This is a genomic window from Agromyces cerinus subsp. cerinus (assembly GCF_900142065.1).
GTDB lineage: Bacteria > Actinomycetota > Actinomycetes > Actinomycetales > Microbacteriaceae > Agromyces > Agromyces cerinus.
Genome location: NZ_FSRJ01000003.1, coordinates 738,277 through 794,079 on the forward strand (window position 1 = coordinate 738,277; position 55,803 = coordinate 794,079).

Annotated in this window: 53 protein-coding genes (2 of these 53 cut by a window edge); 26 read left to right on the forward strand and 27 right to left on the reverse strand. The window is 70.7% G+C overall.

What is annotated here, in order from left to right; all coding sequences use genetic code 11:
• On the reverse strand, positions 1-370 hold the 5' end (the start) of the coding sequence (locus BUR99_RS13915) for a FadR/GntR family transcriptional regulator (RefSeq protein ID WP_074260915.1). Its footprint begins 401 nt before the window's first position; the window shows 370 of its 771 coding nt (coding positions 1-370); it begins with the start codon at positions 368-370; the stop codon falls past the left edge of the window.
• 173 nt (positions 371-543) lie between these two features.
• On the opposite strand from BUR99_RS13915, the gene BUR99_RS13920 reads away from it, so the two are divergent.
• The 3 genes from BUR99_RS13920 to BUR99_RS13930 are packed head-to-tail and all read left to right on the forward strand — an operon-like array spanning position 544 to position 4,465.
• Entirely contained in the window at positions 544-1,728 is a 1,185-nt protein-coding gene (locus BUR99_RS13920; protein ID WP_200802735.1) for a CaiB/BaiF CoA transferase family protein, read from the forward strand.
• Positions 1,725-2,921, forward strand: a complete 1,197-nt coding sequence (locus tag BUR99_RS13925; RefSeq protein WP_074260916.1) for an acyl-CoA dehydrogenase family protein — start codon at positions 1,725-1,727, stop codon at positions 2,919-2,921. The genes BUR99_RS13920 and BUR99_RS13925 overlap by 4 nt, the downstream gene beginning before the upstream one ends.
• A gap of 38 nt (positions 2,922-2,959) precedes the next feature.
• Entirely contained in the window at positions 2,960-4,465 is a 1,506-nt protein-coding gene (locus BUR99_RS13930; RefSeq protein ID WP_084184034.1) for an aldehyde dehydrogenase (NADP(+)), read from the forward strand.
• A gap of 55 nt (positions 4,466-4,520) precedes the next feature.
• On the opposite strand, the gene BUR99_RS13935 is transcribed toward BUR99_RS13930, so the two are convergent.
• Entirely contained in the window at positions 4,521-4,847 is a 327-nt protein-coding gene (locus tag BUR99_RS13935; RefSeq protein WP_074260917.1) for a hypothetical protein, read from the reverse strand.
• A gap of 288 nt (positions 4,848-5,135) precedes the next feature.
• Here BUR99_RS13935 and BUR99_RS13940 point away from each other — a divergent pair, with 288 nt between their 5' ends.
• From BUR99_RS13940 to BUR99_RS13950, 3 genes are all read left to right on the forward strand, one after another.
• Complete coding sequence (locus tag BUR99_RS13940) at positions 5,136-5,951, forward strand: amino acid ABC transporter substrate-binding protein (protein ID WP_074260918.1); 816 nt, start codon at positions 5,136-5,138, stop codon at positions 5,949-5,951.
• A 115-nt stretch (positions 5,952-6,066) separates the two neighbouring features.
• Positions 6,067-6,729 carry an amino acid ABC transporter permease gene (locus tag BUR99_RS13945; protein ID WP_074260919.1) on the forward strand — a complete coding sequence of 221 codons (663 nt, stop codon included), beginning with the start codon at positions 6,067-6,069 and terminating at the stop codon, positions 6,727-6,729.
• On the forward strand, positions 6,716-7,543 hold the full coding sequence (locus BUR99_RS13950; RefSeq protein WP_074260920.1) for an amino acid ABC transporter ATP-binding protein: 828 nt from the start codon (positions 6,716-6,718) through the stop codon (positions 7,541-7,543). Before BUR99_RS13945 ends, BUR99_RS13950 begins: the two co-directional genes overlap by 14 nt.
• Here the strand turns inward: BUR99_RS13950 and BUR99_RS13955 are convergent.
• The 4 genes from BUR99_RS13955 to BUR99_RS13970 all read right to left on the reverse strand — a co-directional run bounded on the left by BUR99_RS13955 (position 7,533) and on the right by BUR99_RS13970 (position 11,929).
• Positions 7,533-8,369, reverse strand: a complete 837-nt coding sequence (locus tag BUR99_RS13955) for a carbohydrate ABC transporter permease (RefSeq protein WP_074260921.1) — start codon at positions 8,367-8,369, stop codon at positions 7,533-7,535. The genes BUR99_RS13950 and BUR99_RS13955 overlap by 11 nt on opposite strands.
• Positions 8,366-9,223, reverse strand: coding sequence for a carbohydrate ABC transporter permease (locus BUR99_RS13960; protein ID WP_234980851.1), 858 nt, complete (start codon positions 9,221-9,223; stop codon positions 8,366-8,368). The genes BUR99_RS13955 and BUR99_RS13960 overlap by 4 nt, the downstream gene beginning before the upstream one ends.
• Before the next feature lie 145 nt (positions 9,224-9,368).
• Positions 9,369-10,664 carry an ABC transporter substrate-binding protein gene (locus tag BUR99_RS13965; RefSeq protein ID WP_143231637.1) on the reverse strand — a complete coding sequence of 432 codons (1,296 nt, stop codon included), beginning with the start codon at positions 10,662-10,664 and terminating at the stop codon, positions 9,369-9,371.
• A gap of 50 nt (positions 10,665-10,714) precedes the next feature.
• Positions 10,715-11,929 carry an aminotransferase class V-fold PLP-dependent enzyme gene (locus tag BUR99_RS13970; protein ID WP_074260923.1) on the reverse strand — a complete coding sequence of 405 codons (1,215 nt, stop codon included), beginning with the start codon at positions 11,927-11,929 and terminating at the stop codon, positions 10,715-10,717.
• A 196-nt stretch (positions 11,930-12,125) separates the two neighbouring features.
• Here BUR99_RS13970 and BUR99_RS13975 point away from each other — a divergent pair, with 196 nt between their 5' ends.
• Both BUR99_RS13975 and BUR99_RS13980 read left to right on the forward strand, forming a co-directional pair.
• Positions 12,126-12,830, forward strand: a complete 705-nt coding sequence (locus tag BUR99_RS13975) for a FadR/GntR family transcriptional regulator (protein WP_074260924.1) — start codon at positions 12,126-12,128, stop codon at positions 12,828-12,830.
• Positions 12,831-12,916: 86 nt separating this feature from the next.
• Positions 12,917-13,675: a Pr6Pr family membrane protein gene (locus BUR99_RS13980; RefSeq protein WP_074260925.1), complete on the forward strand. Its 759-nt coding sequence runs from the start codon at positions 12,917-12,919 to the stop codon at positions 13,673-13,675.
• Here BUR99_RS13980 and BUR99_RS13985 read toward each other — a convergent pair.
• From BUR99_RS13985 to BUR99_RS13995, 3 genes are all read right to left on the reverse strand, one after another.
• A complete protein-coding gene (locus tag BUR99_RS13985) occupies positions 13,572-15,089 on the reverse strand; it encodes a flavin monoamine oxidase family protein (RefSeq protein WP_074260926.1) in 1,518 nt (505 codons plus the stop codon). The two genes, BUR99_RS13980 and BUR99_RS13985, sit on opposite strands and share 104 nt — an antisense overlap.
• A gap of 169 nt (positions 15,090-15,258) precedes the next feature.
• Positions 15,259-16,671 (reverse strand): aspartate aminotransferase family protein, encoded by a 1,413-nt coding sequence (locus BUR99_RS13990; protein ID WP_074260927.1) that lies wholly within the window; start codon positions 16,669-16,671, stop codon positions 15,259-15,261.
• Between the two features lie 79 nt (positions 16,672-16,750).
• Entirely contained in the window at positions 16,751-18,316 is a 1,566-nt protein-coding gene (locus BUR99_RS13995; RefSeq protein ID WP_074260928.1) for a CoA-acylating methylmalonate-semialdehyde dehydrogenase, read from the reverse strand.
• 111 nt (positions 18,317-18,427) lie between these two features.
• Between BUR99_RS13995 and BUR99_RS14000 the strand changes: the two genes are divergently transcribed.
• The 4 genes from BUR99_RS14000 to BUR99_RS14015 all read left to right on the forward strand — a co-directional run bounded on the left by BUR99_RS14000 (position 18,428) and on the right by BUR99_RS14015 (position 22,132).
• Positions 18,428-20,095 carry a PucR family transcriptional regulator gene (locus BUR99_RS14000; protein WP_234980852.1) on the forward strand — a complete coding sequence of 556 codons (1,668 nt, stop codon included), beginning with the start codon at positions 18,428-18,430 and terminating at the stop codon, positions 20,093-20,095.
• Between the two features lie 91 nt (positions 20,096-20,186).
• Entirely contained in the window at positions 20,187-20,816 is a 630-nt protein-coding gene (locus tag BUR99_RS14005; protein ID WP_074260929.1) for a hypothetical protein, read from the forward strand.
• A gap of 135 nt (positions 20,817-20,951) precedes the next feature.
• Positions 20,952-21,413, forward strand: coding sequence for a VOC family protein (locus BUR99_RS14010; protein WP_074261064.1), 462 nt, complete (start codon positions 20,952-20,954; stop codon positions 21,411-21,413).
• Positions 21,414-21,421: 8 nt separating this feature from the next.
• Positions 21,422-22,132, forward strand: coding sequence for a winged helix-turn-helix transcriptional regulator (locus tag BUR99_RS14015; protein WP_074260930.1), 711 nt, complete (start codon positions 21,422-21,424; stop codon positions 22,130-22,132).
• 198 nt (positions 22,133-22,330) lie between these two features.
• On the opposite strand, the gene BUR99_RS14020 is transcribed toward BUR99_RS14015, so the two are convergent.
• From BUR99_RS14020 to BUR99_RS14040, 5 genes are all read right to left on the reverse strand, one after another.
• Complete coding sequence (locus tag BUR99_RS14020; RefSeq protein ID WP_074260931.1) at positions 22,331-23,707, reverse strand: NAD-dependent succinate-semialdehyde dehydrogenase; 1,377 nt, start codon at positions 23,705-23,707, stop codon at positions 22,331-22,333.
• A 24-nt stretch (positions 23,708-23,731) separates the two neighbouring features.
• Positions 23,732-24,091 carry a cupin domain-containing protein gene (locus BUR99_RS14025; RefSeq protein WP_074260932.1) on the reverse strand — a complete coding sequence of 120 codons (360 nt, stop codon included), beginning with the start codon at positions 24,089-24,091 and terminating at the stop codon, positions 23,732-23,734.
• A complete protein-coding gene (locus BUR99_RS14030; RefSeq protein ID WP_074260933.1) occupies positions 24,088-25,536 on the reverse strand; it encodes an NAD(P)/FAD-dependent oxidoreductase in 1,449 nt (482 codons plus the stop codon). The genes BUR99_RS14025 and BUR99_RS14030 overlap by 4 nt, the downstream gene beginning before the upstream one ends.
• 130 nt (positions 25,537-25,666) lie before the next feature.
• On the reverse strand, positions 25,667-27,151 hold the full coding sequence (locus BUR99_RS14035) for an XRE family transcriptional regulator (protein ID WP_074261065.1): 1,485 nt from the start codon (positions 27,149-27,151) through the stop codon (positions 25,667-25,669).
• 160 nt (positions 27,152-27,311) lie between these two features.
• The gene (locus BUR99_RS14040; protein WP_074260934.1) at positions 27,312-27,866 is read right to left on the reverse strand and encodes a cysteine hydrolase family protein; all 555 of its coding nucleotides are present in this window, start codon (positions 27,864-27,866) and stop codon (positions 27,312-27,314) included.
• 99 nt (positions 27,867-27,965) lie between these two features.
• Between BUR99_RS14040 and BUR99_RS14045 the strand changes: the two genes are divergently transcribed.
• Together BUR99_RS14045 and BUR99_RS14050 are read left to right on the forward strand one after the other, a co-directional pair.
• Positions 27,966-28,799 (forward strand): dienelactone hydrolase family protein, encoded by an 834-nt coding sequence (locus BUR99_RS14045; protein WP_074260935.1) that lies wholly within the window; start codon positions 27,966-27,968, stop codon positions 28,797-28,799.
• Positions 28,800-28,932: 133 nt separating this feature from the next.
• Positions 28,933-29,412 carry a hypothetical protein gene (locus tag BUR99_RS14050; protein ID WP_074260936.1) on the forward strand — a complete coding sequence of 160 codons (480 nt, stop codon included), beginning with the start codon at positions 28,933-28,935 and terminating at the stop codon, positions 29,410-29,412.
• 111 nt (positions 29,413-29,523) lie between these two features.
• Here BUR99_RS14050 and BUR99_RS14055 read toward each other — a convergent pair whose 3' ends face one another.
• From BUR99_RS14055 to BUR99_RS14090, 8 genes are all read right to left on the reverse strand, one after another.
• Positions 29,524-30,399, reverse strand: a complete 876-nt coding sequence (locus BUR99_RS14055; RefSeq protein WP_074260937.1) for an ABC transporter permease — start codon at positions 30,397-30,399, stop codon at positions 29,524-29,526.
• Positions 30,396-31,322 carry an ABC transporter permease gene (locus tag BUR99_RS14060; protein WP_074260938.1) on the reverse strand — a complete coding sequence of 309 codons (927 nt, stop codon included), beginning with the start codon at positions 31,320-31,322 and terminating at the stop codon, positions 30,396-30,398. Before BUR99_RS14060 ends, BUR99_RS14055 begins: the two co-directional genes overlap by 4 nt.
• The gene (locus BUR99_RS14065) at positions 31,315-32,493 is read right to left on the reverse strand and encodes a polyamine ABC transporter substrate-binding protein (RefSeq protein ID WP_074260939.1); all 1,179 of its coding nucleotides are present in this window, start codon (positions 32,491-32,493) and stop codon (positions 31,315-31,317) included. The genes BUR99_RS14060 and BUR99_RS14065 overlap by 8 nt, the downstream gene beginning before the upstream one ends.
• Positions 32,494-32,510: 17 nt before the next feature.
• Positions 32,511-33,680, reverse strand: a complete 1,170-nt coding sequence (locus BUR99_RS14070; RefSeq protein ID WP_074260940.1) for an ABC transporter ATP-binding protein — start codon at positions 33,678-33,680, stop codon at positions 32,511-32,513.
• 270 nt (positions 33,681-33,950) lie between these two features.
• Positions 33,951-35,138, reverse strand: a complete 1,188-nt coding sequence (locus BUR99_RS14075; protein ID WP_074260941.1) for an ABC transporter permease — start codon at positions 35,136-35,138, stop codon at positions 33,951-33,953.
• Positions 35,135-35,857, reverse strand: coding sequence for an ABC transporter ATP-binding protein (locus BUR99_RS14080; protein ID WP_074260942.1), 723 nt, complete (start codon positions 35,855-35,857; stop codon positions 35,135-35,137). Before BUR99_RS14080 ends, BUR99_RS14075 begins: the two co-directional genes overlap by 4 nt.
• The gene (locus tag BUR99_RS14085) at positions 35,854-36,981 is read right to left on the reverse strand and encodes a peptidoglycan-binding protein (protein ID WP_084184003.1); all 1,128 of its coding nucleotides are present in this window, start codon (positions 36,979-36,981) and stop codon (positions 35,854-35,856) included. The genes BUR99_RS14080 and BUR99_RS14085 overlap by 4 nt, the downstream gene beginning before the upstream one ends.
• A complete protein-coding gene (locus tag BUR99_RS14090) occupies positions 36,978-37,526 on the reverse strand; it encodes a hypothetical protein (RefSeq protein ID WP_074260943.1) in 549 nt (182 codons plus the stop codon). Before BUR99_RS14090 ends, BUR99_RS14085 begins: the two co-directional genes overlap by 4 nt.
• A 151-nt stretch (positions 37,527-37,677) precedes the next feature.
• Between BUR99_RS14090 and BUR99_RS14095 the strand changes: the two genes are divergently transcribed.
• The 6 genes from BUR99_RS14095 (at position 37,678) to BUR99_RS14120 (ending at position 44,763) form a co-directional block, all read left to right on the forward strand.
• Positions 37,678-38,346, forward strand: a complete 669-nt coding sequence (locus BUR99_RS14095; RefSeq protein WP_074260944.1) for a response regulator transcription factor — start codon at positions 37,678-37,680, stop codon at positions 38,344-38,346.
• A complete protein-coding gene (locus BUR99_RS14100; RefSeq protein ID WP_074260945.1) occupies positions 38,339-39,568 on the forward strand; it encodes a sensor histidine kinase in 1,230 nt (409 codons plus the stop codon). The genes BUR99_RS14095 and BUR99_RS14100 overlap by 8 nt, the downstream gene beginning before the upstream one ends.
• 608 nt (positions 39,569-40,176) lie before the next feature.
• On the forward strand, positions 40,177-40,695 hold the full coding sequence (locus BUR99_RS20075) for a DUF559 domain-containing protein (protein WP_143231641.1): 519 nt from the start codon (positions 40,177-40,179) through the stop codon (positions 40,693-40,695).
• Positions 40,696-41,000: 305 nt separating this feature from the next.
• Complete coding sequence (gene aceA / locus BUR99_RS14110) at positions 41,001-42,323, forward strand: isocitrate lyase (protein WP_074260946.1); 1,323 nt, start codon at positions 41,001-41,003, stop codon at positions 42,321-42,323.
• A gap of 36 nt (positions 42,324-42,359) precedes the next feature.
• Positions 42,360-44,054, forward strand: a complete 1,695-nt coding sequence (aceB, locus tag BUR99_RS14115) for a malate synthase A (protein WP_234980853.1) — start codon at positions 42,360-42,362, stop codon at positions 44,052-44,054.
• 118 nt (positions 44,055-44,172) lie between these two features.
• Complete coding sequence (locus BUR99_RS14120; RefSeq protein WP_234980854.1) at positions 44,173-44,763, forward strand: GNAT family N-acetyltransferase; 591 nt, start codon at positions 44,173-44,175, stop codon at positions 44,761-44,763.
• Between the two features lie 77 nt (positions 44,764-44,840).
• On the opposite strand, the gene BUR99_RS14125 is transcribed toward BUR99_RS14120, so the two are convergent.
• Positions 44,841-46,241 carry an MFS transporter gene (locus BUR99_RS14125; RefSeq protein WP_074260948.1) on the reverse strand — a complete coding sequence of 467 codons (1,401 nt, stop codon included), beginning with the start codon at positions 46,239-46,241 and terminating at the stop codon, positions 44,841-44,843.
• A gap of 56 nt (positions 46,242-46,297) precedes the next feature.
• Between BUR99_RS14125 and BUR99_RS14130 the strand changes: the two genes are divergently transcribed.
• On the forward strand, positions 46,298-47,257 hold the full coding sequence (locus BUR99_RS14130) for an ArsR/SmtB family transcription factor (protein WP_074260949.1): 960 nt from the start codon (positions 46,298-46,300) through the stop codon (positions 47,255-47,257).
• Between the two features lie 21 nt (positions 47,258-47,278).
• On the opposite strand, the gene BUR99_RS14135 is transcribed toward BUR99_RS14130, so the two are convergent.
• Positions 47,279-48,241 carry an NADP-dependent oxidoreductase gene (locus tag BUR99_RS14135; RefSeq protein WP_074261069.1) on the reverse strand — a complete coding sequence of 321 codons (963 nt, stop codon included), beginning with the start codon at positions 48,239-48,241 and terminating at the stop codon, positions 47,279-47,281.
• Positions 48,242-48,343: 102 nt separating this feature from the next.
• On the opposite strand from BUR99_RS14135, the gene BUR99_RS14140 reads away from it, so the two are divergent.
• On the forward strand, positions 48,344-49,027 hold the full coding sequence (locus BUR99_RS14140; protein ID WP_074260950.1) for a Pr6Pr family membrane protein: 684 nt from the start codon (positions 48,344-48,346) through the stop codon (positions 49,025-49,027).
• Positions 49,028-49,047: 20 nt separating this feature from the next.
• On the opposite strand, the gene BUR99_RS14145 is transcribed toward BUR99_RS14140, so the two are convergent.
• The 3 genes from BUR99_RS14145 to BUR99_RS14155 form a co-directional block, all read right to left on the reverse strand.
• Positions 49,048-49,848: an alpha/beta hydrolase gene (locus tag BUR99_RS14145; protein WP_074260951.1), complete on the reverse strand. Its 801-nt coding sequence runs from the start codon at positions 49,846-49,848 to the stop codon at positions 49,048-49,050.
• Positions 49,849-49,921: 73 nt separating this feature from the next.
• Entirely contained in the window at positions 49,922-50,572 is a 651-nt protein-coding gene (locus tag BUR99_RS14150) for a YqaJ viral recombinase family protein (protein WP_084184005.1), read from the reverse strand.
• Positions 50,573-50,638: 66 nt separating this feature from the next.
• Positions 50,639-51,826, reverse strand: coding sequence for an ROK family transcriptional regulator (locus BUR99_RS14155; protein ID WP_200802737.1), 1,188 nt, complete (start codon positions 51,824-51,826; stop codon positions 50,639-50,641).
• Positions 51,827-51,942: 116 nt separating this feature from the next.
• On the opposite strand from BUR99_RS14155, the gene BUR99_RS14160 reads away from it, so the two are divergent.
• The 4 genes in view from BUR99_RS14160 to BUR99_RS14175 are tightly spaced (each overlapping or abutting the next) and all read left to right on the forward strand, a layout consistent with a single transcriptional unit that may run on beyond the window.
• On the forward strand, positions 51,943-53,049 hold the full coding sequence (locus tag BUR99_RS14160; RefSeq protein ID WP_074260952.1) for a Gfo/Idh/MocA family protein: 1,107 nt from the start codon (positions 51,943-51,945) through the stop codon (positions 53,047-53,049).
• Positions 53,046-54,659: a sugar ABC transporter ATP-binding protein gene (locus BUR99_RS14165; RefSeq protein WP_084184006.1), complete on the forward strand. Its 1,614-nt coding sequence runs from the start codon at positions 53,046-53,048 to the stop codon at positions 54,657-54,659. The genes BUR99_RS14160 and BUR99_RS14165 overlap by 4 nt, the downstream gene beginning before the upstream one ends.
• Positions 54,656-55,738 carry an ABC transporter permease gene (locus BUR99_RS14170; protein ID WP_074260953.1) on the forward strand — a complete coding sequence of 361 codons (1,083 nt, stop codon included), beginning with the start codon at positions 54,656-54,658 and terminating at the stop codon, positions 55,736-55,738. Before BUR99_RS14165 ends, BUR99_RS14170 begins: the two co-directional genes overlap by 4 nt.
• Positions 55,735-55,803, forward strand: the beginning of a protein-coding gene (locus BUR99_RS14175; protein WP_084184007.1) for an ABC transporter permease. The gene runs 1,104 nt beyond the window's last position; 69 of the gene's 1,173 nt are visible here — the first part of the coding sequence; its start codon is at positions 55,735-55,737; its stop codon lies off the right edge, out of view. Before BUR99_RS14170 ends, BUR99_RS14175 begins: the two co-directional genes overlap by 4 nt.

Here is a 55,803-nt window from a genome sequence, read left to right on the forward strand (position 1 = left end):
CTCCGGCGAGGATGGCGCCGAAGTACACCGCCATGTCGCTGAGCTCGACCTGGGCGAGGCCGCGCAGGCGCGCGGTGATGAGTGAACGGTGGTCGGCGTCGTCGGCGACGACGAAGCTGCCGCCCTCTCGCCCGCGGCGGGTCTCGACGAGGCCGGCCTCGCGCAGGATGCCGAGGCCCTCGCGCACGGTGATGAGTGCGACGCCGAAGCGGCGGGCGAGCTCGGGTTCGCTCGGCAGGCGTTCGCCGGCGCCGAGCACCCCGAGCACGATGCCGTCGGTGAGGCGCTGCGCGACCTGCTCGGCGCGGCCCGTGTCGGCGAGCTGGGCGAACACGGCTTCGCGCGCGCCCGGGCCCACCCTCGATTCCATGCGTTCAGGCTAGTCGAGCGACTCGCCCGGAATCGCACCACCGCTTGTCAGGAGATGCTGCGACGATCCTCGGAACGGCGTCGGCGGCGGTCGGGACAGGTCGGCATCGAGAAAAGAAGCGATATAGGATGATTGCGCGGTCGCAGGGCCGCCGACATGCGAAGGCGGATGGGATGCACGAGCGACGGGCCGATGACGAGGCGACCGACGGCGTGCTCTCGGGCGTGCGCGTCGCGGACTTCTCGCGGGTGCTCGCCGGCCCGTACGCCACGATGATGCTCGCCGACTTCGGCGCCGACGTCGTGAAGATCGAATCCCCGGCCGGTGACGACACCCGGCACTGGCGCCCGCCCGTCGACGCGAGCGGCCGGGCCACCTACTTCGGCAGCGTCAACCGCAACAAGCGGTCGGTCGCGCTCGACCTGACGGATGCCGCGGGGCTCGCCGAGGCGCGCCGGCTCGCTGCCTCGGCCGACGTCGTCATCGAGAACTTCCGGCCGGGCGTGATGGACCGCTTCGGGCTCTCCTACGACGAGGTGCGGGCGTCGAACCCGGGCGTCGTCTACTGCTCGATCACGGGCTTCGGCACGGGGGAGGGCGCCGCGCTCGCCGGGTACGACCTGCTCGTGCAGGCCGTCGGCGGGCTCATGTCGATCACGGGCGCCGCCGACGGCGAGCCCGCGAAGGCCGGCGTCGCCCTCGTCGACGTGCTCACCGGGCAGAACGCGGTCGCCGGCATCCTGCTCGCCCTCCGCGAGTGCGACCGCACGGGTCTCGGCCAGCGGGTCGAGGTGAACCTCCTGCAGGGGCTGCTCTCGGCGCTCACCAACCAGGCGGCGTCCACGCTCGCCACGGGCACGCCGCCGCGGCGCCTCGGCAACGCGCACCCGAGCATCGCGCCCTACGCCGTCTTCCACGCCACCGACCGCGAGCTCGTGATCGCCGTCGGCAACGACAAGCAGTTCCGGGCGCTCGCCGCGGTGCTCGGGGTTCCGGCGCTCGCCGGCGACCCGCGGTTCGCGGGCAACGTCGACCGCGTCGCACACCGCGCCGAGCTCACGGCGGCGATCGAAGCGCGGCTCGCCGCGGCATCCGCTGCGCACTGGGTCGAGGCGCTCAGTGCTGCCGGTGTGCCCGCCGGCCTCGTGAACGACGTCGCCGAGGCGATCGCGTTCGGCGAGGCGCTCGGCCTCGAGCCCGTGGCGGAGATCGACGCCGGGCCCTTCGCGAGCCGCACGATCGCGAACCCGATCGGCCTCTCGGCCAGCCCCGCCGCCTACCGCACCCCGCCCCCCGCGCTCGACGAGCACGCCGGCGCCGACTGGCACCAGACCCCCGCGAAAGGACCGCACCGATGACCACCGCCCCCTCGATCGACGCCGTGTTCGACCTCGACGCCCTGCTCAGCTCCGAGGAGCTCGAGTGGCAGCAGAAGGCCCGCGCCTTCGCGCAGGACCGGTTGCTACCGGTCATCGAGGAGGATTTCGAGGCGAAGCACTTCCGTCGCGAGTTCGTGAAGGAGCTCGGCGACCTGGGCTTCCTCGGCATGCACCTGCAGGGCTACGGATGCGCCGGCGCCGGCGCGGTCTCGTACGGCCTCGTGTGCCTCGAGCTCGAGGCCGCCGACAGCGGCTGGCGCACCTTCGTGTCGGTGCAGGGCTCGCTCGCCATGAGCGCGATCCACAAGTACGGCTCCGAGGAGCAGAAGCAGCAGTGGCTGCCCGGCATGGCGGCCGGCGACCTCATCGGATGCTTCGCGCTCACCGAACCGCAGGGCGGCTCGGACCCCGCCGGCATGACCACGACCGCGCGCCGCGACGGCGACGGCTGGGTGCTCGACGGTGCCAAGCGCTGGATCGGCCTGGCCTCCCTCGCCGACGTCGCGGTCGTGTGGGCGAAGGTCGACGACCCCGAGTTCGGCGGCGGTGACGGCGGCCGTGCGGTGCGCGGATTCCTCGTGCCGACCTCGACGCCGGGCTTCACGGCCACGCCGATCGACGGCAAGCTCTCGATGCGCGCCTCCGTGCAGTGCGACATCTCGCTCGACGGCGTGCGCGTCGACGGCGACGCGATCCTGCCGGGTGCGAAGGGGCTCTCGGGTCCGTTCGGGTGCCTGAACGAGGCGCGCTACGGCATCGTCTGGGGCGCGATGGGGGCGGCCCGTTCGTGCCTCGAGGCGGCCATCGAGCGTTCGGTCGACCGCGAGGTGTTCGGCAAGCCGATCGGCGCGAACCAGCTCATCCAGGCGAAGCTCGCCGACATGTTCCTCGAGGTTGAGAAGGGCATCCTCCTCGCGCTGCATCTCGGGCGTCTGAAGGAGCGCGGCACGCTCACGCCCGCCCAGATCTCGGTCGGCAAGCTCAACAGCGTGCGCGAGGCCCTCGCGATCGCGCACGAGGCGCGCGCGATCCTCGCCGGCGACGGCATCACGAACGCGTGGCCCGTCATGCGCCATGCGGCGAACCTCGAATCGGTCCGCACCTACGAGGGCACCGACGAGATCCACCAGCTGATCCTGGGGCGCGAGCTCACCGGGCTGAACGCGTTCTGATCCGGAAGGCGGACGAGATGGCTGAGACGAGCAGCACCATGGATGCCGCGGGCATCGCGCCGCGCGACGAGCAGCGTCGTGACGAGGACCCGGTCGTCGCCGACGTCGAGGCCGACGTCGAGATCGCGGTGCGACTCGCCGCGGCATGCGGTGTCGACCGATCGTCGCGCACCGACCGGGCCCGATGGCTGACCGTGCTCGCCGAGGGTCTCGAAGCGCACCGCGACGAGCTCGTCGCGCTCGCCGCCGAGGAGACCCACCTCAGCACGACGCGACTCTCCGGCGAGGTGACGCGCACCGCGACCCAGCTGCGCTTCTTCGCGGGCGTCGCCCTCGAGGGGTCGTACGTCGAGGCGACGCTCGACGCCCCCGACGCCTCGCTCACCCCGCCGCGCCCCGACCTGCGGCGGATGCTCCGCCCGCTCGGGGTCGTCGGTGTCTTCGCCGCCTCGAACTTCCCGTTCGCGTTCTCGGTGCTCGGCAACGACACCGCGTCGGCGCTCGCCGCGGGCTGCCCGGTCGTCGTGAAGGCGCATCCGGGGCATCTGCGGCTCTCGCGTCGCGTGGTGCAGATCGCGCACGTCGCCCTCGTCGAGGCGGGTGCGCCCGCGACGGTGCTCGCTCTCGTCGACGGCTTCGATGCGGGCACCGCGCTCGTGCGGCATCCGCTCGTCTCGGCGGTCGGATTCACCGGCTCGACCCGCGGCGGGCGCGCGCTCTTCGATCTCGCCGCCGCCCGGCCCGCGCCGATCCCGTTCTACGGCGAGCTCGGCTCGATCAACCCGGTCGTCGTCACGCCGGCGGCCGCCGCTGCGGACGTCGGGGGCATCGCGACCGGACTCGCGGGCTCGTTCACCCGCGACGGCGGCCAGTACTGCACGAAGCCCGGGCTCGTCTTCGTGCCCGAGGGTGCCGGGTTCGAGCAGGCACTCGTCGCCGCGCTCGCCGGCGCAACGTCGCAGACGCTGCTCACCGACGGCATCGCGAGCGCGTTCGACGCGGGCTCGGCGGCGCTCGCCGCACGCGACGACGTCGAGGTCGTCTTCACCGGCGATCCGGCGACGGATGCCTCGGCTCCCGCGGTGATCGCGACGACGACGGGCGCGTTCGTCGCCGCCCACGAGACCTTCCTCGAGGAGTGCTTCGGCCCGCTCACGGTGCTCGTGCGCTACGCCGACGAGGCCTCGCTGGACGCCGCACTCGCGGTGCTCGACGGCTCGCTCACGGGCACGATCCACCACGAGCCGGGCGAAGACGTCACGGCACTCACCGAGGCCCTCGCCCGGGTCGCGGGCCGCATCGTCTACAACGGCTGGCCGACAGGCGTCGCGATCGCCTGGGCGCAGCACCACGGCGGCGGATGGCCCGCGACGACCGCGTCGGTGCACACCTCGGTGGGGGCCACCGCGATCCGGCGCTGGCTCGAGCCCATCGCCTACCAGGACGCACCGGCAGGGGTGCTGCCGCCGGAGCTCGCCGACGGCAATCCGCTCGGCATCCCGCGCCGTGAAGACGGCGTGCTCGCCGCGGGCGCCGCGGAGTAGCGCACGAATCGACGGAGGGGGCGGCCGGGATCGGCCGCCCCCTCCGTCGTCGCCGTCAGTTGATGCCGGGGATGACGAGCCAGCGGTTCACGAGCACCAGCCAGAGCGCGACGAGCACGATCGCGGAGATCGTGAGCGCGAGGCCGGTGCGACCGCGGGTGATGAGCGCGACCACGAGCACGACGAGCGTCGCGATACCGAGCACGAGCGACCCGAACGGGATGCCCGGCAGGAACAGCGACAGCACGAACAGTGCGGCGACGATGACCTCGATGACGCCGACGACCGAGCCGCCCTTCCCTCGGAGGCGTCGGATGCCGTCGACGAGCGCGAGCGCGCCGCCGACGAGGGCGATGATGAGGAGCCATGACAGTGTGATCACGGGTGGGGGTTCCTTCCGATCGGTGTGGGGGGCACCACGACGACGGAGGGGACTCCGTCGCCGCGGCCAGCGTAGCCACCGGTGATCCGGCGGCGGAAGGGCTTGCGCGAGAGAGCACCGACACGGTATTCCGCGAGCGGAATGTGATCGGGATGCTGCGAATCGTGCGGTTTCGGAAATGAAACGCGGGGTAACGCCGTTTTCCTCACGGGGCGAGGCCGTGATGGACTCGTCCGCACGGCGATGGCACCCGTCGCCGCACAGCACTCCCCACGAACGGAGCTCCACATGTCTCGCGCACCCCGCGTCCGCACCCTGCTCGGCCTCGCCGCGGCATCCGTCGCCGTCGTCGCCCTCGCCGCCTGCTCGAGCGGAGCGCCGGCGTCGAGCGAAGCCGCGGTCGACGACGAGTACGGACTGGTGAAGGCCGGAACGCTGACCGTCGCGACCGAGGGCACCTACCCGCCCTTCACGTACCACGAGGGCGGCGCGGGCGAGCTCGTCGGCTACGACGTCGAGATCGCCGAGGCCGTCGCCGAGAAGCTCGGCCTCGAGATCCAGTTCGAAGAGACCCAGTGGGACGCGATCTTCGCGGGCCTCGACGCCGGCCGTTTCGACGTCATCGCGAACCAGGTGTCGATCAACCCCGACCGCGAAGAGAGCTACCTCTTCTCGACGCCGTACACGGTGTCGCCGAGCGTCGTCGTCGTGAACGAGGGCGACGACTCGATCTCGAGCTTCGAAGACCTCAAGGGCAAGACCACGGCGCAGTCGCTGACGAGCAACTTCTACCAGCTCGCCGTCGACGCGGGCGCGAACGTCGAGGCCGTCGAGGGCTGGGCGCAGGCCGTCGCACTCCTCGAGCAGGGCCGCGTCGACGCGACCGTCAACGACAAGCTCACCTACCTCGACTACCTCAAGCAGACGCCCGACGCGAAGCTCGCCGTCGCCGCCGAGACCGACCCGAGCGAGAGCGCCCTCACCTTCGCGAAGGACAAGACCGCGCTCGTGAAGGCCATCGACGAGGCGCTCGCCGAACTCCGCGAGGAGGGCGTGCTCGCAGAACTCGGCGAGAAGTACTTCGGCGAGGACGTCTCGCAGTAGCGCTCGCCTGCATCTCACCGGCGGATGCCGCGTTCCCCTGATTCGCACGGGCGACAGCGCCCGAGTGGAATCATGGGCTTGCGGCATCCGCCGCATTCCGGAAGGCGGTGCGGCGATGACCGATTGGCAACTCGCGCTCGACTCGTTCTGGCCATTGCTCTGGGGCGGCATCACCGGCACGATTCCGCTTGCAGTGGCCTCCTTCGCGCTCGGCCTCGTGCTGGCGCTCGGCGTCGCGCTCATGCGCATCAGCCGCAACCGGGTGCTGAGCGGCATCGCGAGGTTCTACATCTCGGTGATCCGCGGCACGCCGCTGCTCGTACAGCTGTTCGTGATCTTCTACGGCATGCCGTCGATCGGCATCACGATCGACCCGTGGCCGAGCGCGATCATCGCGTTCTCGCTCAACGTCGGCGGCTACGCGGCCGAGGTGATCAGGGCGGCGATCCTCTCGGTGCCGAAGGGGCAGTGGGAGGCCGGGTACACGATCGGCATGTCGCCCGGCACGACGCTCACCCGGCTGATCCTGCCGCAGGCGGCACGCGTCTCGGTGCCGCCGCTGTCGAACACCTTCATCTCGCTCGTGAAGGACACTTCGCTCGCCTCCCTCATCCTCGTGACCGAGATGTTCCGGGTGGCGCAGGAGATCGCGGCGTTCAGCCGCGAGTTCCTGCTCATCTACATCGAGGCGGCGCTCATCTACTGGCTGTTCTGCCTCGTGCTCTCGAGCGGGCAGAACCTGCTCGAGAAGCGATTGGACCGCTATGTCGCCCACTGATCCGCTCGCCCCTGCAGCGACGCCGGATGACTCGGTGCTGCTCTCGGCACGGGGCATCCGCAAGTCGTTCGGCGACAACGAGGTGCTGCGCTCCATCGACCTGGAGGTGCGGCGCGGCGAGGTCGTCGTGCTCATCGGCCCGAGCGGCTCGGGCAAGACCACCGTGCTGCGCTCGCTGAACGGCCTCGAGACGCCGAGCGCCGGCACGATCGACTTCGCCGGCGGCCCGGTCATCGACTTCGCGGCACCGGTGCCGAAGGCCCAGCGCTACGCGCTGCGCGACCGCTCGGCGATGGTGTTCCAGCAGCACAACCTCTTCCCGCACATGACGGTCATCGAGAACGTCATCGAGGGCCCGGTGCGCGTGCAGAAGGTGCCGAAGAAGCAGGCGGTCGCCGAGGCATCCGCGCTGCTCGACCGCGTAGGCCTCGCCGAGAAGCGCGACGCCTACCCGTTCGAGCTCTCGGGCGGGCAGCAGCAGCGCGTCGGCATCGTGCGGGCGCTGGCCCTGAAGCCGCAGCTGCTGCTCTTCGACGAGCCCACGAGCGCGCTCGACCCCGAACTCGTGGGGGAGGTGCTGCAGGTCATCAAGGAGCTCGCCGACGAGGGCTGGACCATGGTCGTCGTCACCCACGAGCTGAGCTTCGCACGGCAGGCGGCCGACGAGGTGCTGTTCATGGACGGCGGCGTCGTCGTCGAGCGCGGCGCGCCCGGCGCGATCTTCACGAACCCGACGCACGAGCGCACCCGGCGCTTCCTCGACCGCATCCTTCGCCCGCTCGAGGACGGCGGGGCCGACGACGTCAGCCCTTGACCGCGCCCGCGGTGAGGCCCTGGACGATGTAGCGGCTCGCGAACGCGAACAGGATCATCGTCGGCAGGATCGTCAGCACGGCGGCCGCCGACATGGAACCCCAATCGATGTTGAAGCTCGTGATGAAGCCGTTGAGCGCGGTCGGGATCGTCTTGTTCTCGTCCTTGTTCATCAGCGTCACCGACAGGAACAGCTCGTTCCAGCAGTTGACGAAGTTGAAGATGAACGCCGCCACGATGCCCGGCTTCATCACCGGGACGATGACCCGGAACAGTGCGCCGAGCCGGGAGCATCCGTCGATCATCGCCGCTTCTTCGAGGGCGTCGGGGACGTTCGCGAAGAAGCCGCGCAGCATGATCGTGCAGAACGGGATGCACACGGCCACGTAGACCAGGATCAGGCCGAAGCGGTCGTCGACGAGCCCGAGGTCCACCATGAGCAGATAGAGCGGCCCCAGTGCGATGAACGCCGGGATCATCTGGGTGACGAGGAACGCCATGAGGATCGCCGTCTTGGTGCGGAACTCGAACCGGGCGAGCACGTAGGCCGAGAGCAGCGAGATGAGCGTCGCGGTGGTCGCCGCAGCGGTCGAGACCACGAGACTGTTGACGACGTAGGTGCCGAAGTCGGCCTTCTCGAACAGCTGCACGTAGTTCTCGAACGAGAACTCGGTCGGCCAGTACTGCAGCGGATAGCTGAAGATGTCTCCCGGCGCCTTGAACGAGGTCACGATGATCCAGTAGAGCGGGAAGATCGTGATCACGAGCCAGAGCCCGAGGAAGCCGATTCGGGTGATGCGTGCGGGCGTGGTCTCCGTGTCGATCACGAGGACGCCTCCTTCTTGCCGCGAAGGGCCATCAGGTAGAAGGCCGAGAAGACGAGCAGCAGGCCGACGACGATGAGTCCGAGCGCCGAGGCCACGCCGTAGTCGCCCTTCTGGGTGAACGTGATCATCCACGTGGTGATGATGTGCGTCTGGTTGGCGGGGCCGCCACCGGTCATCGCCCAGATGATGTCGGGGAAGTTGAAGATCCAGATCACGCGGAGCAGCACGGTCAGGGCGAGCGTCGTCGAGATGTACGGGATCGTGATCTGGAAGAGCGTGCGCACCTTGCCGGCGCCGTCGAGGGCCGCGGCTTCGAAGAGCTCATCCGGAACGGACTGCAGCGCCGCGAGGATCATGATCGCGAAGAACGTCACGCCGTACCAGATGTTGGCGATGATCACGGCGAACATCGCGGTGTCCGGTTGCGCCAGCCACGGGATGCCCTGGTCGATGAGGCCGGTCTTCATCAGGAGGTCGTTGACCACCCCGAACTCGCCGTTGAACATCCAGCGGAAGAGGATGCCGATGAGGAAGCCCGAGATCGCCCACGGGAAGAAGATGAGTGCCTGGTAGAGGCCGCGGAAGCGGAACCTCCGGCGCAACCAGAGCGCGAGCGCGAAGCCGATCACCAGTTGGGGCACGATCGACGCCACCACCCAGAGCACCGAATTGCCGAGGATCACGCCGAACGAGGGATCGGCGAAGATCGTGGCGAAGTTCTGGAGCCCGATCCACGAGGTGTCGGTGAGATTGCTCAGGTTCCAGTGGCGGAACGCCATCTGACTGCCGGCGAGCATCGGGTAGTAGATGAACACGCCGACGAAGATCGCGGCGGGGAGCATGAACGCGAGCACGACGAGTCCGCGGTGCGTCGTGAACGCGCGGCGGCGGCGCGGCGCGGGGGCGGGGGTCGCCGGGGCGGGAGCGCCCGCCCGTGTGGACGGGCGCTCCTAGACGGTCGTCATCTGGGGGGACATCCGTTGTCGTCGGTTCGGCGGCCTACTCGGCGGCCCACTTCTCGGTCCAGTAGGCATCCCAGCTGGCGAGCAGCTCCTTCGTCGTGAGCTGGCCGATCAGCACCTGCTGGAGCTCCGAGTCGGCCTTGTCGGCCCACTCGGTCCACCAGGCCACACCGCGCGGCTGCACGGCGGTGATGTACGTCTCGGGGTTCTCGTTCATGGTGAGGTAGCTCTCCCACGCGCCGGTCTTGTAGAACTCCGCCTCGTCGCCGCCGTTCAGGATCGGGACGAGGCTGTTGCCCTCGGTGAAGCGGATCGAGGCGTCGCCCTCGGAGAGGAACTGGATGAGCTTCGCCGACTCCGCCTGGTGCTCGCTCGCCTCGGCGACGCCCCAGCCCGCGGTGGCGAGCGGCTGGATCGCCGTGCCGCTCGGTCCGACGAGTATCGGAGCCGTCGTCCATTGCTCACCGGTGATGGCCGTCGACTGCTCGACCGCCGCGATGACCTCCGGGTCCTGCAGCAGGAACGCGGTGGAGCCGTTCGAGAAGCCCTCCACCATCTCGGGGTAGCCCCATGCCACCGATGACGGCGGCGATGCCTGCTCGAAGAGATCGAGGTAGAGGTCCATCGCGTCGAGCGCCTCGGGAGCCGAGAACATCGAGTCGCCGTTCTTCAGCCGGTACGCGTTCTCGAGGTCGAGGTCGTCGGCGACGTAGGCCTCGATCACCAGGGCGGCGTTCGAGTAGCCGTTCGTGCCGCCGCGGAACGCGTAGCCGTAGGTGTTCGCCTCGGGGTCCTGGATCGCCGACGCCTGCTCGAGCAGATCCTCCCAGCTCGCCGGGGCGCCGTCGAACCCGGCCTCCTCGACGAGGTCGGTGCGGTAGAAGAGGCTGATGCCGTAGAAGCCGTACGGGATGAAGTAGGTCTTGCCGCCGGCCGTCGCGACGTTCTTCGCATTGTCGGTCAGCGCGTCCCACCCCTTCCAGCCCTCGAATTCGGGGCCCATGTCGGCCAGCCATCCGTTCGTCGAGAACGGACCGACGGTGAGGTCGCGCACCTCGAGGACGTCCACGCCGGTGCCCGACTGGAGCATCTGCTGGATCTTCTGGTCGGCCTGGTCGGTGGGCGGCGAGATCAGCTCCACCTCGATGCCGGCGTTCTCCTGCTCGAACTCGTCGATGAGCGTCTCGAGCAGTTCGGTGCGCGCCGGGTTGGTCAGGCTCTCGACCATCTGCAGCGTGACGGTGCCGTCGTCAGCGGCGCCGGAGCATCCGCTGAGGGCGAGGGTTGCCGCCAAGCCGATGCCGAGTCCGCTCAGGACCTTGCTGTTCGCCATTCGTCTCCTCATTTCTGGGTGGGTGCGATCGTTCTTCAGGGGTGTTCAGTTCAGCGATGCGCTTCCGCGGCGAGCTCGCAGAGCGTCGGGACCAAGCGGTCGACGAACGCTTCGAAGTCGCGCGCGGTGTTGTACGCGTGGGTGGAGAGCCGGTAATAGCCCACGCCGTCGAAACTCGTGAACGCCGCTTCGACGCCGAACTCCCGCACGACGCGGTCGCGCAGCGCGTCGGCCTCGGGGTGGGTTCGGGCGAGGCCGTCCGGCAGGCGCACCAGGCGCAGCGCGTTCACGGGCGCACCGACGTCGACGCGGTGAGACTCGCCGGTCCGTTCGGCGAAGGCCTCGGCGATCAGCGTCTCGGCGTAGTCGGCGAGTTCGGTCATGTACGCGCGCACCGCCGGCCATCCCCAGTGCTCGTCGATGAATGCGTACGAGTCGGGAGCGGCGAGGTAGCTCGTCTGGTCGAGGGTGCCCTGCGTGTCGAATCGTTCGGGGAAGGGGTACGGGGCGCCCCACGAATCGATGAGGGGGAACAGTTCGTGCCGCAGCTCTCCGCGGGCGACGAGCACGGCGGCTCCGCGTGGCGAGCACGCGAACTTGTGCAGGTTGCCGACCCAGACGTCGCACTCGAGCCCGTCGAGCGGTGCGTCGTAGAGTCCGGGAACGTGGGCGCCGTCGACGAGTGTCGTGATCCCGCGCTGCCGAGCGGATGCCGCGACCTCGCGCACGGGCAGGAATCGCGCCGTCGCGGAGGTGATGTGGTCGATGACGATCAGTCGCGTCGCATCGGTGCAGGCGCCCATGATGCGCTCATGCGCCTCGGCGGGATTCGCGTCGAGCGGCACCCGTGCGGTCACGACGCGACCACCCCAGCGGCGCGCGGCGCGTTCGGCACCCATGGTGACCGCCCCGTAGCCGTGATCGGTGACGACGATCTCGGCGCCGGGCCGCGCGGCGAGGCTGTTGTAGACCACGCTCGCGCCGGCGCTCGCGTTCGGCACGAGGGCCGTGTGCTCCTCGGCGGTGCCGATGATCGCGGCGATGGCGCGACGGGCGTCCCCCACGCGCGCGGGCAGGGTCGAGAACCAGTCGACCGGCCCGGCGTCCATGACGGCGCGGAGGCGGTTCTGCTCCTCCTGCACGCGCCGGGGCACGGCTCCGAACGACCCGTGATTCGTGTGCAGCGCGGTGTCGCTGAGAGTCCAGCCGGTCGAGGCGGGCGAGCCGTCGGCGAAGGCGAGGGCGGTGGGCGCTGCGGTGGTCACTGGTGCGGTCGTCCTTGTCTGTCCATCAGCGGTGGTGATGTCGGACGCTTCCCGTTCGAAGACATTAGATGACTCTTGATACTTCGTTGCTTCAGAGCCGACAACGGCGACTATAACCACAAAGTCATAAGATGACTAGTGCAAAGGCGTGCCCTCTAAGCTGATCAGCACGACCCGAGCCCGACCAGGAGACAGCATGAGCGCGATCGACGACGCATTCCACGGATTGCGGCACATCATCGCGTCGGGCGAACTCGCGCCCGGCCAGCGTTTCCCGCCCGAGGCCGAACTGTGCGAGCGGCTCGGCGTCTCCCGAGGGTCGCTCCGAGAAGCGGTGCGCATGCTCGATGCGCTCGGCGTGATCGAATCCCGTCACGGATCCGGCACCTACGTCTCCGCGCTCGAGCCCGCGAACATCATCGGTGCGCTCAGCCTCACGGTCGAGCTCATGCCGTTCGACGCGTTCATCGAGCTCTACGAGGTGCGCCGGGTCCTCGAGTCCCACGCCGCGTCGCAGGCGGCGGCCCGCATGACGGAGGCCGGCGAGTCGGAGCTCCGCGCCATCCTCGACGAACTCGAAGCCCGCGAGGGGGAGCAGGGCACCGAGCTCGACGCCCTCTTCCACGAGACGATCGCGAAGCTCGCCGGCAACGCGGCCCTCGTCGAGCTGCTCCGAACGTTCCGGTCCCGGTCCCGGGCCTACCAGGTCTTCGATCTCCCCTCCGGCCCCGATATGAAACAGGTCAGCGATCACGGCCACCGCGAGATCCTCGCCGCCCTCGTGAACCGCGACCCGGCGTCCGCGCATGCCGCCGCCGCAGCGCACGTCGCGCAGACCGAGCAGTGGCTTCGTACGATTCGGCCGGCTCCTGTCGCACGGACCGTGCCCGCTGCGAGCTGACGGCGACGAGCCCGGCTCGTCGGCGAGCGGGCCGGCGTGCTCCGATTCGGCCGGGTTCACCGAGGCGGGGCGGCTAGCGTTGGAGCATGGCCGGCTCGCGACGCACCAGCGCTGACGAGGCGCAGCGGGTGCGACGGGACCGGCGCTTGCTCGGTGTCTTCCGTCTCGCGATCGCGGCACTCGAGGTCGTCGCCCTCATCGGCAACTTCCAGTACGTGCTCGGGTTCCGGCTCTTCGCGACCGCCAACTTCTTCAGCTACTTCACCGTGCAGTCGGCCTTCGCCGCCGTCGTGACGCTCGCGATCGGGGCGGCCTTCGCCCTGCTCACGCCGCGCGACCCGGTGTGGCTCGGCATCCTCCGCACGATGGTCACGGTGTACGTGCTCGTCTCGGGCATCGTGTTCGCGATCATCGTCGCGCAGGCCTCGACGCGCGACTACCGCATGGAGGTGCCGTGGTCGGACACGGTGCTGCACTTCATCGTTCCGGCGCTCGCCCTCATCGCCTGGACGGTCGACGCGATCATGGCCGTGAACCCGCGCGTGCCGTGGTCCACCGTCGGCTGGGTGCTCGTCTTCCCGTCGATCTGGCTCGTCTACACGCTGTTCCGCGGGGCCGACGTCGGGTGGTACCCGTACTTCTTCCTCGACGAGGCGCAGGTGGGCGGGCCGGCCGGCGTCGCCCTCTACTGCCTGCTCGTGCTCGTGATCTTCGTCTCGCTGACGGCGGGGCTCGTCGCGATCAATCGGGGCCTGTGGCGAAGGGCGCGAGCGCCTCGAGCACCTCGGCCTGGAACGAAGGATCGTCGAGCGCCTCGAGTCGAGTCGCCTGCGCTGCAGCGATGAGCCCCATCAGGATCGGCTCGCCGGTCGCCAGGCCGACGTCGATCCACGTTGCGACCGGGGAGAGCTCGCCGACGACGGTGAGCACGTTCGGGGTGACGAGCCCGGGGGAGTCGGGGTCGCCGTCGAGTTCACCGTCGGGGAGATCCGCGGCGACCGCGTCGTCCGTTCGCCAGAACGCCTCGTCGAAGCGCAGCCACACCGTGTCGACCACGCCCATGCCGAGCAACGAGATCGCCCGCTGGTGCATGAGCGGCAGCGCGGGACTGAACCGCACGGTGTCGGTCTTCAGCACCCCGAGCGGAATGGTGACGACGGCACGGTCGGCCGTGAGCGACTCCCCGGAGTCCAGGCGGAGGCTGACCCTGCGATCGGTGTAGGCGATGCTCGTGACGACGCTCGACACGGCGATCTCGAGCGGCTCGGCGAGCGCGTCCACGAAATCGGAGAGGCGGCCGGTCACCAGGTCGCCGAGCCGGTCGACGCGGTTCGCGTCGTACTGGGAGGCGGAGACCGCCGACGTGATGGCGCCGGTCGACGGTGCGACCCCGCTGTTGATCGTGTGCGCGAGCCAGTCGGCCTGGCTCACCCCCGCGGCATCGGGCACCGCCGAGAGCGGGGTCGCACCCGAGCCGGTCAGGGCCGCCGCAAGCGACACGTCGTGGGGCTGGGTCGCCGCCCACTCCTGCGCGATCGCGATCGCGTCCGGCCCGGTCGTCGGAATCGGCACGCCGAGCCCTGCCGCGGTCGTCGCCGAGACCGCTGCGGTGAACGGGACGGTGTCGACGGATGCCTCGTGCAGCGCGTCGATCACCGCCTCGTCGTCGCCGGTGAACACGCCGCCCAGTTCGACGGGGGTGTCGAAGCCCGAGGCATCCGTGCTGTGGATGCGCCCGCCCAACCGGTCGCGGGCCTCGAGCACGACGACCTCGAAGCCGGCGTCGACGAGCTCGCGTGCCGCCGTGAGCCCGGCGAGGCCGGCCCCGATCACGGCCACGCGCTCGCCGGCGGTGCCGAGCCGGGCGATGTCGGCGGCCGCGCGGATGCCGGAGGCCCGGGCGGCTTCGAGCGTGCCGGGTCGATCGGGGTCGGTCGCCTCGCCGGCGATGACGAGGCGCTCCTCGACCGGTTCGGAGAGGGCCCGTCGGAGCTGCGGGGTGCTGCCGACCGAGTCGAAGCTGAACGCGCCGCGCGAGAACGGTTCGGCGCCCCAGCGCGAGCGGCGCATCGCCGTCGGCAGCGGTACGCCGTTCGTCGGAGTGGGCGGCGCGGTCGTCGGGACCGCCGTCGAGGGCAGCGGACTCGGGCTCGGCTCGGGCCACGTGCAGCTCGCGAGCGCGAGCGTCGCGAACCCCGAGAGCGAGGCGGCGATGAAGGTTCGCCGGCCGATGCCGCCGGGCGCCGCCCGTGAGTCCATGGGATTCAGGCTAGCCGACGGCTCAGCGCCCGGCCTGCACTCCCCGGAACGACGAAATGCAGGGGACTCCCGGTCACGGGGGCTGGAGAGCCCCGGTGCCGCGGAATCCCCTGCATCAGGCAGGGCGCGTCAGCGCCGACGCGTCAGTGAACGCGTCGGCGTGAACGCGTCAGACGACGTAGCCGTCGGCGATCGTCAGCGCCTCGTCGATGATGTCGAGCCCGCGCACGAGCTCTTCCTCGGTGATGACGAGCGGCGGTGCGACGTGCATCCGGTTGAAGTGGATGAACGGCCACAGGCCGGCCTGCTTGCAGGCGGCGGCGACGGCCGCCATCGGCGCGGCATCCGCACCGCCCGCGTTGAACGGGACGAGGGGCTCGTGCGTCGCAGGGTCGCGCACGAGCTCGATCGCCCAGAACAGTCCCGCACCGCGGATCTCGCCGACCGACGGGTGCTTCGCCGCGATCTCACGGAGGCGCGGCTCGACCACCCGCGACCCGAGGTCGCGCACGCGCTCGAGGATGCCGTCGCGCTCGAAGACCTCGAACGTCGCGACACCGGCGGCGCACGCGAGCGGGTGTCCCGAGTACGTGAGGCCGCCCTGGAACGAGACCGTGTCGAAGTGCGAGGCGATCTTCTGCGAGATCACCACGCCGCCGAGCGGCACGTAGCCCGAGTTCACGCCCTTCGCGAAGGTGATGAGGTCGGGCACGACGTCGAACGCGTTGACCGCGAACCACTCGCCGATGCGGCCGAAGCCGACCATGACCTCGTCGGCGATGTAGACGATGCCGTACTTGTCGCACAGCGCGCGAACGCCCTGCAGGTAGCCGGGCGGCGGCACGAGCACGCCGTTGGTGCCGACGATCGTCTCGATGATGATCGCCGCGATGGTGTTCGCGCCCTCGAGCACGATGAGCTGCTCGAGGTGGGCGAGCGCGCGCTCGGCCTCCTGCTCGGGGGTCTCCGAGTGGAACGACGAACGGTAGGCGTACGGACCCATGAAGTGCGCGACCGAACCGTCGGACGGTTCGTTCGCCCAGCGGCGCGGGTCGCCCGTGAGCGAGATCGCGGTCGCGGTGCCGCCGTGGTAGCTGCGGTACATCGAGAGCACCTTGCGGCGACCCGTGACGGCGCGCGCCATGCGCACGGCGTACTCGTTGGCGTCGGCGCCGCCGTTGGTGAAGAACACCTTGTCGAGGTCGCCCGGGGCGACCTCGACGATGCGACGGGCGAGTTCGCTGCGGACATCCGAGGCCATCGACGGCTGGATGGTCGCGAGGCGACCCGCCTGCTGCTGGATCGCGGCGACGAGGTCGGGGTGCTGGTGCCCGAGGTTCAGGTTCACGAGCTGCGACGAGAAGTCGAGGTACGCGTTGCCCTGGTAGTCCCAGAACGTCGAGCCCTCGCCGGCGGCGATGGGCAGCGGGTCGATGAGGGCCTGCGCGCTCCACGAGTGGAACACGTGCGCGCGGTCCTCCGCGCGCACCTGCGCCTCGGCGGCGGCGTCGGGCAGCGGGTGCACGGTTCCGAAACGGTCGGTGTAGACGGTCTCGGTCTCGGCGGTGATGGTGTCGGTCATGACGGATGCTCCAAGAGGTCGGCGAGCCTGCCGGTGGGACGCCGTGGGCGTCCGTTCCGGCAGGCTCAGCGAACGATGATCAGTGGTTCTGGGGGAAGCCCAGGTTGATGCCGCCGTGCGCGGAGTCGTTTCGCGTGGCCGGGTCGATCCAGCGGCTGGTCACGGCCTTCTCGCGGGTGAAGAAGTCGAAGCCGTGAGTGCCGTAGGCCTTCGCGTCACCGAACAGCGACTGCTTCCAGCCGCCGAACGAGTGGTAGGCGACGGGCACGGGGATCGGCACGTTGATGCCGATCATGCCGACCTGCACCTCGTTCTGGAAGCGACGTGCGGCGCCGCCGTCGTTGGTGAAGATGGCGGTGCCGTTGCCGAACTGACCCGAGTTGATCAGGTCGAGACCCTCGTCGTAGCTCGCCACGCGAACGATCGAGAGCACCGGGCCGAAGATCTCCTCGGTGTACGCACGCGAGGTGGTGGGCACGTTGTCGATCAGGGTCGGGCCGAAGAAGAAGCCGTCCTCGTGGCCGTCGACGGTGAACCCGCGGCCGTCGACCACGATCGTGGCGCCGTCCTGCTCGGCGATGTCGACGTAGGAGGCGACCTTGTCGCGGTGCACGTCGGTGATGAGCGGTCCCATGTCGGGCTCGACGCCGTCGACGCCTGCGCCGTTGCCGATCTTCAGCTTCGCGATGCGCTCGCTGATCTTGGTGATCAGCTCGTCGGCGACGGGCTCGACGGCCAGCACGACCGAGATCGCCATGCAGCGCTCGCCCGCGGCGCCGTACCCGGCGTTGACCGCCTGGTCGGCGACGAGGTCGAGGTCGGCGTCGGGCAGCACGAGCATGTGGTTCTTCGCGCCGCCGAGCGCCTGGACGCGCTTGCCGTGCTTCGACGCGGTCTCGTAGATGTACTGGGCGATCGGCGTCGAGCCGACGAACGAGATCGACTGCACGACCGGCGAAGTGAGGAGGCCGTCGACGGCGAGCTTGTCGCCCTGGAGCACGGTGAACACGCCGTCGGGGAGGCCCGCCTCCGACCAGAGCTCTGCGATCCAGAGTGCTGCCGAAGGGTCCTTCTCGCTGGGCTTCAGGATCACGGCGTTGCCCGCGGCGATCGCGATGGGGAAGAACCACATGGGCACCATGGCGGGGAAGTTGAACGGGCTGATGATGCCGACCACGCCGAGCGCCTGCTTCAGCGAGTAGACGTCGATGCCGGTCGAGACGTTCTCGGAGAAGGCGCCCTTGATCAGGTTCGGGAACCCGGTGGCGAGTTCGACGACCTCCTGGCCGCGCAGGATCTCGCCCATCGCGTCGGAGACGACCTTGCCGTGCTCGGCGGTGATGATGGCCGCGAGCTCGCCCTTGCGCGAGTTCAGCAGCTCGCGGAACGAGAACAGCACGCCCTGCCGCTTCGCGATCGAGTAACTGCTCCACACCTCGAACCCGGCCTGCGCCGACGCGATCGCCGCGTCGATCTCGGCCTGGTCGGCAAGTGCGACCTCGGCCTGCACGGCGCCCGTGGCCGGGTTGTACACCGGGGCCGTGCGGCCCGAGGTCGAGGCGCGCAGCGCGCCGTCGACCCAGTGTCCGATCACTGGCACCTCGGGGGCCGATGCGGACGAGGAAGCGGTCTCGGTGATGCTCATTGGCAGTTCCTTCACTGATGTGCGGCGGTCGTCGGGCCGGCATCGGACAGAATGGCCGACGTCGACTAGGCTTCGTAATCTCAGTGTGACAGAGGAAGAAAGGCGAATCCGGTGGCAGATCGTCGCGAAGATGAGGCGATTCAGACGAACCGTCCGGTGCTCGAGCCGGCCGACGACGGGCTCCCGACCGTGCGCGAGATCCTCACGATCCCCGCGGTCGCGCAGGGCATCCCCGAGGTGCTCTCCGGCGGTGACGCGCTCGACGCGCACGTCCGTTGGGCGCACGTCTCCGACAGCGCGGGGGTGGCACGGCTCCTGAACGGCGGTGAACTGCTGCTCACCACGGGATCGGGCTGGCCGACCGAACCGGCGGAGCTCACCGCGTTCATCGGCGGCCTCGTCGACGTGGGCATCGCGGGGCTCGTGCTCGAACTCGGCGTGCACTACCGCTACGTGCCGGCCGTCGTCGAGTCGGCCGCTCGCGAGCACGGTCTCGCCCTCGTCGCCCTGCACCGCGAGGTCAAGTTCGTCGCACTGACCGAAGCGGTGCACAGCCGCATCATCTCGGTGCAGACGGCGGCCCTCCGCGCTCGCGACGAGGTGCGCGAGCGCTTCACCGCCCTCGCCCTGCGCGGCTCGCCGCCCGACTTCATCGTGCAGCAGCTCGCCCAGACGCTCGGCGCCGCCGTGGTGCTCGAGAACCTCGCCCACGAGGTCGTGGCCGCCGAGGTGCCGCTCGCCGCCGAGACCGAGCTCTTCACCCGCTGGGAGACCCGGTCGCGGGCCGCGCATCGACGGCACGACGAGCAGCGTCGTCTCGGCAGCGGTGCCGGAGCCGACGAGTGGCTGATCGTGCCGGTCGAGGCGCGTGGCATCCGATGGGGTCACCTCATCGCCCTGCCGGGGCCGGCGCATCCGGCCGGGCGCACGAGCGTGCTCGAGCAGGGGGCGATCGCACTCGCGCTCGGCAGGCTCGCCGATGGCGCGGTCGACGAGTGGGTGCGCATCGGGCGCCAGCGCCTCGTCGACGGGCTGCTCGACGGCAGGTTCGCGGGCCTGCCCGCCGCCTCGGCCCGCATCGAGGCCGCGGGCCTGCCGCTCGAGGGCGCGCGCCTCTTCGGCATCGTCGTCACCGGCGGTGCGGTCGCGGCTGCGGCGGATGCCGCGGCGCGCGAACTCGGCGGGCGGGCGCTCGCCGGGGCGGCACCCGAGAGCGCCGCTGCGCCATCGGCGACGATCGTCGTGCTCTCGCTGCCGGCCACCCGCACGCTCGACGACGCCTCGGTCCGAACCTTCGCCGCCGCGCTCGCCGCGGGCGACTCGGCGGTGCTCGATCGGCTCGTGCTCTCGATCGGCTCGGAGGCGAGCGATCTCGACGCCCTGCTCGGGTCGGTGCAGGAGGCGATCGATCTGGCCAGGGGGCCGGCGCGGCGCTCGGGCCGCGGCCCGGTGCTGCGGCGATCCGATGACCGTCCGCTGATGCGGCTCGTGACCGCGCTCCGCGACGATCACCGGCTGCTCGAGCACGGCGAGCGCATGCTCGAACCCCTCATCGACTACGACCTGGCGCGCAAGGGCGATCTGCTCGACGTGCTCGGCGCGGTGCTCGCGCATCCGGGCAACCGCACGGCCGCGGCATCCGCCTCGCACCTGTCGCGCTCGGTGTTCTATCAGCGGCTCGCGCTCATCGGCGATCTGCTCGGCGTCGACCTCGATGACGGCGAGACCCTGACGGCGCTGCATCTCGCGCTGCTCGTGCGGCGGAGCGTCGTGCGCTGAGCGGCGACGAGGCAGTAGCGTAGCGGCAGTGCCGACGTTCGGCCGTTCGGCCGCCGGCCGATCGGGTCGGCTTCTCGTTCGAGGAGTGGATATGAACATCGTGCGCAGTGCGCTGCTCGTGGTCGTCGTCGGGGGGCTCGTCGCCCTCTCGGGATGCACCCCGTCGTCGGAGGCGGCGACGACGCCGTCGCCGACCCCGTCGGCCGAGGTCGAGGCCCCGGCGTCGGAGGAGCCGGTCGCGACCCCGAGCCCCGCTCCGCTCGATCCCGGTGACATGTCGACGTGGGTCGCGGGTTCGGCCGGCATCGGGCCGGTCGAGCGCGGGGCGAGCTGGGGAGCCGTGCAGGCGCAGCTCGCCGGGATGACCGTCGAGACGATGTGCCCGTCGGCCGTTTCCTTCACTGCTGACGCCTCGCCCACCGTCTACGTCGGCCTCGAGGCCGATGGCGACACGGTCCGCCAGGTCTGGGTGGCGGGTGACGCGACCGATGCGAAGTCGCCGGCCACGGCAGCGGGAGTCGGCCTCGGAGCGACGCTCGCCGAACTGCAGGCGGCGTACCCGGGCATCGTCGAATCGGTGATTCCGTACCCGGCGGACACGACCGCGTACGCCGTCGCCGATGCCGACGGGACCTGGCTGGTGTTCAGCCTGCGCGATGACGTGGTGACGCAGATCGGGGCGTCGGCGCTCCAGTTCCCGCCGAAGGAGCTCTGCGGCTGACCCCGACGGGAGACGCCCTCCCGATCGTCGGGGTGGATCGGACTCGTCGTTTACTTGCTATTGACAAGTGCACTTGCAAAGAGCAAGCTAGAGGCGAATCATCCGGTAGTCACTGACGATCCCTTGGAGGCGATCATGACCGCGACCAGCATTTTCGTGAACCTGCCCACCACCGACCTCGAACGCTCGAAGAGCTTCTACGAGGCGCTGGGCTTCAGCATCAACCCGCTCTTCACCGATGAGAACGCGGCGTGCGTCGTGCTCGACGAGAACATCTACTTCATGGTGCTCACCCGCGACTACCTCGCCACCTTCACCGACAAGCAGATCATCGACACGAAGACGCACGCGCAGACGAGCATCTCGTTCACCCGCGACTCGCGCGACGAGGTCGACGCGGTGCTCGTCAAGGGACTTGCCGCCGGTGGCAGCGAGCCGCGCGAGGCGCAGGACTACGGCTTCATGTACTCGCGCGACCTCGAAGACCCCGACGGCAACATCCTCGGATTCCTCTTCATGGAGCCGGCGGCGGCCGAGCAGGGCCCCGACGCCTACATGGCCGGGCAGGGCGCCGCTGCGCCGTCGGCCACGGCCTGACGGACCGCATGGCGACACGCGGGGCGCGCGGCTTCGGGCAGTACGGGGGAGTGGCCCGTGCGCTCGAGCGGGTCGGGGACCGATGGGCGCTGCTCATCGTCCGCGACCTGCTCGTCGGCCCGCGCCGGTACGGCGACCTGAAGGCGGGGCTGCCGCGCATCCCGACCAACATCCTGAGCGACCGGCTCAGGGAACTGCAGGAGTCGGGCGTCGTGCGCCGCGTTCCGACCGTGCGCGGCGGCTACGAGCTGACCGCGCTCGGCCGGGAGCTCGAACCCGTCGTCATCGCCCTCGAACGGTGGGGATGGTCGGTCCTCGGCGACCCCGCAGAGGGCGAGTCGGTCACCCACGATGCGCTCGTCGTGGCACTCCGGGCAGCATTCCGAGCGGATGCCGCTGCGTCGCTGCCCCCCACCGAGTACGTGCTGCATGTGGCGGAGGTCTCGGTGTCCGCGATCGTCATCGGCGGCACGCTCGACGTCGTGCCGGTCGGCGCCGGGGCGCTGCCGCAGCCGCAGCGGCGCTCGGTGTTCGAACCGGTGCCGTCGGCCGTGCTCGAACTGCAACTCGAGCCGGTGGCGCTCCGCGGGATGCTGGCCGGAGACTCGGCCGGCGCGACGGTGCTCGCGGGCGGCGACGAGTTGGTCGAGCGGTTCGGGCTGACCTTCCGCATCGAGCCGGTCGGGCCGTCGACCGACGTCGTCTCCGCGGCGGCGTAGAGCGCACCCGTCAGCTCGCTCGCCAGCCGCAGCATCGGAGATCTGCGCAGCTTCGGAGCATCGGGGGCCGGTGCATCCGAACGGGCGCAGATCTCCGAGCGGACGCGGAAGCAGACGCAGGAGCGGATGCGGAGACGGCGCGCGGATACGGCGATCGGGTGCGGCGTCACACGCCGCACCCGATCGAGCCGAGGGCGGCTACTTGGCGACGAAGGAGAGACGGCGGTTGGCGAACTCGCCGATGCCGACCGGCCCCATCTCGCGCCCGAAGCCGGAGCGCTTCACGCCGCCGAAGGGCAGCTCGGCGGCCTCTGCCGCGATGGTGTTGACGTGCGTCATGCCGACCTCGAGTCGCGAGGCGACCCGGGCAGCGCGGGCTTCGTCGGTCGAGAACACGGAGCCGCCGAGGCCGAGGTCGCAGTCGTTGGCGAGCTCGAGCGCCTCTTCGTCGCTGTACACGCGGTACACCGTCGCGACCGGGCCGAAGATCTCTTCGCGGTACGACTCGGAGTCGCGGGGCACCCCGGTCAGCACGGCGGGCGAGAAGTAGGCGCCGGGGCCGTCGGACAGCACGCCGCCGGCCTCGAGCGTGGCGCCCGCGGCGACCGCCTTCTGCACCTGGGCGTTCACGGTCTCCGCTGCGGCGCGGGACGACATCGGCACGAACTGGCCCTCGCCGAGGTCCAGCTGGTCACCGGGCACGAGTCCGTCGGCGAGACGGCGCAGCTCCGCGACGAACTCGTCGTAGATGTCGTCCATCACGATCATGCGCTTGTTCGAGTTGCACACCTGGCCGCCGTTGTAGACGCGGAAGTCCCAGGCCGCCTTCGCGACACCGGCCACGTCGTCGGCGTCGAGCACGACCATGGGGTCGATGCCGCCGAGTTCGAGCACGCACTTCTTCAGGTGCTGGCCGGCCTGCGCGCCGATGATGGCGCCCGCCCGCTCGGAGCCAGTGAGCGAGACGCCCTGGACCCGGGGGTCGGCGATCATCGTCGCGATCTGGTCGTGCGAGGCGAACACGTTCTGGTAGCCGCCGACCGGGATGCCGGCCTCCTCCATGATCGCCTGCACCGCGAGCGCTGAGCGCGCGCAGATGTCGGCGTGCTTCAGGACGATCGTGTTGCCGAGCACGAGGTTCGGCGCCGCGAAACGGGCGACCTGGTAGTACGGGAAGTTCCACGGCATGACGCCGAGCAGCGCGCCGACGGGGAGGTGCTCGATGGTCGCCTTGCCGGGGATCGTGCTCGGGATCTCCTGGTCGGTGATCAGGCCCGGCCCGTACACCGCGTAGTAGTCGATGATCGAGGCGGCGAAGTCGACCTCGTCGGCCGACTCGGCGAGCGACTTGCCCATCTCGAGGGCGATGAGCCGCGCGAGTTCGTCCTTGCGCTCGATGAACAGCTCTGCCACGCGCTTGACCGCCGCGGCGCGCTCCTGGACGCTGCGGTCGCGCCAGTCGCGGTAGGCGGCATCGGCCGCTGCGAGCGTCTGCTCGATCTCCGCGTCGGTGGCCACGTCGAACGTCTCGACGATCTCGCCGGTCGCGGGGTTCAGTACTCGGTACTTCGCCATTCTCTGATCCTCCTCGGTTGCGCCTCAGCGCGAGATGAATACCTTGCGGAGCGTCTCGCGCACCGTCCAGATGGTCTTCATGCCGGCCTCGAGGCGCACGACGGCGCCCGGGGCGAGCATGATGGGGTCGGCGATCGGGTGCTCGAACTCGACCGTCGCGGCGCCCGAGAGCACGACGAAGACCTCGTCGACCTCGACGTCGCGCATTGCCCCGGGCGTCATCTCCCAGACGCCGATCTCGCCGGCCTCCGACGAGTCGAGTGCCTGATAGCCGGTGGCGGGGGCGCCCGCGACGACCTGGTCGGCCGGCACCGGCTCGTGCTCGAGCACGAGCCCCGGGGCATCCGTCAGCGCGCCGGTGATGAGGCGGAGGTCGTCGCTCATGAGTCGAACCCCAATCCGAGTGCGTCGAGGGTCTTCAGCAGGAGGTTGCGCTTGCCCTGGTTGTGGTCGGCGCGGTTCAGCGACCAGCGGGTCGCGTTGATGCCCATCGACGCGGCGGGCTCGGGAGGGAAGGGCAGTGGGCGCTTGCGCACCATCTCGAGCTGCGTGCGCTCGTTGTCGCGGCCCTCGAGCAGGTCGAGCATGACCTCGGCCGCGAACCGGGTCGAGCCGACGCCGAGGCCCGTGAAGCCGGCGGCGTAGGCGACGCGGTTGTCGCGCGCGGTGCCGAAGAACGCCGTGAACTGGGTGCTCGTGTCGATCGCGCCCGCCCACTGGTGGCTGAACTGCAGGCCCTCGAGCTGCGGGAACGTCGTGAAGAAGTGGCTCGCGAGCTTCTGCCAGCTCTCGGGACGGTTCTCGTACTCCGAGCGCACCTTGCGGCCGTAGTTGTAGATCGCGTCGTAGCCGCCGAAGAGGATGCGGTTGTCCTTCGACAGGCGGTAGTAGTGGAACTGGTTGGCCATGTCGCCGATGCCCTGGCGGTCGTTCCACCCGATGTCGGCGAGCTGCTGCTGCGACAGGGGCTCGGTCATGAGCACGTAGTCGTAGACCGGCACGGTCATCAGGCGGTTGCGCTTCAGGAGCGACGGGAACACGTTCGTCGCGAGCACCGCGTGCGCGGCATCGACCCGGCCTGCGTCGGTGATGACCGAGACGGCGCCGGTCGAGCCGGGGGTGTCGATGCGCTTGACGGGGGAGTGCTCGAAGATCTCGACGCCGAGCTCCTCGGCGACGCGGGCGAGCTCGGAGACGAGTCGCGCCGGGTGCACCATGGCGTTCGTGCGCTGCTCCCAGACTCCGGCGAGGTAGGTGGGCGAGGCCACCGACGCCTGCACGGCCTCCTGGTCGAGGAAGACGACGCCCTCTTCGCCGTGCTTGACGGCCTCGGCGTGCCAGTCGCGCAGCCACTCGACCTGGTGCTCTTCGATCGCCGGCGCGAGCATGCCCGTGCGCTCGAAGTGGAAGTCCATGCCGTACTCGGCTTCGGCGGCCTCGATCGCGTCGAGGTTCTCCATGCCGAGGCGGTGGAGCGTCGGCATCTCCTTCGGCCAGCGGGCCTGGCCGTTCTCGTCGCCGTGCGTCAGGCTCGCCTCGCAGAAGCCGCCGTTGCGTCCGGATGCCGCCCAGCCGATGCTCTTGGCCTCGACGAGCACGATGTGCGCGTCGGGGTTGCGGCGCTTGGCGAGCACTGCCGTCCAGAGGCCGGTGTAGCCGCCGCCGACGATGACGAGGTCGGCGACGCGGTCGCCGGCGAGCTTCGGGCGGCCGCCCACGGCCCCCTCGGGCAGGTCGTCGAGCCAGAACACCGAACGGGCGGTGTTCTCGAGCGAATGGGCGATGACGGATGCCGGCGGCTGGTGTCGTTCGAAGACGGTGGTGCCCACGGGGTATCACTCCGATGCGGTTGTGGTGCTTCCATCCTTTCGCGGCGGATGCGCGCGCGCCAGTTCGTCGTGTCTCGACATCCGCTCGCGGTCGGACATGGTGGCCGGATCGCGGTGGGTGCCGGGCGGTTCAGTCGGGCGCGTGCGTCTCGAGGAACTGGTAGACCTCGGTCTGGTCGACGCCGGGGAAGGTGCCCGTCGGCAGTGCGGCGAGCAGCGACGTCGGGGTGCGGGCGGCGGGCCACGAGGCATCCGCCCATCGGTCGGCGAGCCCGGTGGGCGCCTGGCAGCAGGCCGGATCGGGGCATCGCGAAACCGCACGATGCGGTGTCTCGCGCCCGCGGAACCACTTGACGTGCTCGAACGGCACGCCGACCGACACCGAGTACTCGCCCTCCTTCGCCTTCTCGATGCGGGAGGTGCACCAGAAGGTGCCCGACGGGGTGTCGGTGTACTGGTACCACGGGCTGAAGCGGTCCTCGACGTCGAAGACGGTGCGCGCCGTCCAGTTGCGGCACATCGTCGTGCCCTCGATCGCGCCGAGCGCGTCTGAGGGGAAGCGCACGCGGTCGTTCTCGTAGGCCTTGATGATCGTGCCCGACTCGTGCACCTTCGTGAAGTGCACGGGGATGCCGAGGCGCGCCGTCGCGAGGTTCGTGAACCGGTGCGCCGCCGTCTCGTAGGAGACGGCGAAGGCGTCGCGGAGGTCCTCCATCGAGATGCGGCGCAGGTTCTTCGCCTCGGTGAGGAAGCGCACCGCCGCCTGCTCGGGCAGCAGGATCGCCGCGGTCAGGTAGTTCGTCTCGATGCGCTGCCGCAGGAAGTCGGCGTAGCCGCGCGGCTCCTCGTGGTCGAGCAGGTGGCTCGCGAGCGCCTGCAGGATCGGTGAGCGGGAGTCGCGCGACGGCGACTGCTGCGTCGGCAGGTAGAGGCGGCCGTTGCGCTTGTCGGTCACCGAGCGGGTCGAGTGCGGCAGGTCGCCCACGTAGTGCAGCGAGTAGCCGAGGTGGTTCGCCATGTCGGCGACGAGCTGATGCGACACCGGGCCGCCGGTGTGGCCGACGGCCTCGAGCAGCTCGGCGGCCTTCGCCTCGAGCTCGGGGTAGAAGTTGTCGCGGGCGCGCATCTCGGCGCGCAGCTGCGCGTTGGCCCGGCGCGCCTCCTCGGGCGTCGCAGCACGTTCGCGGTGGAGCCGGTCGATCTCGTTGTGCAGGCTCAGGATCGTCTGCAGGGTCTGGTCGTTCATGCCCTTCGCCACGCGGAAGGCCGGCAGCCCGAGCGCCGCGAACACGGGCCCGCGCTGGGCGCGTTCGACGGCGATCTCGAGGGCCGCGCGCTCCGACGGGGCATCCGCCCGCAGCAGTTCGTCGACGCTCGTGCCGAGCGCGAGGGCGATCGTGCGCAGCATCGAGAGCCGCGGCTCGCGCTTGCCGTTCTCGATCGCGGAGACCTGGCTCGGCGCCCGGTCGATCGCAGCGGCGAGCTCGCCGAGGGTCATGCCGCGAGCGGTTCGACGATCGCGGATGCGGCGGCCGAGCGTGAGCGCGTCGACCTCGTCGGCGCTCGTCTCTGCGAGGTCGGGGGAGGGGTTCGCGCTGCGATCCGCGGTGATCATGTCTTCGATGGTGACACGCGACGACGGAAGCCACAAACGGAAGAACTACGAGAGTTCTGCGTTCGAACCGCGCATCGCGACGAAACTGCGGCGAACAGCGGATGTCGCGTGGGAAATCTCGCGGTTCTGCTCGAGTGCGTCGTGTGGCCGTCGTCGCGGGCTAGTGGCCCGCGAGGAGCGCGTCGGTCGAGACGACCTCGGCGTAGCTGTCGCCGAGCGCCGCCATGAACGAGGCGTGCACCTGCGCGGCGGGCACGACGGTGTCGCCGAACGTCAGGTCCGGGGCGGCGCACGCGTCGTGGGCGACCGTCACGGAGTAACCGGCGTCGGCGGCCGCGCGCACGGTCGCGTCGACGCACATGCTCGACATCATGCCGACGATCACGACGCCGTCGACGTCGGCCCCGGCCTCACGGAGACGTGCGTCGAGGTCGGTGCCGAGGAACGAGTTGGGGTGCGCCTTGACGACGACGGGCTCGCCATCGGCCGGCGCGACGAGCGGATGGATCTCGACGCCGCGTGTGCCCGGGGCGAAGAACTCGGCGTCGGGCGCATCCCACACGTGCTGCACGTGCACGACGGGCTGATCGGCCTCGCGGTGCGAGGCGAGCAGGCGCGCGGCATTGGCGGCGGCCGCGTCGGGGCCGACCAGCGGGTGCGCGCCGCCCGCGAAGTAGTCGTTCTGGATGTCGATGATGACGAGTGTCCGGGTCACGCGAGCCACGCTAGCCCATGGGGTGTCCCGTCGGGACCCCTGTCGCTGCCGGGCGTCGCGGTTCTAGGCTGGCCGCATCCCGAGCGAGCGGAGCACCCGATGACCGATGCCGACGCGGTGCCCGAGCTCAGCCGATGGCAGCGCACGATGGTCTCCGACGGAACCCTCGCGGTCGAGTGCCTCGAGCGGGGCGACGGCCCTGGCGTCATCCTGCTGCCCGAGATCCCCGGCATCATGCCGGGCACGATCGAGCTCGGCGACCTCCTCGTCGACCACGGGTTCACCGTGGTCATGCCGTCGCTCTTCGGTGTGCCCGGTCGTCGGCCGGGTCTCCTCGGCCAGGTCGCCGCCGTGGCCAAGCTCTGCGTCATGGCCGAGTTCCGCGCCTTCTCGCTCGACCTCAGGGGGCAGGTCACCGACTTCCTCCGGCTCGTGGCGGGCGATCTCGCGGCACGAACCCACGGTCGCGGCGTCGGCATCGTCGGCATGTGCTTCACCGGGGGGTTCGCGATCGCGACGGCGGTGACGACCGACGAGATCCTGGTCACCGTCGTGAGCCAGCCCGCGGCTCCGTTCCCGGTGAGTCCGTCGCGGGCGCGGAGCGTCGGCGTGCCCCCAGCGGCGCTCGAACGCTACGCGGCATCTCGTGCGGACGCGACACCCTGCGTGCTCGGTCTCCGGTTCACGCAGGACGCCCGTTCGGGCGATGCCAGGATGGTCGCCCTCGAACGCCACCTCGGGCGCGCGGCGAGGGTCGTGCGCATCCCGTCCGGCGACGACAGCGCCGACGGGACGCCGAAGGGCGCGCATTCCGTGCTGACCGGGGGTGTGCGCGAGGACCCGCCGAACCGGGCGTTCCTCGAGCGCGAGCAGATGTTCGAGTTCCTCCGCGAGCGGCTCGCACCGGCGGGGGCATCCGACGCCCGTGCCTGACGGCATCGGCGGCCGATCGCGGATCGCCCGGTTCGGCGAGCCCATGGGGAGCGCTCCCCATCGCGAGGGGTTACGAGGACTGGTTGGATGTCCGGGGGTCGGATCGACCCGCATCCGAAGGGGAACCACACACATGACGTCACCACGCCTGATCGCCGCCGGCTCGCTCGCCGTGCTCGCACTGCTCTTCACGGGTTGCGCCGCCACGGGCACCGCCGCCGACGCGGACACCAAGGGCGCATCGGCCGAGAGCGCGAAGCCCGAGCCGAAGGCCGAAGCCGGCCAGACCAAGGACGAGGCGTGCGAGATCGTCAAGACCAGCATGGAGGAGCTCACCGGGCTGACGACGGTGGACATGAGCGACGCCGCCGCCGCACTCGCCGCGTTCGAGACCGTCAAGGTCTCGCTCACCGAGGCCTCGGGCAAGATCTCGAACGAAGAGGTCTCCGTCGTCGCAACGGGCGCCGCCGACGCCGTCACGGCGTACTCCGAGCTGATCACGGCCATCACCACCGACCCGGCCAGCGTCGACATGACGAAGATCAGCGAGCAGGCCGCGACGCTGCAGAAGTCCATGACCGACCTCGTCGGCGTCTGCTCGTCGATCGGCTAGTCGCGCGCGAGCACCACTGACACGACAGGGGCGGGAGCTGTTGCTCCCGCCCCTGTCGTGTGTGCTGCGTGTGTACGAGCGCGGTCGCGCGTGCGCGACGACGCGGACGGCTCAGCCGCCGCCCATGGTGCGGGCGATGTCGGCCGCCGAGTCTCCCGAGCGTTTCAGCACGAGCGCGACGAGGCCGAGCGCGATGAGCGTGAGCACGAGCATGATGGTCGAGACCGCTGCGATCTCGGGCCGCAGCCCGCTGCGCAGCGCGCTCAGCACGTAGACCGGCCACGGCGTCGACCCCGAGACCGAGACGAACGCCGCGATGACCGTGTTGTCGAGGCTGAACGTGAACGACAGCATGAATCCGGCGAAGACCGCCGGCATCGCGAGCGGCAGGGTGACCTTGCGGAACGTGCGGGTCGGTGTGGCATAGAGGTCGGCCGAGGCCTCCTCGAGCTGCGCCTCCTGGCCGACGAGTCGTGCTCGCACGAGGTACGAGACCACCGTGATCGAGAACAGCGAGTGGCCGATCACGAGGCGCACGATGCCGTCGTTGAAGACCGCCATGCCGAGGTCCTGCCCGAGGAAGACCATCCACGGCAGCAGGGAGACGGCGTCGACGATCTCGGGCGTGACCGAGACGAGCAGCAGCAGTCCCATGAACCACCAGACCCACTTGCCCGGATGCCGCGCCATCGCGATGCCCGCGAGGGTGCCGAGCGCCGTGGCGACGAGTGCGGCGATGAAGCCCGTCTGCACGGAGATCCAGACCGCATCCTGGATCGCGGGCTTCGCGAGCAGTGCGAGGAACGAGTCGAACCCGAAGTGGTCCCACGAGACCAGCAGCCGCCCGACGTTGAACGACGAGACGATGATGACAGCGATGGGCGCGAACAGGAAGACCATCACCAGGATGCCCCACACGTTGAACGCGACATCCGACCACGCCTTGCGCGGCCGCCGCACCTGTCGTTGTGCTTCTCCGACGCTCATGCCGTGACCTCCTCACGAATCGAAGCGGATGCCGGCGTGGTGGCCGGCGCCCCGATCACGAGCCGGTGGCTCGCCCTGATCGGCAGGGTGACGAACCACACGATGGCCGCACCGATGGCGACGGTGGCGAGGATCACGACGATCAGCACGACCGCCATCGCCGAGCCGAGCGCCCAGTTCTGCGCGGTCTGGAACTGGCTCGCGACGAGCTGGCCGACCATGTTGCCCTTCGCCCCGCCCAGCACCGTCGCCGTGATGTAGTCGCCCATCAGCGGGATGTAGACGAGCAGCACGCCCGCGATGATGCCGGGCTGCGCGAGCGGCAGGGTGATGCGGAAGAAGGTCGTCCACTTGCCGGCACCGAGGTCCTTCGACGCCTCGCGGAGCGGCCCGTTGACCCGGTCGAACGCGACGTACAGCGGCAGGATCATGAGCGGCAGGTAGTTGTAGACGACGCCGAGGAGCACCGCCCCGCGCGTGTTCAGGATCGCGAGCGGCTCGAAGCCGACCGCCTGCAACGCCGTCGAGAGCCAGCCGTCGGGCGAGAGGATCACCTGCCAGCCGATGGTGCGCACGAGGAAGTTCGTCCAGAACGGCACCATCACCAGGGCGACGAGGAGGCCGCGTCGCGACGGCGGAGCCTTCACCGCCATCCAATAGGCGACCGGCAGGCCGATCAGGAAGCACAGCACCGTGCCGACGATGCCGACCCACAGGGTGTTCTGGAACGTCGCGAAGAACGTCGGGCTGAACACCTCCGCATAGCGGTCGAACGACAGCTTGTCGGTGGCCTGGGTGGCGAAGATGCTCGGCTTGTAGCCGAAGCTGAACCACACAACCATCGCCACCGGGGCGACGAAGAAGATGGCGAGCCACGCCCATGCCGGCGCGGCGAGCAGGAATCCGGGGAGTCGTCTACGCACCAGCAGCCGCCTTCGTCGCGTTCCAGATCTGCACGATGCGCTCCTGCGCCTCGGTCAGCTCGCCCTCGTGCATGGTCGCGATCTGCTCGCGGGTGAAGAACACGAGGTCGAGCATCGGCAGGCCGGCATCGGATGCCATCTGCTCGATGCCCTTCGCCCCGGTGTCGTACCCGATGTAGTCGAGTTCGGCGAGCGCGTTCTCGGGCGAGAGTACGTAGTCGATGAACGCGTGCGCGGCTTCGGGGTTCGGAGCGCCCGCGGCGATCGCCCAGTTGTCCATCCAGATCTCGGTCGCCGGGGAGCCCAGCACGTACTTCCAGCGCTCGGGGTCGGGACTCTCGAGCATGCCGAGTCGGGCATCGCCGTTGTACGACTGCATGAGCATCTGCGTCGCTTGGGGGATGGCGCTGCCGCCCGGGTAGGAGTCGAACGCCGAGATGTGCGGCGCGAGCTCGTTCACGAGGAACGCCTCCGCCGCGTCGAGTTCGTCGGGGTCGGTCGTGGTCCAGGGGATGCCGTTCGCCCAGAAGTACAGCCCGGTGAGCTCGGCCGGGTCGTCGAGGACCGAGGTCTTGCCGCTCGCCTCGTTCTGCGCGGCGTCGATGAAGTCGTTCCAGTCCTTCAGCTCGCGGTCGATCGCGGTCACGTCGTAGACGAAGCCGGTCGTGCCCCATGCCTTGCAGATCGAGTACTGGTTGTCGGGGTCCCATGCCCGGCCGAGGAACGCCGAGTCGACGTGCTTCAGGTTCGGGATGAGGTCGTGGTTGAGCTCGGCGAGCAGCCCGTGCTCGGCCATCTGCGCGACGAAGGTGCCCGTCGGCACGACGATGTCGTAGCCGCTCGTGCCCCTCGCCCCGACGAGCTTGGCCACCATCTCCTCGTTGGAGTTGAAGGAGCTCAGCGAGATCTTCGGGCCGAGGTCGGCCGTGAAGGCGTCGAGCACGTCGGGTGCGTCGTAGTCGCCCCAGGTGTAGATCGAGAGCTTCGACTCGAGCGGGCCGCCCGAGGCCTGCGCGGAGGTGGGCGACCCGTTCGGCGCGCACGCCGCGAGCAGCCCGGCCGAGCCCGCTGCGGCGGCGAAGCTCAGGAACCGGCGCCGCGACAGCTCGCGGCGGATGGTCTTCGCCGCGCCTGCGGGCGCGAGGATGCGGATGTCCGGTTGGTTGGTCATCGTGACTCCTCGGGCGTTCAGGCGGTCGGCGGCGCGACGTAGCCGCTCGCGCTCGCCGCATCGTCGGCCGGGAAGAGGAGCACGCTCTCGGCCCGCCACGAGCAGACGACCGCGTCGCCGATGGCGAGCTGAGGCGCTTCGGGGGAGGGGCGGCGTGCGATGAGGCTCTGGTCGTCGCCGAGCCGCACCAGGTACTGCATGGTCTCGCCGAGGTGCGAGACGCCGATGAGCGTGCCTCGCGCAGTGTTCGCGGCACCGGATGCATCGGCCGCGACATCCGCTTCGATGCTCACGAACTCGGGGCGCACGGCTGCGAGGCCCGTGCTGCCCACGGGCAGTTCGGCGGACATGTCGTACACGAGGGAATGTGCCGAGTCGACGGCACCGCCCTCGACGACCGTGCCGCGGAAGAAGTTCTGCTGACCCACGAACGCGGCGACGTAGGCCGAGGCGGGGCGGGCGTAGACGGTGTCGGCGTCGGCGAGCTGCTCGATGCGGCCGCTGCGCATGATCGCGATGCGGTCGCTCATCGAGAGCGCCTCGCCCTGGTCGTGCGTGACGAACACGAAGGTGATGCCGAGTCGCGACTGCAGCAGCTTCAGCTCGAGCTGCATCTCTTCGCGCAGCTGCCGGTCGAGGGCGCCGAGCGGCTCGTCGAGGAGCAGCACCGAGGGGCGGTTGACGAGCGCGCGGGCGAGCGCGACGCGCTGCTGCTGGCCGCCCGAGAGCTGGGTGGGCTTGCGGTCGGCGAAGCCGCGCATCTGCGCCAGGTCGAGGGCGTCGACGACCCGATCACGGATCTCCGACTTCGGCGTGCGCTTCTGCTGCAGGCCGTACGCGACGTTCTCGGCGACCGACATGTGCGGGAAGAGGGCGTACGCCTGGAACACGGTGTTGACGTCGCGGCGGTACGGCGGCACGCCGAGCAGCGAGCGGCCCGAGACGCGGATGTCTCCCGCGTCGGGCTCCTCGAAGCCCGCGATCATGCGCAGCGTCGTGGTCTTGCCGCAGCCCGAAGGGCCCAGCAGCGAGATGAACTCGCCGGCCTCGATCGTGAGCGAGAGCCGATCGACGGCGGTCGCATCGCCGTAGTGCTTGGTGACGGCGTCGATGACGACCGTTCCGGGGGACTCTGCGCCGGGGAGGGCGGCGGGCGCCTCCGCCTTGCTCGTCGTTGCCGTGGTCACTTGCTGGCACCTCCTGTTCACCCGCGCGCCGTCGCGCAGAAGTGCCATTCAATCCGGGCGACCCGGTGTGCGCAATGCGAGCCGCACCGAACACGACAAACCATCGGGCGGACGGCGCCTGCCCGACAGTCCGTCTGGACGGTCGGGCGGTCTCACGCCGCGCGCGTCGAGATGACAGTTCTCGTCGCTTCCGAGGTGCCTCGGCGACAAGAACTGTCATCTCGCGGGGTGCGGGGTGCGGGTGCGGGTGCGCGGCCGCGGGCGACGGCGTCAGGCGTTGAGCGCCGCCGTCGGCGAGGTGCGCGCCGCCCGCGCCGCCGGGAGGGCGCCGGCCACCGCGCCGACGACGACCGTCGCCACCACGCCGGCGGCGAGCACCGCGGGCGGCACGGCGACGAGCCATCCGTTCGCCCCGGCGACGATCGCCGTGATCACCCAGCCGATGGCCGTGCCCGCGATGCCTCCGCAGAGCGCGAGCAGGATCGCCTCGACGAGGAACTGCGAGCGGATGTGTCCGCGCGTCGCGCCGAGCGAACGGCGCAGGCCGATCTCCTGACGTCGCTCGAGCACCGAGATCACCATGGTGTTCGCGACACCGATGCCGCCGACGAGCAGGGCGATGGAGCCGACGCCCACGAGGAGGCCCGTGAACGCCTGGTCGATCGTGTTCTTCGCCGCGAGCGCGTCGGACGGGCGGCTCACCTTCACCTGGCTCGGCGACTCCGGGTTGATCGTGGCCGGCAGGAGATCGCGCACCTGCCCGACGAGGTCGTCGGCCGAGCGCTCGTAGATCACCGTCGGCGACCCGTTGAACCCGAAGAGCTCGGCGGCGATCGGCCCGCCCATCATGGCGACGGAATCGAGTTCGGGGGCGAGCGGCGAACGCTCGAGGATCCCGGCGACCGTGAACTGCGTGCCGCCGATCTCGACGGTGCTGCCGATCGTGACGATGCCGAGCCGCTCGGCGGCCGTGTCGCCGAGCACGACGACCGGGAACCGCTCGGTGGCGCCGTTGAGCCACACGCCGGAGGCGAGTTCGGCGCCCGTCGTGGTCAGCAGGTCGAGGTCGGCGGCGACGACGGACAGCCCGGCCGTGGCGCCCGGATCGATGAGGGCGTTGCGGTACACGTTCACGTCGGTGAGCGTCGCGTGCCAGCTCGCCTGCTCGACGCCGTCGATGCGACGCACACGATCGATCGCATCGGCGGGCAGCTCCGATTCCTCGCCGAAGAAGTCCGAGCCCGCCGACGCGGTGAGCAGGTTCGTGCCGAGTGCGGCGAGCTTCTGCTTGACGAGCGCCTCGCTCGACGTCGAGATGCCGACGACGGCGATCATCGCGGCGATGCCGATCGCGATGCCGAGGGCCGAGAGCACCGCCCGCATGGGCCTCGCGCGCAGGCCGTGCAGGCCGAGCCCGAGCAGGTCCGTGGCGCGGAGGCGGGAGCGCAGGCCGTTCACGAGCGGGCTCCGGCCATGACCCCGGACGCGGCGCCCGAAGCGCCTCCGGCCCCGCTCGACAGGACGCCGTCGCGGATGCCGACGCGCCGAGGCATCCGCTCGGCGACCTGCGGGTCGTGGGTGATCACGACGACCGTGGTGCCCGCGGCGTTGAGCTCGGCGAGGATCGAGACGATCGCCTCGCCCGAGCGCGTGTCGAGCGCGCCCGTCGGCTCGTCGGCGAGGAGCAGCGCCGGCTCGCCCACGACGGCACGTGCGATCGCGACGCGCTGGCGCTCGCCGCCCGACAGCTCGTTCGGGCGGTGGCGGGCGCGGGCGGCGAGGCCCACGCGCTCGAGCGCGACGGCCGCTCGCGCCCGGCGCTCCGCCTTCGGCACCCCGGCGTACAGCAGACCGGTGGCGACGTTGTCGAGCGCGGTGACGCCCTCGGCGAGGTGGTACTGCTGAAAGACGAACCCGATGGTGTGCGCGCGGAGTCCGGAGAGCTCGGCGTCGTCCATCGTGCCGGTGTCGTATCCGTCGATCTCGATCTCGCCCGAGCTCGGCCGGTCGAGCGTGCCCATGAGGTTCAACAGCGTCGACTTGCCCGAGCCGCTCGGCCCGACGATCGCGAGCATCTCGCCGCGGTCGACGTCGAGGTCGGCGTGCGAGAGGGCGACGGTGGGCGGCGAGCCGTAGGTCCGCGACACTCCGCGCATCCGGATCAGCGGGGCGCTCATTCGGGCACCACGACCTCGTCGCCCGCCTCGAGCTCGCCGCCCGTGACCTCGACGAGTCCGTCGGCGAACAGGCCGAGCTCGACCGGAACGGTCTCCACGACGCCCTTCGCCACGACCTCGACGGCGAATCCGCCGCCCGTGCGTGCGAGCAGCGCGGTGACCGGCACGAGCAGTGCGTCCTCGCGACGCACGGCGGTGAGCTCGCCGTTCACGGCGACGTCGTCGAGTCCATCGGCTGCCGCCGGGTCGTCGAGCGTGATCGTGAGGGGGAGCTTCAGCTTCTTCCCGCCCTGATCGTCGTCCTGCTCGACCGGTGCTCCGACGGCACTCACCTTTCCCGGCACCGTGGCGCCGCCGGGCAGCGTCAGCTGCACCGGCGTGCCGACCGGGGCGATCGGCTCGAGGTTCGGTGCGATGAACGCGGTCACGCGCTTCACCGTGTCCGAGACCGCGATGACGGATGCCCCGGCACCGCCGCCGATCTGCGCCTTGTGCTGTGCGACGCGCACCGCGGCAGGAGCGAACACGATGCGGCCGGGCTCGATCGCGCCGGTCTCCTCGAGGCCGAGTGATTCCTGCCAGCGCTCGATCGCGTCGGCCGTCGAACCGGCGAACTCCTCGTCGGGCTCTCGTTCGAAGAAGCCGAGCGCGGCGAGGTTCTGCTCGAGCTGCAGCACGTCGGGGCCGTCGTCCATGCCCTCGGCGAACCCGCGCCACATCGGCAGCGCACCGATGAGGAGCACCACCGGGTCGTCGTCGACGCGGAACAGCGTCGCGCCCCGGTCGAGCACGGCGCCGGTGTCGGGCAGCCAGGTGATCGTGCCGCCGAGGCTCGTGCCGAGCTCCTGCGGGGAACCGTAGCCGAGCCGCCCGTTCAGGCGCACCCGCTCGGTGAGGTCGCCGCGGGCGACCGGGGTCGTCGCGACGTCTGCGGCCGCGTTCGCCGCGTCGCCCTCGTCCTTCGAGGATGCCGGCAGTGTCACCGCGAGCACCGCGCCGGCGATGCCGAGCACCGCGACGCAGGCGCCGGCGATCACCCACGGGGTGCGGCGGCGCCGACGGGCGGGCTGGGCCGCCGCGGCATCCGTCATCTGGTCCTCCGCCAGCGCGTGCTGCTCGGTCATTCCTCGTCCATCGTCGGGAAGTCGGCCTGCTTGCCGCACTCGTCGGCGTCGACCGGGTCGATCTCGTCAGCCGACATCGCCTCCGTCATACCGGCCGCGCCGTCGGGCGAGATCTCCGGGTCGTCGAAGTCGTAGCCGCGTTCGCGCAGGCACGCGGAGAAGCGAAGCGAGGCCTCGTTCATCTCCTCCTGGTCGGGCTGGCCCGGCACCGGGGGCGGATCGCCCACCTTGTCGAAGCAGGTGCGCTCGGCTGCCGCCATCGCATCGAGGTCGATCTCGTCGGGGTCGACGGCTGCGCTCGAGTCGCTCGTCCCGCCGCTGCTCGCGGAGCCGTCGGCGCCGGTCGCCATCCCGATGTCGATGCCCTCGTCCTTCATGCAGGAGGTGAATTCGGTCGACCACTCCTCGTAGGCGGCATCCGAGTCGCCCGACTTCAGGTCGGCGGAGTCGGCTCCGTTCGGGGCGCAGGCGGTCAATGCCAGGAGCAGGCCGATGCCGGCGAGGGCGAGCCCGGTGCGGGCGCCGCGAGAGGTTCGTGAGGTCATGGGTGAGTCCTTTCGATCGCGCCGCGATTGGCGCAGGACCCAGCTCACTCCCAGCGCGGTTGCTGTGGGGTAAAGCGGGGAGTTGACGATTTCCTTACGGTCGACGGGATTGACTGGGAGACTCGGATGCTGCAATCGAACGGAGTGGGACATGCGTGTGCTGATCGTTGAGGACGAGCCGTACCTCGCCGAGGCCGTGCGCGCCGGGCTGGCACTCGAGGCGATCGCAGCGGATGTCGCCGCCGACGGCGAAGCCGCCCTCTTCAGCATCGACGTCAACGACTACGACGTCGTGCTGCTCGACCGAGACCTGCCGGGCATGCACGGCGACGAGGTCTGCCGGATCCTCGCCGCCCGCGAGGAACGGCCCGCCATCCTCATGCTCACCGCCGCCCGGAGGCTCGGAGACAAGGTCGGCGGCTTCGAGCTCGGCGCCGACGACTACCTCGCGAAGCCGTTCGAGTTCCCCGAACTCGTGGCACGCGTGCGGGCGCTCGGCCGGCGCCGGTTCACCGCATTGCCGCCGCAGCTCGAGGCCGCCGGCGTCGTGCTCGATCCGTTCCGCCGCGAGGTCCTCCGCGACGGGAGGTTCGTGCAACTGACCCGGAAGGAGTTCTCCGTGCTCGAGGTGCTCATGCGTGCCGGCGGGGGAGTCGTGAGCGCCGAGACGCTGCTCGAGAAGGCGTGGGACGAGAACGCCAACCCGTTCACCAACTCGGTGAAGGTGACGATCTCGACGCTCCGGCGCAAGCTCGGCGAGCCGTGGATGATCCGCACCGTGCCGGGCGCGGGATACGCGATCGATGCGGCCGATGACTGAGCCCGCGGCATCCGTGCCCCGCACCTACCGGCTCACCGTGCGAACGCGCCTCGCGGTGACGTACGCGGTGCTGCTGACCGTCGCCGGCGCCGTGCTGCTCGCGATCGTCGCGTTCGTCATCGGCCTCGTGCCGAGCTACGAGTTCGCCGAGCCGGCCGCCACGACGACGCAGGCGACCGAGGTGACGCCCACCGATGCGATCCCCGCTCAGTCGACGCTCCCGTCCGATTCGCCGGAGGTCGCCTACGACCCCGGGCTGCTCGCCTCGACGGCGAGCGAGGCGGCCGTGGTCGTGAGTTCGCGTTCCGACATCCTGCAGCTGCTGCTCTGGGTGTCGGTCGGGGCGCTCGCGCTGCTCGCCGCGGGCGGCGCATGGGCGGGCTGGTTCGTCGCCGGTCGCATGCTCCGGCCGCTGCAGGAGGTCAACGAGGCCGCGCATCGAGCTGCGCGCGGCCACCTCGACCACCGCATCGCGCTCGCCGGACCGCGCGACGAGATCACCGACCTCGCCGACACCTTCGACGGCATGCTCGACTCGCTCGAGCGCTCGGCGAACGCCGACCGCCGCTTCGCCGCGAACGCCTCGCACGAGTTGCGAACGCCGCTCGCCACGACGCGCACGATGCTCGATGTGGCCTTGAGCTCGCAGGCCGCGGGCGATGCGCAACTGCTCGAACGGCTGCGCGAGATGAACGAGCGCAGCATCGCGACCGTCGAGGCGCTGCTCGACCTCTCGGAGCTCGAGTCGACGGATGCCGGCGCGTTCGGCCCCGTGGACCTCGCCGCGCTCGCGGCATCCGTCGTCGATGAGTCGCGTGTCGAGGCGGAGGAGGCGGGGGTGCGCTTGACGGCGTCGGCGTCGGCTGCGCCGATGCACGTCGAGGGCGACGAGGTGCTGCTGCGCCAGCTCGTCGTGAACCTCGTGCAGAACGCGATCCGCCACAACGAGCCGGGCGGTTTCGTGACCGTGACGACGGATGCCGCGGGGCCGCTGCCGAGCCTCGAGGTCGAGAACAGCGGCGCCGAACTCGACGCCGCGACGGTCGCGACGCTGACGGCGCCGTTCGCCCGGGGCGGCGGTCGCACACGCGACGCCTCCGACCGTGGCCGCGGGCTCGGCCTCTCGATCGTGGCCGCGATCGTCGCCCGCCACGGCGCCGAGCTCGATCTCGCCCCTCGGGCCGGCGGGGGTCTGCGCGCCGCCGTACGCTTCCCGCGCTGACGCGCCACCCACCTCACCCTCCCCACTGCGCTTCACATCGGCCCTCGAGACGACGCGTGTTGTCGCATTCCTGCGACGCATTCCGACAACACGCGTCCGTTCGCAGGCAGGCAGGCAGAGGAGCATGATGCTGCCTCCCCCAGAGCTGCGTTCGTCGGATTGTCCACACTGCGCGGGCCCCATGGGACGCGCCCGGAATCACCCTGCACGCTGTGCGCATGCGCCCACCGACTCCGCTGCCCTCTCCGTTCGCTACCGCTCCATTCACCGTCCGCGCCGCGCTCGACGCAGGCGCGACCGCCCGACGTGTGCGCTCGGTCGAGTTCGTCGCGCCGTATCGGGGTGTGCGAGCCCCGCGGCAGGGTGCTGACTCGCTCATCTCCCGATGCCGTGCCTACGCCGCGATCATGCCGTCTGGCCACGTGTTCTCAGGTCGCACAGCGGCGATGCTGTGCGGGCTGCCGTTGCCCGCATCGATCGAGGTCGACCGGAGGATCGAGGTGACCGCGCTCGCCGGTGGGCGAGCGCCCCGCGGCAGAGGCGTGCTCGGCCAGAGCACTCGACGGAGCCCGCGGCTCGTCCAGGTGGCGAGGGTTCCCGGTGTACGGATGACCTCCCCGGCCGATGCGTGGTGCGAACTCGCGACCACACTCTCCCTCGACGACCTGATCGCCGCCGGCGATCGGCTGCTCGGTCTGCCCCGTCCGCTCGCCAGCCTGGAGCAGATCGATGCGGCGATCGTGCGCCACGGTCGGCGGCGCGGGGCGACGAGCCTCCGCGCTGCGCGGGCCGAGATGCGGGCGAACGTCTACTCGAGGCGCGAGACGTTCGTTCGCTTGGCGCTGGTACGAGCGGGCCTGCCCGAACCGGAGCCGAACGCTTTCATCGAACTCCGACGCGGGCGACGGACCCGCGGCGACCTCGTTTTTCGCGCCTATCGGGTGCTTGTCGAGTACGACGGGGAGCAGCACCTCTTCGACACAGCGCAGTGGGCGACGGATGTCGCGAGGCTGAACGATCTCGCCGAAGCCGGCTGGCGGGTCATCCGCATCACGAAGCAGATGTCGCGCGCCGAGATCGTCGCCCGCACCGAGCGAGCATTGCGCGATCTGGGTTGGCGCGGCTGACCCGCCTCTCCATCCGACTGGCGATCGCTCGAGAGGACGCGTGTTGTCGGAACGACGCCGGCCGTTCCGACAACACGCGTCCTCTCGGCACAACGAGAGGAGAGTGGGGCAGGAGGGGCAGGCACGTGCAGCGAGCGCGGGAACTTCTGGCGCGCAGAAGAACAGCGAAAGTTCACCCCCCGAATCGTCGGGTGACCCCCTCCGACCGAGCGCAGAGTGGATGCACAGCCACCCCGACGGCGCCGAAGCAGACGCCGAACGGAGCACCACGAAGCATCCGCCCGCTGCACCGAAGGAGCAACACCATGAGCACCAACCGCCCCGGCGACCAGACCCAGACCGCAGCCGAGCTGCAGCTCGAGTGGGACGCGAACCCGCGGTGGGACGACATCAGCCGCGACTACACCGCTGAAGACGTCATCGCGCTCCGCGGCCCGGTCCGCGAGGAGCGCACGCTCGCCAAGCGCGGTGCCGAGAAGCTCTGGCAGGACATCCAGCAGAACACCGGCACGGCGTTCGCCCCGCAGGAGGACCCGCAGTGGTCGGCCGCGCTCGGCGCCCTCACCGGCAACCAGGCCGTGCAGCAGGTGCGCGCGGGCCTCAAGGCCATCTACCTGAGCGGGTGGCAGGTCGCCGCCGACGCCAACCTGAGCGGCCAGACCTACCCCGACCAGTCGCTCTACCCCGCGAACTCGGTGCCGGCGGTCGTGCGTCGCATCAACAACGCGCTGCTCCGCGCCGGCCAGATCGAGCAGGGCACCGATGACCGCGACTGGATGGCCCCCATCGTCGCCGACGCCGAGGCCGGCTTCGGCGGCCCCCTCAACGCCTACGAGCTCATGCACCAGATGATCGAGGCCGGTGCGGCCGGCGTGCACTGGGAGGACCAGCTCGCGAGCGAGAAGAAGTGCGGCCACATGGGCGGCAAGGTGCTCGTGCCCACGTCGCAGCACATCCGCACGATCAACGCCGCACGCCTGGCATCGGATGTCGCCGGCGTGCCGTCGATCATCATCGCCCGCACCGACGCCCTCGCCGCGACGCTGCTCACGAGCGACCACGACGACCGCGACAAGCAGTTCGTCACGGGCGAGCGCACCGCCGAGGGCTTCTACGAGGTGCAGAACGGCATCGAGCCGGTCATCGCCCGCGGCCTCGCCTACGCCGAGTACGCCGACCTGCTCTGGGTCGAGTCGGCCGAGCCCGACCTCGACCTCGCGCGCCGCTTCGCCGAGGCCGTGCACGCGAAGTTCCCGGGCAAGCGCCTGAGCTACAACTGCTCGCCCTCGTTCAACTGGAAGCGCCACCTCGACGACGACCAGATCGCGAAGTTCCAGCGCGAGCTCGCATCGATGGGCTACGCGTTCCAGTTCATCACCCTTGCGGGCTTCCACTCCCTCAACCACGGCATGTTCACGCTCGCGAAGGACTACAACGAGCGTCACATGTCGGCATACGTCGAGCTCCAGGAGGCGGAATTCGCCTCGGAGGCATCCGGCTACACCGCCACGCGCCACCAGCGCGAGGTGGGCACCGGCTACTTCGACCAGATCGCCACCGCGCTGAACCCCAACAGCGCAACCCTCGCCCTCGTCGGATCGACCGAGGAAGAACAGTTCAACCACTGACCCGCTCACGGGCAAGAACTCAGAGGAGCAACGACCATGAACACCACACCCGGCATGACACTCGAACGAGAGCGAACGGATGCCGCATCCGCTCGCCTCTCCGAACCCAAGCGCGCCGCCGCGAGCTTCCAGACCGTCGAACCGCGCATCGAGATCACCGCACCGCTCGGCGAGCGGTACGACGAGATCCTCACGCCCGACGCACTCGCCTTCCTGGCCGAGCTGCACGACCGCTTCGCCGGCACCCGGCACGAGCTGCTCGCCGTGCGCCTGCAGACCCGGGTCGACGCGGCGAACGGCCGCGACCCGAAGTTCCTGCCCGAGACCGAGTCGATCCGGAACAACGCCGATTGGCGGGTCGCCGGAGCCGGCCCGGGCCTCGAGGACCGACGCGTCGAGATCACCGGCCCGACCGACCGCAAGATGGCCATCAACGCGCTGAACTCGGGCGCGAAGGTCTGGCTCGCCGACCAGGAGGACGCCACGAGCCCCACCTGGGCGAACGTCATCGAGGGCCAGTTGAGCCTCTTCGACGCGCTGCGCGATCGTCTCGAGTACACGAGCCCCGAGGGCAAGCAGTACCGCGTCACGGCGGAGGAGACCCCGACGATCGTGATGCGCCCGCGCGGCTGGCACCTCGTCGAGAAGCACCTGAAGTTCCACGACCGGGCGGGGCGCGCGATGCACGCCTCGGGCTCGCTCGTCGACTTCGGCCTGTATTTCTTCCACAACGCCCAGGCGCTCATCGCCGCCGGCCGCGGGCCGTACTTCTACCTGCCGAAGCTCGAGTCGCACCGCGAGGCGAAGCTCTGGAACGACATCTTCGTCTACGCGCAGAACCGGCTCGGCATCCCGCAGGGCACGGTGCGCGCGACGGTGCTCATCGAGACGATCCAGGCCGCATTCCAGATGGACGAGATCCTCTACGAGCTGCGCGACCACTGCGCCGGGCTGAACGCCGGGCGCTGGGACTACATCTTCTCGATCGTGAAGACCTTCCGTTCGCGCGGTCGCCGCTGGGTCATGCCCGACCGCAAGGCGATCACGATGACGGTCCCGTTCATGCGGGCCTACACCGAGCTGCTCGTCGCCACGTGCCACAAGCGCGGGGCGCATGCCATCGGCGGCATGAGCGCGTTCATCCCGAACCGCCGCGACCCCGAGGTGACCGAGCGCGCGCTCGCCGCGGTCACGGCGGACAAGCGGCGCGAGGCCGGCGACGGCTTCGACGGCACGTGGGTGGCGCACCCCGACCTGATCCCGACCGCGCGCGCCGAGTTCGACGCCGTGCTCGGCGATCGTCCGAACCAGGTCGACCGCCTGCGCGACGACGTGCACGTGACGGCGGCCGAGCTGCTCGACATCCCGTCGATCGGCGGCGAGGTCACCGAGGGCGGTGTGCGGGGCAACATCTCGATCGCGATCCGCTACATCGAGTCGTGGCTGCGCGGCACGGGCGCCGCGGCGATCGACAACCTCATGGAGGATGCCGCGACGGCCGAGATCTCGCGTTCGCAGATCTGGCAGTGGCTGAACGAGAACACGGTCACGGCCGAGGGCACGCGCATCGACCAGACCTCGATCGTGCGGCTCATGGCCGAGGCCGTCGCCGCGCTGCCGCGCTTCGAGGGCGACCGGTTCGACGACGCGATCTCGGTGTTCCGCAGCGTCGCCCTCGAGCCCGAGTTCCCGACCTTCCTCACCGTCGGCGCGTACGCGCGCTTCCTCTGAGGGAGGGTCTGAGTCAGGGCCCGAAGGGGCCGTCCCGACCGCATCCGGCGATCCCGGAGGTGCCGCGGTCGGGGCGGCCCCTTCGTCGCGCCCGGTGCGTCTGCCAGAATCGGTGCTCGTGACCCAGCCGACCGCCTCCGCCGTTCGCATCCGACCCGCAGCCATGACGGATGCCGCTGCGCTCGCGTCGCTCGCCGCCGCGACGTTCCCGCTCGCGTGCCCGCCGCACACCACGCCCGAGGCGATCGCCGACTTCATCGCGCGCAACTTCGGGGTGGACCACTTCGAGGGGTATCTCGCCGACCCCGAGCGGATCCTGCTCGTGGCGGAGCTGCCGGGCGAGGCACCGGCCGCCGGAGCCGTCGCGGACCCCCGCCTGCTCGGCTACACGATGCTCGTCGGCGGCGAGCCGAGCGACGCCGACGCCGCGCGAGCTGTCGCGGCACGGCCGGCGATCGAGGTGAGCAAGGTCTACGTGCTCGCCGAGTCCCATGGCACGGGTGCCGGTGCCGCGCTCATGCGCGCTTCCCTCGACGCGGCACGAGCGGCCGGAGCTGCGACGGCATGGCTCGGCGTCAACGAGGAGAACGCACGGGCCATCGCGTTCTACGAGCGCCACGGCTTCGCGAAGGTCGGCGACAAGCACTTCGTGGTGGGCGGCCGCGTCGAGGACGACTGGGTGATGGAGCATCCGCTCGTCGCGCAGTAGACGCCTGCCGGCGCCGGACGCGCCGGACGCGCCGGACGCGCCGGACGCGCCGATGCGCCGGATGGGCCCGTGACTCGCTAGGAGGCTGCGGCCGTCGCAGCCGAGGCGGCGTCGGCGCCGCGGGCCGCGCGTCGCGCGAGCCACCACGTGCCGAGCCCCGAGGCGAGGAAGATCGCCGCGAGCACGACCCAGCCCGCGAACCCGAGCGAGATCGCCGTGGCGTTGACGACGAGCGGTGCCGCGAGGGCGCCGACCGTGTAGCCCATGCCGAACACGCCCTGGTAGCTGCCGGCCTGCACCGGGTCGGCGAGCTCGAAGCTGAGGCCCCAGCCGCCGGCCTGCGAGAGCACCTCGGCGAAGGCGTGCACGATCGCGGCGACGACGAGCACGGTGATCGCGAAGCCGACCGGGAGCCCGGCCGCCGACGCGTACACGAGGCACGCGGCCGCCATGAGCCAGGCGGCGATGCCCGACACGCGAGCTGCGACGCGCAGGTCGTGCGTGCCCCGCGAGAGCGGCACCTGGAAGATCACGACGATGATCGTGTTGAGGATGAGGAGCGCTGCCACGACTGCCTCGGGCGCCGCGGTCTCCCGGGCGATCCAGAGCGGCACGCCGAGCTCAGCGACGCCGAACTGCATGCCGAAGATCGCGCTCAGCGCGGTGAGCACGAGGTAGCGGGGGTCGCGCCACGGCGAGTGCCGGCGCCATGCGCGCCGTTCGGCGGCGGCGGCCTCGGCGCTGGCGCCGGCGTCGAACGAGCCGGTCGCGGTCGTCACGGGGGCGACGGGCTTGCGGGCGGGTGCGTCGACCCGCGACGGCAGGCGCACGAGCTGGATGAGGCCGAGGAGGTACAGGACGCCGGCGCCGACGATGAGCGCGCGGTAGGCCTCGGCGGTGCCGATCGCGAGGGCGAGCGCGCCGAGCCCCGAGCCGGCGGCGATGGCGACGTTCGTGACGGTGCGGAGCACCGCACGTGCATGCACCCGGCTCTCACCGATGAAGGCTCGGGCGATGATCGCCGAGCGGGTCGAGTTCGCGCCCTGCTCGAAGAGGCCGCAGACGACGGCGATCACGAGCGCCGTGACGAAGTCGCCCGCGAAGACGTAGGTGATGAGCGCGACGCCCTCGACCGCCGTGAAGGCGATGAGCAGGCGCTTGGAGCTGAATCGGTCGGCGAGCCAGCCGCCGCCGAAGGCCGCGATCACGCCGGCCGCGCTCGCGGCCGAGAGCACGATGGCGACCTCGTGCGGTGCGAGGCCGACGATGAAGGTGAAGTAGAGCACCGTGACGGTCAGGAAGATGCCGCGCCCGACGCGGGAGATCAGGGTCGCGCCGACGAGGATGCGCAGCACCGGGTCCGAGACGGATGCCGCGAGGCGGGCGACGAACGAGGACCTGCCGGGGGCCTCTGGGGCCTCGGGGTCGACGGTCGGAACGGTTCCGGTGTCAGGTGTCGCGGAAGAGGTAGGGCTCACTCGTACAGTTCTGTCAGATCCGTCGGGTCGGTGAAATTGATGTAGCGTTTCTCTACATGTTGCGATACGTGCTCAAGGAGGGCGACGTCGCCGCCGTGCGCTTCGGCATCTCGCCGCTCTGCGAGCTCGGTCTGTCGTTGCGCGCGATCGATGACCCGTCGAGGTTCCCCTTGCAGCTGCCCTGGCTTCGCCGCACCGAGGCGGCGAGGGCCGACCTCGACACCGAGGCGCTCGACGGGCTCATCGACGACCGGCTGTGGACACCCGACTTCCTGAACCCGCGCCCCGAGTCGCCGCTCACGCGGCTCGACGACGAGCTCGAGCAGCTGCTCGCCACCCCGGCCGACACCTTCATCCGCGACCTCGTCGCGGTGCACGGGCACGTGCCCGCGGTGTTCGAGGGGTCGCCCCGGGTCGCCGTCCGCCGCATCGTGCGGGCGCTGCAGGAACTCTGGGACGTGTCGTTCGCCCCGTACTGGCCGCGCATGCGGGCCGTGCTCGAGGCCGACGTCGTGCATCGCGGCCGCCAGATCGCCCAGAGCGGCCTGTCGACCATGCTGAACGGCATCTCGTCGACGGTCGACTACGAGGGCGGCATCGTGTCGGTGCGGCTGCGAGACCCGGCCGACCGCGTGCAGCCGATCGACGGGCTCGGGCTCACCCTCGTACCGACGATGTTCACGCGTCGCGGCTCGGCGCCCGTCGGCGACGGCCCGCCGATGATCATGTACCCGGCGCGTGGCCAGGGCGCGCTCTGGGAGACGGAGCGCGTGGCGAACCCCGCCGCGGTCGCCGCCATCCTCGGCGAGACGCGGGCGAGCCTGCTCTCCGCGCTCGGCGATCCCGCGTCGTCGACCGAGCTCGGCGTGCGCTTCGGCGTCACCCCGTCGGCCGTCAACCAGCACCTGCGTGCGCTCCGCGACGCCGGGCTGCTCGTCTCGACGCGGTACGGGCACAGCGTGCTCTACCTCAGGAGCGAGCTCGGCAGCGCCCTGCTCGACGCGCGCGCCGGCTGACCGCGCCGGCCGACGGTCGGCTCAGGCCGGATCGGGCATGACCCGCAGCACGATCTTGCCGCGCACGTGGCCGGCCTCGAGCAGGCGGTGCGCCTCGGCCCCCGCCTCGAGCGGGAACTCGCGGTCGACGTGCACGCGCACCGCGCCGTCGTCGATGAGTCGGGTGATGACCGAGAGCGTGCGGGCGTCGGGTGCGACCGAGTAGCCGGTCGAGCGGATGCCACGCGCCGCCGCCTCCTCGGCCATGGTCGGCCAGGCACCCGTGGGCACCGTCACGATCAGCCCGCCCGGGCGCAGCGCATCGAGCGAGCGGGTGCCTGTGTCATCCGCCACGTTGCCGATCAGGTCGATCACCACGTCCTGATCGTCGGCGACGTCTTCGAACCGCTCGGCCGTGTAGTCGATGACGCGGTGGGCGCCGAGATCGCGGAGGAAGTCGGCGTTGCGCGCCGAGCCCGTGGTGGTGACCACGGCACCGAAGTACGCCGCGAACTGCACCGCGAAGTGGCCGACGCCGCCGGCTCCGGCGTGGATCAGCACGCGCTGCCCGTCGTGCACGCGTGCCGTGTCGACGAGCGCGCCCCACGCGGTGAGCGCGGCGAGCGGCACCGCGGCGGCCTCGGCGAACGACAGCGTCGCGGGCATGCGGGTGAGGCTCATCGAGGTCACCGAGACGAGCTCGGCGTAGCTGCCGCCCACCCTCGGCACCCGGCCCATGCCGTAGACCCGATCGCCGGGCTGCAGGGGGTGCGCCGTGTACGGCACCGACTCCACGATGCCGGCGAAGTCGCCGCCGAGCACGGCCGGGTACGCGGGGATCGCGCGCGAGACCCCGCGACCGGACCGGGTCTTCGCGTCGATCGGGTTCACTCCGGCCGCGACGACCCGCACGACCACCTCGTCGCTGATGCGGATCGGGTCGGGCACCTCGGCGATGTGGAGCTCCTCCGGTCCGCCCGTCTGATCGATCACCAATGCCCGCATCGACACACCCTCCCGAGATTGCCCTTCGTACCGTATCCGTCCTCGCTATGATCGCACCGACCGTCGGGCGTCCGGTGGCATCACGCAACACGGGGAGAGCGAATGCGCACGGTCTGGGGCATCATCAGGGTCGCGGCGGCGGCTGGCATCATCATCGCGATCGTCGGCCAGTTCGCCAAGAGCCTGTCGATGGTGCCCGACCCGGCGTTGTTCGTCGTCAACTTCCTGAGCTTCTTCACGATCCTCTCGAACGCGCTCTCGGCGATCGTGCTGCTGATCGGCGCCTGGTACGCGTTCCGGTCGTCGAGCGACCCCGACTGGTACAACCTCACGCGCGCCTCGGTCGTGACGTACATGGCGACGACGTTCGTCGTCTACAACCTGCTGCTGCGCGACATCTCGCTCGACCAGGCGACGACGCTGCCGTGGTCGAACGAGATCCTGCACGTGTGGGCGCCGCTCTACGTGGTGCTCGACTGGGTGCTCGCCCCCGGTCGCCGGCCGATCGCGTGGAAGCGCATCTGGACCATCGCGATCCTCCCGATCGTGTGGGTGGTCTACACGATGATCCGCGGTGCGATCATCGGTTGGTACCCCTACCCGTTCCTCGACCCGAACGTCGCGCCGGGCGTCGGCTACGACGGGGTCACGGTCTACGTCATCGCGATCGCCGCGTTCATCCTGCTGGTCGGCGCGGGAATCCTCGGCATCAGCCGGTGGGCCTGGCCGTACCGTGCCGCGGTCGCGGAGCCCTCCGCGGTCGCGGATGCACCGGTCCCCGGCTGACCGGAACGTGTCGCGCCGCGTCAGGCGCGGGTGTGCGCCAGCCAGCGCGCGATGCCCTCGCGCAGCAGCGCCGTCTGCACCGGCAGGCCGTCGTCGCGAGCGGGCAGCTCGACGAGCGGTGCCCTGAGTCCGGTCGCCCATCGCTCGGCGAGGGCGTACGGGTGCACGGGGTCGCGCGGCGCCCCGATGACGAGCGAGCGGATGCCTCGGGGCTCGAGCCCGGCCAGCTCCGCGTCGTCGCGGAACGCGCGGTTGCGCGGGATCTCGACGAGGCGCATCGCCCGGCGTGCGGCGTCGGGAGCGGTGAACTGCGACAGCAGGCCGCGCCCGCCGGCCGGTGACGCCGACACGACGTGCTGGAAGATCGCACGCTCGCGGAACTCGTCGATGCCGGCCGGTCCGGCGTCGGCGAGGACCTGACCGATCACGGGGAAGACCCGCAGGTGCTCGGGCAGTGACTCATCGCTGAACGACGGGCGCACGAACACCGCGCGCTCGATGGGCAGGAGGCCGTCGAGCGCGATCCGCAGCGCGAGCGCGGCGCCGAGCGAGATGCCCATGATCGTCAGGGGAGCGGATGCCTCCGGCGCGGGTTCGCCCGCGTCATCGATCGCCTCGCGCACCGACGCGGCGACCTCGGCCGCGAGCCGGTCGAAGCGGAAGTCGGTCGGCTCGCCGACCGTGAGGAACCCGCCGTGGGCGCGGATGTCGGGCGCGACGATGAGTTCGTCGGCGCCGACCGCGGCCTGCACGGCGGGCGTGAAGAGGTCGAGCGGCTGGCGCCGATCAGCGCCGAGGCCGTGCAGGAGAACGGTCGTCATCGGGGGGAACCTCCCGGCAGTGGGGAATGCTGGGTCCGTGCGCGGTGGTGCGGCGTGCGAACGATCGCGCGTGTCACGTGCGGCGCCCGCCGAGCTCCGCGATGAGCTCGTCGGCCAGCCTCACGAGGATCGCGATCTGGTCGTCGTCGCGATCGACCCAACGGTACTCGGGCTCGTCGCGAATGGGAACGAAATCGTCGTGTTGCTCCCACACCACGAGCGTGCGTTCGGCGCCGAGCACGTACTGCTGCCACCAGACCTGTCGGAGATACCCGCGGGGGATGCCGCGCCAGGCGCGCGAGGTGGTCTTGATCTCGCAGAGCTCGAGCGCCCCCGTGGGCGTGACCCGCAGCCCGTCGGGCGTCGCGAGGTGACGGCGCTCGAACTCGGCGTGGAAGAGCAGGCTCGACGGCTCGATGTCGTGCGTGCGCCGCACCCACTCGGCGATGACCGGCTCGCGCTCCTTGCCGTGATCGGTGTAGCGGCTCCCGCCGAAGGAGCTGCCGTTCCGCTTCTCCCAGGCCGCGGAGCGCACCGAGGCGAAGGAGGCGAGCTTGGCGGCATCCGTCGCGGTGATGCCCCGCGAGCGCGCCCTGAGCCACGCGACCCGGTCGCTCGAATCGGCGACGACACGCGAATGGCACGGATGCCGCGGACGCTCGTCGACCGCGACCGCCGTCGCCGCGCCCTCGAGATCGAAGAGGGCGAAGGGGGTGTCGGGCACCCTCCGAGCGTACCGCTCCGGCCTGTCAGCGAGCCGAGGTGGGCGCGCGTGTGGGCGCGCGGCCGATCAGCGCGCCGCGAGGGCGTCGATGCCCTCGGGCGAGAGCACGTGGTGGATCGCGAGCATGCTCGCACCGAGCACCGCGGCGTTCTCGGCCGCGGCGGACGCCGCGATGACGAGGTGCTCGGTCGCCAGCGGCATCGAGCGCATGTAGACGACCTCGCGCACACCCGCGATGAGGTGTTCGCCGGCGCGCGCCATCGAGCCGCCGATCGCGACCACCGAGGGGTTCACGAGGCTGACGCAGGCGGTCAGCACCTCGCCGATGTCGCGGCCCGCCTGACGTACGGCCTGGATGGCGTCGATGTCGCCGTGCTTGACGAGCTCGACGACGTCGTTGCCCGTGTGGGCCTCGATGCCCTGCTCGCGCAGCGCCCGGGCGATGGCCGGACCGGAGGCGAGGGCCTCGAGGCATCCGCGGTTGCCGCAGTGACAGGGCACGTCGCTGCCTCGCGCCACCCGCACGTGGCCGATGTCGCCCGCGATGCCCTGCGCGCCGCGCTGCAGCAGGCCGCCGGAGATGATGCCGGAGCCGATGCCCGTCGCGACCTTCACGAACATGAGGTGCTCGACCTGCGGCCAGGCCAGCGCGCGCTCGCCGAGGGCCATGATGTTCACGTCGTTGTCGACGAGCACGGGCACCTCGAGGTGCTGCTGCACCCAGCCCGGCACGTCGAAGCGGTCCCAGCCGGGCATGATCGGCGGGTTGACCGGGCGGCCCGTCGAGTGCTCGACCGGTCCGGGCACGCCGACGCCGATTGCGGCGAGCTCGTGCCGGTCGCGGCCGAGTCCGTCGATGAGGGCGAGTCCGGCGTCGACCATCCAACCGAGCACGGCCTCGGGCCCCTGTGCGATGTCGAGGGGTTCGCCGTGTTCGGCGAGCACGGTGCCGGCCAGGTCGGTCACGGCGACATTCGCGTGCGAGGCGCCGAGGTCGGCGGCGAGCACGATCCTCGCACCGGGGTTCAGGGCGAACTGCGACGGCGGCCTGCCGCCGGTGGAGGCGGCATCGGCCACGGGGGAGACGAGACCGAGTTCCATGAGTTCGTCGACGCGCGCGGCGATGGTGGAGCGGGCGAGGCCCGTGCTCGCGGCGAGCGAGGCGCGAGTACGCGGCGCCCCGTCGCGGAGCAGCTGGAAGAGCTCGCTCGCTCCTGAAGACCCGAGTGCCGAGCCTCGGCTGATGTCGACCATGCACTGAGTAAAGCACACCACCTTGTCTTGTTGGTGTATCTCGAAGATGTAACGACTCCGGCAACTTTTGACGAAGGGCTAGCAAAAGGTGACCAAAGTGTGTCAGCATGTCGACTATGACAACGGACGTCACCGCCCCAGCCCGCACGATGCGTGCCGGCTTCGTCGGTGGCGGGTTCATGGCCACCGTGCACTCCCGGGCCGCTCGCGCCGCCCGGGCCGAGCTGATCGGCGGTGCATCCTCCTCTGCCGCTCGTGCTCGCGACGCGGCGCAGCGCCTCGGATTCGCCACGGCCTTCGCCTCGCTCGACGAACTGCTCGCCGATCCCGACATCGACGTGGTGCACGTGTGCACGCCGAACGCGACGCACGCCGCGATCGCACGGGCGGCACTCGAGGCCGGCAAGCACGTGATCTGCGAGAAGCCGCTCGCGACCAATTCGACGGATGCCGCGGCGCTCGCCGCGCTGGCGGAAGCACGCGGTCTCGTGGCCGCCGTGCCGTTCGTCTACCGCTTCCACCCGATGGCACGCGAAGCAAGGGCCCGCATCGCCCGCGGCGAGACGGGTCGCCTCCTCAGCGTGCAGGGCAGCTACCTGCAGGACTGGCTCGCGGCGCCGCACGACGACGACTGGCGCGTCGACGCCGCGCTCGGCGGCCCCTCACGCGCGTTCGCCGACATCGGCTCGCACCTCGTCGACCTGCTCGAGTTCGTCGCGGGCGAGCGCATCACCAGGTTGAGCGCGAAGACGAGCACCGTCTACGAGGCCCGTGCCACGCACGACGACATCGCGACCGAAGACCTCGTCGCCGTCGTCGTCGAGCTGGCCTCGGGCGCCGTCGGCACCCTGCTCGTCTCGCAGGTCGCCCCCGGTCACAAGAACGGCCTCACGATCGAGCTCGCCGGCACCGATGCGAGCGTGCGCTTCGAGCAGGAGCGCCCCGACACCCTCTGGCTCGGCCGCACCGACGCCTCGAGGGTCATCGATCGCGACCCGGCGCGGCTCGCCCCCGACGCGGCCCGACTGTCGCTCGTGCCCGCGGGGCATCCGATGGGCTACCAGGACGCGTTCAACGCCTTCGTCGCCGACGCCTACGCGGCGATCGGCGGCGCGGCGCCCGAGGGACTGCCCCGATTCGACGATGGACTTCGCGCGGTGCGCGTGACGGAAGCAGTGCTCGCCTCAGCGGCGAGCGGCAGTTGGGTGGAGGTGGCGGCATGACCGCGGAACAGCCGCAGGCACGGGCCGATCGCAGCGCGGTGCTCGACGGCGAGCCGGTGCTCGTCGCGACGGGCCTCGAGAAGTCGTTCTTCGGCGTCACCGTGCTGCGCGGGGTCGGCCTCACGCTCCACCCGGGCGAGGTGCACGGCCTCGTCGGCGAGAACGGCGCGGGCAAGTCGACGTTCATGAAGATCCTCGCGGGCGTCTACGAGCGCGACGCCGGCAGCATCACGCTCGGCGGCAGCGAGGTGGCGTTCACCCACCCCGTCCAGGCCGCGCACGCCGGGCTCGCCACGGTCTTCCAGGAGTTCAACCTCCTGCCCGAACGCACCGTCGCCCAGAACGTCTTCCTCGGCCGCGAGCCGAAGCGCCACGGTCTCGTCGACCGGAAGGCGATGCTCGCTGAGACCCGCGCGCTGCTGGCCGACCTCGGCATCGACACGATCGAGGCGGACGCCCCGGTGCGCACGCTCACCGTCGCCGAGCAGCAGATCGTCGAGATCGTGAAGGCGCTCTCGGTCGATGCCCGGGTCATCCAGATGGACGAGCCGACCGCCGCGCTCGCCGACCACGAGGTCGAACTGCTCTACACGATCGTGCGCCGGCTCTCCGAGCGAGGGGTCGCGATCGTCTACGTGTCGCACCGCCTCAAGGAGATCTTCGACCTCTGCGACACGATCACCGTGCTGAAGGACGGCGCGCTCGTCTCGAGCGGCCCGGCCGCCGAGCTCGACACCGACGAGCTCGTGCGCCGCATGGTCGGCCGCCCGATCTCCGCCTACTTCCCGGCCGCTGAGGCCGACACCGTCGTGGGCGAGCCGAGACTCGAGCTCCGCGGCGTCGGCAACGCCTACGTCGACGGCGTCGACCTCGACCTCCGAGCCGGCGAGATCGTCGGCATCGCGGGCCTGCAGGGCTCGGGGCGCACCGAACTCGTCGAGGCGCTCTTCGGCATCGCCCCGTTCACCCGCGGCGAGCTGCGTCTCGACGGCCGGCCGGTGCACATGACCTCGGCGAGGCAGGCCGTGAAGGCGGGCATCGCCCTCATCACCGAGGACCGCAAGGCCCAGGGCCTCGCGCTGAACCAGTCGATCGGCGACAACGCGCTGCTCGTCATCCGCTCGGTCTTCGCACGACGCACCGGGCAGGCGCGGCGCGAACTGCCCGGCGTGCTCTCTTCGCTCGAGGTCTCCTCACGCGGCATCGACCAAGAGGTGCAGTACCTCTCGGGCGGCAACCAGCAGAAGGTCGTGCTCGCGAAGTGGCTCGCAACGAAACCGAAGGTCGTGCTGCTCGACGAGCCGACCCGCGGCATCGACGTCGGCGCGAAGGTCGCCGTCTACACGCTCATGCGACGGCTCGCGAAGGAAGGGGTCGCCATCCTCATGATCTCCTCGGAACTGCCTGAGGTCATCGGCATGTCGGACCGCATCGTGGTCATGCACGACGGTCGGGCCTCGGCCGAGCTCCCGGCGCGCAGCGATGAGGCCACGATCCTCTCGGCCGCCACCGGAACGCTCAGGGTCGGCGGCGCGAAGGTCGTCGGCACGGCCGATGCCCCCGGCCCGGATCCCGTGTCGGATGCCTCGAACGAGGAGGCCGGCCGATGAGCGCCGCCACCGCGACATCCGTTCGCCGCGGCCGTCGTCGCCGCCTCGACTCGAGCCTCATCGTGGGCATCGCCCTCGTCGGCGTCATCATCATCGGCGCGATCCTCGTCGCGAGCGTCGGGCGCAACTTCTTCAGTGCCGGCAACATCCGCGACATCCTCACCGGCATGAGCGTGCTCGGCTTCGTCGCGATCGGGCAGACCCTCGTGATCCTCTGCGCATCGCTCGACCTGTCGGTGCCCTACGTGATCAGCCTCTCGAGCCTCATCGCCGCCGATCTGATGGCCGGCAACCCCGCGAACATCCCGATCGCCGTGCTCGCCGTGCTCGTCGTCTCGGCGCTCATCGGGCTCGCGAACGGCCTCATCGTCACGAAGCTCAAGGTCAACGGCTTCATCGCGACGCTCGGCACCGGGCTCATCATCAAGGGCTACCTCGACACGAACTACAAGGGCACGAGCGGCGAGGTGCCGTGGGAGTTCCAGCTGATCGGCGCGACCGGCATCGGGCCAGTGCCGGTGTCGACGCTCATCATGCTCGTGGTCGCCCTGGCCGGCGCGTTCTTCCTCGCCCGCACCCGCACCGGCAACCACATGTTCGCCGTCGGCGGCGACGAGCAGGTCGCGCGCCTCTCGGGCATCCGCACCGCGCGACCGGTCATCATCGCCCACGTGCTGTGCTCGATCACGGCGGCGCTCGCCGGTCTCCTGCTCGCGAGCCGGCTCGGCGTCGGCAGCCCCACCGTCGGCGTGCAGGGCGGCTACGACCTGCTCTCGATCGCCGCGGTCGTGCTCGGCGGCACCCTGCTGATGGGCGGCCGCGGATCGATCTGGGGCACCATCGGCGGCGTCGCGATCTTCGCCGTGGTCGACAACGTGATGAGCGTCATGCAGGTCAACCCCTTCCTGAAGGACGTCGTGCGCGGCGTCGTCATCGTCGCGGCCGTCGCCGTCTACACGAGCCGTTCGCTCGACCGTCGCCGCCCGCGCTTCGGCACCGGTGCGGCGGAACCCGACAGACCCGATGATCGGAGCGCGCCGCCGCCGGCCGCCGCACGCGAGAAGGAGGCATCGGCATGAGCGCCGTGACCACCCCGCAGCCCACCGCCGGTGAGCGGGCCGCCGGCTTCGCCCGCACGCTCGTC

What these genes read in the sequence shown, in the direction of transcription:
- BUR99_RS13920 (WP_200802735.1), top strand. Translation starts at nt 544, where the DNA reads ATGCACGAGCGACGGGCCGATGACGAGGCGACCGACGGCGTGCTCTCG.
- BUR99_RS13925 (WP_074260916.1), top strand. Translation starts at nt 1,725, where the DNA reads ATGACCACCGCCCCCTCGATCGACGCCGTGTTCGACCTCGACGCCCTG.
- BUR99_RS13930 (WP_084184034.1), top strand. Translation starts at nt 2,960, where the DNA reads ATGGATGCCGCGGGCATCGCGCCGCGCGACGAGCAGCGTCGTGACGAG.
- BUR99_RS13940 (WP_074260918.1), top strand. Translation starts at nt 5,136, where the DNA reads ATGTCTCGCGCACCCCGCGTCCGCACCCTGCTCGGCCTCGCCGCGGCA.
- BUR99_RS13945 (WP_074260919.1), top strand. Translation starts at nt 6,067, where the DNA reads ATGACCGATTGGCAACTCGCGCTCGACTCGTTCTGGCCATTGCTCTGG.
- BUR99_RS13950 (WP_074260920.1), top strand. Translation starts at nt 6,716, where the DNA reads ATGTCGCCCACTGATCCGCTCGCCCCTGCAGCGACGCCGGATGACTCG.
- BUR99_RS13965 (WP_143231637.1), bottom strand. Translation starts at nt 10,664, where the DNA reads ATGGCGAACAGCAAGGTCCTGAGCGGACTCGGCATCGGCTTGGCGGCA.
- BUR99_RS13975 (WP_074260924.1), top strand. Translation starts at nt 12,126, where the DNA reads ATGAGCGCGATCGACGACGCATTCCACGGATTGCGGCACATCATCGCG.
- BUR99_RS13980 (WP_074260925.1), top strand. Translation starts at nt 12,917, where the DNA reads ATGGCCGGCTCGCGACGCACCAGCGCTGACGAGGCGCAGCGGGTGCGA.
- BUR99_RS13985 (WP_074260926.1), bottom strand. Translation starts at nt 15,089, where the DNA reads ATGGACTCACGGGCGGCGCCCGGCGGCATCGGCCGGCGAACCTTCATC.
- BUR99_RS13990 (WP_074260927.1), bottom strand. Translation starts at nt 16,671, where the DNA reads ATGACCGACACCATCACCGCCGAGACCGAGACCGTCTACACCGACCGT.
- BUR99_RS13995 (WP_074260928.1), bottom strand. Translation starts at nt 18,316, where the DNA reads ATGAGCATCACCGAGACCGCTTCCTCGTCCGCATCGGCCCCCGAGGTG.
- BUR99_RS14005 (WP_074260929.1), top strand. Translation starts at nt 20,187, where the DNA reads ATGAACATCGTGCGCAGTGCGCTGCTCGTGGTCGTCGTCGGGGGGCTC.
- BUR99_RS14010 (WP_074261064.1), top strand. Translation starts at nt 20,952, where the DNA reads ATGACCGCGACCAGCATTTTCGTGAACCTGCCCACCACCGACCTCGAA.
- BUR99_RS14015 (WP_074260930.1), top strand. Translation starts at nt 21,422, where the DNA reads ATGGCGACACGCGGGGCGCGCGGCTTCGGGCAGTACGGGGGAGTGGCC.
- BUR99_RS14020 (WP_074260931.1), bottom strand. Translation starts at nt 23,707, where the DNA reads ATGGCGAAGTACCGAGTACTGAACCCCGCGACCGGCGAGATCGTCGAG.
- BUR99_RS14025 (WP_074260932.1), bottom strand. Translation starts at nt 24,091, where the DNA reads ATGAGCGACGACCTCCGCCTCATCACCGGCGCGCTGACGGATGCCCCG.
- BUR99_RS14035 (WP_074261065.1), bottom strand. Translation starts at nt 27,151, where the DNA reads ATGATCACCGCGGATCGCAGCGCGAACCCCTCCCCCGACCTCGCAGAG.
- BUR99_RS14045 (WP_074260935.1), top strand. Translation starts at nt 27,966, where the DNA reads ATGACCGATGCCGACGCGGTGCCCGAGCTCAGCCGATGGCAGCGCACG.
- BUR99_RS14050 (WP_074260936.1), top strand. Translation starts at nt 28,933, where the DNA reads ATGACGTCACCACGCCTGATCGCCGCCGGCTCGCTCGCCGTGCTCGCA.
- BUR99_RS14055 (WP_074260937.1), bottom strand. Translation starts at nt 30,399, where the DNA reads ATGAGCGTCGGAGAAGCACAACGACAGGTGCGGCGGCCGCGCAAGGCG.
- BUR99_RS14065 (WP_074260939.1), bottom strand. Translation starts at nt 32,493, where the DNA reads ATGACCAACCAACCGGACATCCGCATCCTCGCGCCCGCAGGCGCGGCG.
- BUR99_RS14080 (WP_074260942.1), bottom strand. Translation starts at nt 35,857, where the DNA reads ATGAGCGCCCCGCTGATCCGGATGCGCGGAGTGTCGCGGACCTACGGC.
- BUR99_RS14085 (WP_084184003.1), bottom strand. Translation starts at nt 36,981, where the DNA reads ATGACCGAGCAGCACGCGCTGGCGGAGGACCAGATGACGGATGCCGCG.
- BUR99_RS14090 (WP_074260943.1), bottom strand. Translation starts at nt 37,526, where the DNA reads ATGACCTCACGAACCTCTCGCGGCGCCCGCACCGGGCTCGCCCTCGCC.
- BUR99_RS14095 (WP_074260944.1), top strand. Translation starts at nt 37,678, where the DNA reads ATGCGTGTGCTGATCGTTGAGGACGAGCCGTACCTCGCCGAGGCCGTG.
- BUR99_RS14100 (WP_074260945.1), top strand. Translation starts at nt 38,339, where the DNA reads ATGACTGAGCCCGCGGCATCCGTGCCCCGCACCTACCGGCTCACCGTG.
- BUR99_RS20075 (WP_143231641.1), top strand. Translation starts at nt 40,177, where the DNA reads ATGACCTCCCCGGCCGATGCGTGGTGCGAACTCGCGACCACACTCTCC.
- aceA (WP_074260946.1), top strand. Translation starts at nt 41,001, where the DNA reads ATGAGCACCAACCGCCCCGGCGACCAGACCCAGACCGCAGCCGAGCTG.
- aceB (WP_234980853.1), top strand. Translation starts at nt 42,360, where the DNA reads ATGAACACCACACCCGGCATGACACTCGAACGAGAGCGAACGGATGCC.
- BUR99_RS14130 (WP_074260949.1), top strand. Translation starts at nt 46,298, where the DNA reads ATGTTGCGATACGTGCTCAAGGAGGGCGACGTCGCCGCCGTGCGCTTC.
- BUR99_RS14135 (WP_074261069.1), bottom strand. Translation starts at nt 48,241, where the DNA reads ATGCGGGCATTGGTGATCGATCAGACGGGCGGACCGGAGGAGCTCCAC.
- BUR99_RS14140 (WP_074260950.1), top strand. Translation starts at nt 48,344, where the DNA reads ATGCGCACGGTCTGGGGCATCATCAGGGTCGCGGCGGCGGCTGGCATC.
- BUR99_RS14145 (WP_074260951.1), bottom strand. Translation starts at nt 49,848, where the DNA reads ATGACGACCGTTCTCCTGCACGGCCTCGGCGCTGATCGGCGCCAGCCG.
- BUR99_RS14155 (WP_200802737.1), bottom strand. Translation starts at nt 51,826, where the DNA reads ATGGTCGACATCAGCCGAGGCTCGGCACTCGGGTCTTCAGGAGCGAGC.
- BUR99_RS14160 (WP_074260952.1), top strand. Translation starts at nt 51,943, where the DNA reads ATGACAACGGACGTCACCGCCCCAGCCCGCACGATGCGTGCCGGCTTC.
- BUR99_RS14165 (WP_084184006.1), top strand. Translation starts at nt 53,046, where the DNA reads ATGACCGCGGAACAGCCGCAGGCACGGGCCGATCGCAGCGCGGTGCTC.
- BUR99_RS14170 (WP_074260953.1), top strand. Translation starts at nt 54,656, where the DNA reads ATGAGCGCCGCCACCGCGACATCCGTTCGCCGCGGCCGTCGTCGCCGC.